Source organism: Mesorhizobium sp. M1396, from assembly GCF_040317725.1.
Taxonomy (GTDB): Bacteria; Pseudomonadota; Alphaproteobacteria; order Rhizobiales; family Rhizobiaceae; genus Mesorhizobium.
Window position 1 is genome coordinate 55,919 of sequence record NZ_JAMYLA010000022.1, and the last position, 41,765, is coordinate 97,683.

Here is a 41,765-nt window from a genome sequence, read left to right on the forward strand (position 1 = left end):
GCTTGCGGCATCACTCGCCAACGGCATCATCGCCGCTGCCGGCCTCGATGTCTTTGCCGACGAACCGAACGTGCCCAAGGCGTTGCTCGACGCGCCAAACACCTCGCTGTTGCCGCATGTCGGTTCGGCTTCGGGCCACACCCGCCGCGCCATGGCCGACCTGTGCGTCGACAATCTGGTGTCCTGGTTCACCGAGCGCCGCCCGCTGACGCCGGTGCCCGAGACGGCTGGGGTCAGGGCTCGTGGCTGAGCTGCGGCTGCCACACTTATTAACGTCAGCTTAACCCTTTGGAATCATTCTTTATCCTGTGCGTGTGCGTGGATGAAGAATGATGAAAGCACTTTCCGCATTGATCGCTGCCGCAGCGCTGTTTGGCGGCATTCAGCTGTTTCACGGTGGCAGCGGTGAAAGTGCCGCCGACGAAGTCGCGCCGTCCAACAGCTACAGGTTGGTCGCCAATGGCGATGAGGCGGCCTGTGCGGTCAGCCGCGGGGCCGAAATTTCGGATGGCTTGTCCCTGCTCGCCGTTGCTCCGAAATGCCGCCGGCTCTTGCCGGGCATAGAGCAGGCGAAGTTCTGGCGCGAGCAAAACGACGGCACGGTCGCCTTCAGCGCCAACGGTGTCGATGCGATCGTCACATTCGCGGCTGCCGACGGCGACGGCTATGAATCCTATGCCCCGGCCGCGCCACTTCTGTCGCTGGCGGCTACCGGTGATTCGAAATCCGGCGATTGATTATTCGGCCGCGGCCCGCGCGCCAGCCTTCGCCGCGGCGTGCAGGCGAACCGCATCGCCGAAGGCACGGAATATTTTCGTCGAGTTGCTGTCCGATTTGACCCAATATTCCGGATGCCATTGCACGCCGACGGCGAAGGCGCGGGCATCCCTGACCGACACCGCCTCGACCGTGCCGTCGCTGGCGACGGCCTCGATCTGCAGCTTCGGGCCGAGCCGGTCGACGGCTTGGCGGTGTACGGAATTGACCATGATATCACCCTCGCCGAACACACCGGCCAGGCAGCTTCCGGGCTTGATCGTCACCTTTTGCCGGATGCCGAAGCGTTCGTCCTGATTGTCGCTCACCGGCGCACGGTGATCGAGCGAACCCTCACGCTCCTGGATCTCGGTGCCGAGCGTGCCGCCCAGCGCAACGTTCATCTCCTGGATGCCGCGGCAGATGGCGAGCAGCGGCACGCCGCGCTCGATCGCCCGGCGGATCAGCGGCAGCGTCGTGGCGTCGCGCGCCGGGTCATAGGGGCCGTTGGCTTCGCTGGCATCGCCGCCATAGAGCGAAGGATGCACATTGGATTTCGAGCCGGTGACCATGACGCCGTCGACCGACGACAGAAGTTCGTCGAAGTCGAGCCGGTCGCCGAATGATGGCACAAGCACCGGGAACACGCCGGCGCCGGTGATCGCCGCTTCCAGATATTGCTGCGGGGCGGCATGCCAGGTGTAGTTGTCGAACTGACGGACGTCGGTCGATATGGCGACGAGCGGCTGATGCATTTTGGCTCTGTGTTCCATCTGGGCAAGGGGATGTCCTGCCTCTAAAATAGGCGATCCCCGGCTATTTTTCCATGCCAAGTTTCAGCGTGTCGCGTGGGCCACGAAACGGCCTGTTAGACTATAGTTGCAGGGCAGCTGGGCAGCGCCGTCAAATCGGGCCGCCGTGCTGGACTCGACTTCTTGCCCGTGTATTGTTTCGAGCGAACCGATATGGGAATCGAGGATATCCCCGAACATCGGTCTGTTGATCCGAAAGGGAGGAACTTCATGGATCGTCGTTCATTCATTCGCAAGGCCGGTGTCACCGGCGTCGGTGCCGCGGCGGCGGCGGCCACGCTGGCGGCGCCAGCAATCGCTCAGTCCAATCCCAAGGTGACGTGGCGGCTGGCATCGTCCTTCCCGAAATCGCTCGACACTATCTATGGCGGCGCCGAGGTGTTCTCCAAGATGCTGTCGGAGGCCACCGACGGCAATTTTCAGATCCAGGTCTTCGCCGCCGGCGAACTGGTGCCGGGCCTCCAGGCCGCCGACGCCACCACGGCCGGCACGGTCGAGGCCTGCCACACGGTGGCATATTATTACTGGGGCAAGGACCCGACATGGGCGCTTGGCGCGGCGGTTCCCTTCTCGCTCAACGCACGTGGCATGAATGCCTGGCACTACCACGGCGGCGGTATCGACCTGTTCAACGAGTTTCTCGCCACGCAGGGCCTTTTCGGCCTGCCGGGCGGCAACACCGGTGTGCAGATGGGCGGCTGGTTCCGCAAGGAAATCAACACGGTGGCCGACCTTTCCGGCCTCAAGATGCGCATCGGCGGCTTTGCCGGCAAGGTGGTGCAGAAGCTCGGCGTCGTGCCGCAGCAGATCGCCGGCGGCGATATCTACCCGGCGCTGGAAAAAGGCACTATCGACGCAGCCGAATGGGTCGGCCCCTATGACGACGAGAAGCTCGGCTTCTACAAGGTCGCACCCTACTACTACTATCCCGGCTGGTGGGAAGGCGGCCCGACCGTCCACCTGATGTTCAACAAGGCGAAATACGACGAGCTTTCGCCGACGTACAAGTCGCTGCTGCGCACCGCGGCACAAGCCGCCGATGCCAACATGCTGCAGAAATACGATTATTTGAACCCCGCGGCGGTCAAGCGGCTGGTGGCCGGCGGCGCGAAACTGCGCCCGTTCAGCCAGGAGATCATGGCCGCCTGTTTCGAAAAGGCCAACGAGGTCTATGCCGAAATGGAAGCCTCCAACGCCCCGTTCAAGAAGATCTGGGAATCGATCAAGGGCTTCCGCAAGGAGCACTATCTCTGGGCGCAGGTGGCCGAATACAATTACGACACCTTCATGATGGTCCAGCAACGCAACGGCAAGCTGTAGCCCTTCAACGGTTTGCGCTGGCTGAAGTCGAAGTCCGCGTCGCCCCTCATCCGCCTTCCGGCACCTTCTCCCCGTATAGTGACGGGGAGAAGAGAGCTGGCACCGGCCGCGGCGCCCCTGCAATGCGGATGATCGGCGAAATCGGCGATGAAGGCGTCCTTCTCCCCGTCACTATACGGGGAGAAGTGCCCGGCAGGGCGATGAGGGGCGGCGCGGACGCTTGTAACTAACAATCTGGGGCGGTAGCCACTCAGCTCCGGCCTGGCACCACCAGCACCTTTACCTCGCCGGGCGCCGGTGGATTGGCAATCACCGCGGCCGCGTCCTCGAGGGCCACCTGCCTGGAGATCAGCCTGTCGATCTCGATGGCACCCGATGCGATGAGTTCGGCGGCGCGGCGATGGGTGTACGGATTGAGGAAGGAACCGAGCACCCTCAGTTCCCGGAACAAAAGGTCGAAGGGCTCGAATTCCGCTTTCATGCCTTGCGGCGTCACGCCGACGATGACGACGGTGCCGCCGGCGCGGGCCAGCCGCATCGATTGCTCGACGGTCTCTCGCACGCCCGCGCATTCGAACACCACGTCGGCTCCGCCCGGCACCATGCCCGCCGGTCCGGCGATGGCTTCGATGACATCGGCGGCGGTCGGATCGACCGTCGCCGTGGCACCGAGTTCCTCGGCGAGCGCGCGCCGCGAGGCTTGCCTGGTCGACAGAATGACGGTGGTGGCCCCGGCCAGTCTAGCCAGTTGCACGGTGAGTAGGCCGATCACGCCGCCGCCCAGAACGACCACCGAGCCGCCCGGTTTGATCCCGGCAAGGTCCACGCCATGCAGACAACAACCGAGCGGCTCGCAGAATGCACCGTGCATCGGATCCAGGCCCACAGGCAGGACAAAAGCCTGCTTCTGCGGCAAGGCAAGGTATTCGGCAAGGCCGCCGTCGCGATGGATGCCGATGGCTTGCAGATTGCTGCAGAGGTTGACCCGTCCGGCATGACAATGGGCACAACGCCCGCAGGCGATGTTGGGGTCGCCGGTGACACGATCGCCAATGGCAAAGCCGGATACGGATGCTCCGATCGCCTCGACGATGCCGGAGAACTCATGGCCGGGAGTCACCGGCGTCGTGCAAGGAAATTCGCCGTGAAACAGATGCCGGTCTGTACCGCAGACGCCACAGGCTTCGACACGCACCAGAAGCTCGTCCGGCCCGATATCAGGCTTGTCGACTTCGCGCAGCGCGATGCTGCCCACCGCTTCCAGCCGAACCGCCTTCATGATCTTGCTCATGCCGGGTTCAGTTGAAGCTTGGCGGCTGCGACAGATCCGGCTGCGGTGCTGCCGGTTGGGCCGGCGCCGGTTCGCCGAAGTTCGGCGGCTGCGACAGATCATCGGGCGCGGCGGGAGCGGCTGGTGCCGTGCCGCCCGCAGATGGTGTGCCGAGCGGCGACAGGCCGGGTGCCTCCGGCACCTTGTAATCGATCGTGCCCGGATCGACGGTCGTTCCCTTGTAGTGCATCACCATTTGCGGGAAGGCGATGGTCAGCCCGATCATGATCACCTGAATACAGACGAAGGGCACCGCGCCCCAATAGATCTGTCCGGTGGTCACGGGTGCGATCTGTTTGCCGGTCAGGCGGTCGAGATAGGGCACGCGGGCGGCCACCGAACGCAGGTAGAACAGCGCGAAGCCGAAGGGCGGGTGCATGAAGCTGGTCTGCATGTTGACGCCCAGAAGCACGCCGAACCAGATCAGGTCGATGCCGAGCTTGTCGGCGGCCGGCGCCAGCAGCGGCACGATGATGAAGGCGAGCTCGAAGAAGTCGAGGAAGAAGGCGAGGAAGAAGACGAGCAGGTTGACGCCGATCAGGAAGCCGACTTCGCCGCCCGGCAGCGAGGTCAGCAGGTGTTCGACCCAGATGTGGCCGTTGACGCCGTAGAAGGTCAGCGAGAACACCCGCGCGCCGATCAGGATGAACAGCACGAAGGACGACAGCCGCGTCGTCGAGGTCAGCGCCTGCTTGACCACGTCAAGCGACAGCCGGCCCTTTGCCGCCGCCATGATCAAGGCGCCGACGGAGCCCATGGCGCCGCCCTCGGTCGGGGTGGCGATGCCGAGGAAGATGGTGCCCAGAACCAGGAAGATCAGCGCCAGCGGCGGGATCAGCACGATGATCACCTGTTGCGCGAGCCTGGACATCATGTTGAAGTTCAAGCCTTTGTCGGCAATGGCCACGATGTAGATGAAGAACACGCCGGCAGTGGCGCCGAGAATGTCGGCATTGTCGCCATGGGCCGGCGCGAGATAGCGATACGCCGCGTAGGAAACCGCTGATGTGACCGCCAGCGCCACCAGCAAGGACATCACGCCATGGCCGAGCTTGCGGGCCTCGAGCGGCAGCGCCGGCATCGAGTTCGGCCGGATGATCGACATGATCAGGATGTAGAGCATGTAGAGGCCCGTGAGCACGAGGCCCGGGATCAGCGCGCCCGCATACATGTCGCCGACCGACCGGCCGAGCTGGTCGGCGAGTACGATCAGCACCAGCGATGGCGGGATGATCTGGGCGAGCGTGCCCGACGCCGCGATGACGCCGGCCGCCACGCGCCGATCATAGCCGTAACGCAGCATGATAGGCAGCGAGATCAGGCCCATGGCAATGACGGATGCCGCCACCACGCCGGTGGTCGCCGCCAACAGCGCGCCGACGAAGATCACCGCATAGGCGAGGCCGCCGCGGATCGGCCCGAACAGCTGGCCTATCGTGTCGAGCAGATCTTCGGCCATGCCCGATCGTTCAAGCACGATGCCCATGAAGGTGAAGAACGGAATGGCCAGCAGCGTGTCGTTCGACATCACCCGGCTGCCGTAGAAATTATCCGGCAGTGCGTGCAGAAGCGGCCAGGCAAGATTGATCGATCCACCGGAATAGGGCGAGAGGAGCACACCGATGAAGAAGAACATCAAGCCGTTCGCGGCCAGCGAAAAGGCGACTGGATAGCCGATCAGCATGAACAGGATCAGCGAAGCGAACATGATCGGCGCCATGTTCTGGGCGATGAACTCCATCACGAGCGCACCTCGTCGGCCAGCGCCTTGGCTTCGAGCTCGGCCTGCTCATGCACCGATATGAAGGGATTGGGGTCGTCCATGTCGCCGCGCATGATGGCGATCTTCTTGATGATCTCGGAGATGCCTTGAAGTGCGAGCAGGAAAAAGCCGACCAGCAGGATGGCCTTGGCCGGCCAGATGATCAGCCCGCCGGAGTTGTTGGACATCTCGCCGCTGCGAAACGACAGCGACACATAGGGAACGAAATAGATCACCATCAGCGTCACGAACGGCATCAGGAAGAGGATATGGCCAAGCAGGTCGATCCAGTGCTGCATGCGGCGCGAAAACAGGCCGTAGACGACGTCGATGCGGATATGTTCGTTCTGCTTCAGCGTATAGGCGGCGGCCAGCATGAAGGCGGCGCCGAACAGATACCACTGCAGCTCGAGCCAGGCGTTCGAGGATATGTCGAACACCTTGCGGATGATGGCGTTGGCTGCGCTCACCAGGATCGCCAGCAGGATCAGCCACGAGACCCATTTGCCAATGAACTCATTCGCGCGATCGATGGTCCTGGATAGAGCGAGAAGCCCTGCCATGCATTCCTCCCTGTGTGTCGGAGGCGTGCCGGCTCCCCCTTATTGCCCGTCACGCCGCGTGGTCCAACGGTATGCCGCGCGTGGACTGACGGGTCAACAAGGATAGCGGCGGCAAAATATCATTGCACGGGAGAGCTGGGCGGATACCGGCTCTCTGCCCCCGCGTCATTCAACCAAAGTCTGATGCGGTTCAGGCGATTTTGCCGGTGTCGCGGCCGGCGCCGATCAGCACCAGGATCGCGACCAGGAACAGATACATCCACGCATCGCGCCATTCGACCGGGAAATAGCCGGCCCACAGCGATTCGGCCATGCCGAAAGCGGCCGCGCCGAGCGCCGCCCGCGGCGGCGAGAGATAGCCGCCGACCGCCGTCACGAATAGGATCTTCAGCCCGTAGACAAGGCCGGAGCCGAAGCTGACATTGCCGTAATAGAGGCCGGCCATGACGCCGGCCAGCGCGGCGCAGAAACCGCCGAACAGCACAGCATGCCGTAACACCGCGCGCACGTCGACGCCGCACATCGCGGCCGCCTTGGGATCGTCGGAGACGGCGCGCCACTGCCGGCCGAAGCTCGAACGGGCAAATGCCCAGCTGGCCAGTGCGATTGCCGCCAGCACCACCGCGCAGTCGATGAGCTGGATAAGCGTCAGCGTCGCCTTGAAGGTCGCGCCCTGCGCGAAAATGACAGGCTGTGCCAGCATCGGCGGCAGCCACAGATCGTGCGTGTCGGCCGCAATGCGGCTCGCCTCGGACAACAGCAGCAGGATGCCGAGCGTCGTCACTACGATCGCGTTGGGTGTACGGTCGGCCAATGGCTCGAAGACGCTGCGCGACAGCACGTGGCTGAGCAGCGCGGCATAGAGGAAAGCCGCGACGACGCCGAGCGCCACCGCCGCAAGCAGTGTCAGCCAAAGCACCTGATAGCCGAAGGCCGCGGTGAGGATCATCGTTTGTCCGCAAAAGGCGAACAGCGCGCCATAGGCGAGGTTGGTGCGATGCAGGATGCCGTTGGTCAGCACATAGCCGAAGGCGAGCAGCGCATAGAGCGCGCCCGAATGCAGTCCGTTCAGGACCTGCTGGAAGAAGTAGAGCATGCAAGAACCTCGGAACATGTCGCCCAAAAAAGCGAAGTGGTTTTGTGACGACGACATGCTCAAAAGGCTGCGGAGACCGCATCCTGCGGTAAGGTTTGCATCGTCGAATCTAACTTGTCAAATGCGATTTATCGGTTAGATTTCCGATATGACGGTATCCTGGACCCCGCACCGCTTCACCGGCGGCCTGCTTGCGCTCGACACGGCCAACACCGTCGTGCTGCGCGGCGATCCGCGGAGGTCTTTCGACCGCTTCGACGATCCAGCCGAGATTGCCCGCTTCGCCGATGCGGCGAGCCGCTTTCGCGCAGCCGAGCTTGGCGGCAGACCGCTGGCAGCACCGTCACCGGCGACGATTGCACCCGTCGTGCTGTCGATCCGTGAGGCGACGGACCGGCTGTTTCGTGGCGCGGTGTCGAAGGGTTCTATTTCAACCTCCGATTTGCCGGGCTTCCTCAAAGCCTGCTCCGATGGCCTGGACGGTAGCCGGACCGAGATCGGTGCGCCGGGAAGGCCGTTCGGCGATCCGGTGACGCCGATCGCCTTCGAGACGGCGCTGGCGGTTTCGGCGCTCTCGCTGCTGTGCGACGACACCGCCGCAAGGCTCAGAATTTGTCCCAACTGCACCTGGCTGTTCGTCGACAGAAGTCGCAATTCCAGCCGCCTTTGGTGCGACATGGCGGTGTGCGGCAACAGGCAGAAGGCTAGGCGTCACTATCGTCGCCGCCGCATGGCGGAAAATGAGGTCAAAAATGCCTAAGGGTCTTTCCCGTTCGATCGTCGTCGGTGCGGCACTCATTGCCGCCGTTGCGCTCGGCGCCTGCCGCGACACCGGCCGCGATACCGGTGAAGACGAAGGCAAGCTGTTCGAGATTTCCGGTAAGATATTCGTCTTCAATTACCGCCTCGCCAGGGCGACCTATGTCGTGACGCTGCGGCCGCTGAAGCCGATGGGAGATGGTCAGGTAGCGGTCGCCAGCTTCCAGGATCCCGCCGGCGGCGCGCCATTGGTGGTCGAGCAGAAGGTGTGGCCGAAGCTCGACAAGGTGACGCTGGAGAGCCCGGCGCTGACCTGCGTCGTCAAGAACAAGCCCTATGCGATCGCCATCAGCATCAAGGGAGCCGACGGTGCGGTCTTGCAGGAGATCGACACCACGCTGATGTCGACGGAAGACCAGTCGATCCTGCCCGACCGGCCGCTGGTCATCGACCAGCTCTATACGGCCAATCCCGATCTCGCCGGCCATCCCGACGGCAAGCTGCCGGGCGAGCCGAAGCCGGATTGCTCGAAGGGCACCTGACGCGTCGCTGCAGCGCCGTGCAATGCCCGCGGCGATGGTCGCCGACTGTTCGTCGTGCGTTGCCCGGCACCTGCGATTTTGTTTGACCTGCCTTGCAAGGGAAGAAAGGATGCGTCATCCGACCCCGACGTTGGCTGCCTGCCCCCGCGCGGCCTCCGCAGAGGAAATTCCTGATGACGCTGCATGACGTCGCGCTCGACGATAAGTTCGACCTCGCAAAGGAGCGCATCTTCCTGTCGGGCGCGCAGGCGGTCATCCGCATGCTCCTGATGCAGCGCGAGCGTGACCGCCGCGCCGGCTTGAACACGGCCGGTTTCGTCTCCGGCTATCGCGGCTCGCCGCTCGGCGGCCTCGACATGCAGCTGTGGAAGGCCAAGAAACAGCTCGCTCAGGCCGACATCGTCTTCCAGCCAGGCCTCAACGAGGAGCTGGCCGCCACCGCTTGCTGGGGCGCGCAGCAGACGGAGCTGCTGGGCGAGGGCACCCATGACGGCGTCTTTTCGGTCTGGTACGGCAAGGGGCCGGGCGTCGATCGCTCCGGCGATGTGTTCCGCCATGCCAATCTCGCCGGCTCGTCCAAGCATGGCGGCGTGCTCGCCCTGATGGGCGACGATCATATGGCCGAATCCTCGACGAACGCGCATGCCACCGAATTCCTGTTCGTCGACACCATGGTGCCGATCCTCAACCCGGCCGGTGTCCAGGAGGTCATCGATTACGGGCTCTACGGCTTTGCCATGTCGCGCTTTGCCGGCACCTGGGCGGCGATCAAATGCGTCAAGGACAACATCGAATCGACGGCCTCGGTCGATGCCTCGCTCGAGCGGTTGAACATCGTCGTGCCGGATTTCGACATGCCGCCCGGCGGTCTCAACATCCGCCACGAGATCGATATGCTCGGCCAGGAGGAGCGGCTGCATGAGCATAAGCGCGCCGCGGCTTCCGCCTTTATCCATGCCAACGGGCTGAACCGCATCGTCTATTCGGGCGGCCGCAACCCCAAGATCGGCATCATCACGCTGGGCAAGAGCTATCTCGACGTCCGCCAGGCGCTGGAGGACATCGGCATCGACGAGGCGGCCGCCAACCGCATCGGCGTGCGGCTGTTCAAGGTCGGCTGCCCCTGGCCGCTCGACCTGCATCACATCGCCGACTTCGCCCGCGGCCTCGACACCATCGTCGTCGTCGAGGAGAAACGCTCGCTGATCGAGGTGCAGCTGCGCGAGAGCCTTTACGGCACCGCCACGCAGCCGGTCATTGTCGGCAAGAAGGACGAGCGCGGCGACTGGCTATTCCCGGCCAAGGGCGCGCTCGACCCTAACGAGATCGCCATCGCGCTTGGCGAGAGGATCATCAGGACCATCGGTCCGTCCGAGGAGATTTCGGCGCGGGTGGCCAAGCTGCGTCAGTTCCAGGCAATGCTCGCCGACGCCACCGACATCGGCTCGCGCACGCCGTTCTTCTGTTCCGGCTGCCCGCACAATTCGTCGACCAAGGTGCCGGACGGCTCGATCGCCGGGGCCGGCATTGGTTGTCATTTCATGGCGCTGTGGATGGACCGCAACACCGTCGGGTTCACGGCCATGGGCGGCGAGGGCGCGCAATGGGTCGGCCAGGCGCCGTTCTCGAAGCGTGGCCACATCTTCCAGAATCTCGGCGACGGCACCTACAACCATTCCGGCACGCTGGCGATCCGCTTCGCGCTGTCGACCGACGCCAACATCACCTACAAGATCCTCTACAACGACGCCGTCGCCATGACCGGCGGCCAGCCGCACGAAGGCGGTCTGACCGTCGATATGATCGCCAGGCAGGTGCGGGCCGAAGGCGTCGATCGCATCGCCATCGTCACCGACGAACCCGACAAATATGCCGGTAAGGCCGAATTCCCGGCCGGCGCCACCATCCATCACCGCGACGATCTCGATCTCGTCCAGCGCGAACTGCGGGACGTCAAGGGCGTATCGGTCTTGCTCTACGACCAGACCTGCGCCGCCGAAAAACGCCGCCGCCGCAAGCGCGGCACCTTTCCCGATCCCGACAAGCGCGTCTTCATCAACGAACTTGTCTGCGAAGGCTGCGGCGATTGCGGCGTGCAGTCGAACTGCGTCTCGATCCAGCCGGTCGAGACCGAATTCGGCCGCAAGCGCAGGATCGACCAGTCGAGCTGCAACAAGGACTTCTCCTGCGTCAACGGCTTCTGCCCGTCCTTCGTCACCGTGCATGGTGCCAAGATCCGCAAGGCCGAAGGTCTTGCCGGCAAGGCCAATCCGCTCGACGGCGTGCCGACGCCCGCCGAATTCCCGCTGGGCGAGCAAGGCTGGGCAGCGATCATCGATGGCGTCGGCGGCACCGGTGTCGTCACTGTCGGTGCCGTGCTCGGCATGGCCGCCCATCTCGAGGACAAGGGTTGCGGCATGATCGACATGGCCGGTCTTGCCCAGAAGGGCGGTTCGGTGTTCACCCATGTCCGTATCGCCCGTACTCCGGACGACATCCATGCCATCCGCGTTTCGGCGGGGAAGGCCGATCTCGTGCTTGGCTGCGATCTCGTCGTGTCGGGCGCCAAGAAGGTGCTGACCGCGGTGCGCGAGGGCCATACCATCTTCCTCGCCAACACCGCCGAGATCATGCCCGGCGAATTTGCCCGTTCGGCCGATTTCTCGTTGCCGACAGAGCGCCTGAAGAAGGCGATCCGCACCGCTGCCGGGGACGACAAGGCGCATTTCTTCGACGCCACCCGCACCGCCACGGCACTGTTCGGCAACTCGCTCGGCGCCAACATGTTCATGCTCGGTTTTGCCTTCCAGCATGGCGGCTTGCCGCTCTCAGCCGAAGCCGTCGAGAAGGCGATCGAGCTCAATGGCGAAGCCGTGGCGATGAACATCGCCGCCTTCCGCTGGGGCCGTCGTGCCGCCCACCAGCCGGATTTCGTACGAGGCCTTGTCGCCCAGCCGGGCCCAACCGTCGCTGGAAAGACCGGCAAGGCCGCCGATGTCGCCGAGACCTTGGACGACATCATTGCCCGTCGCGTGGCATTCCTGACCGCCTATCAGAACGGCGCCTATGGCAGGCGTTATGCCAAAAGACTGGCCCTATTGCGCGCCGCAGAAGCGAAGGCCGTGCCCGGTTCGACCGCGGTGTCGGAAGCCGCCGCCAGGAACCTGTTCAAGCTGATGGCGATCAAGGACGAGTACGAGGTGGCGCGGCTCTATGCCGACGGCTCGTTCGCCGCCGAATTGCGCAAGCAGTTCCAGAGCTACGAAAAGCTCGAATTCCATCTCGCACCGCCGATCATGGGCCGCCGCGGCAGTGACGGCAAACCGAGGAAATCGAGCTTCGGCCCCTGGATGATGAAGGGATTTCGCCTGCTGGCAGCGATGAAGGGCCTGCGCGGCACCGCCTTCGACCCGTTCGGCTACACCGCCGAGCGGCGCATGGAGCGGCAGCTCCTGGCACAGTTCGAGGCGGATCTGGAACTCATCGTCAAATCGCTGGCGCCGGCCAGGGTCGATGCCGCGGTGGCCCTTGCCTCGGTGCCCAGCCTCATTCGCGGCTATGGCCATGTCCGGCAGGCCAGCGCCGAGAAGGCAGCCGGGGAGCGCTCCCGGTTGCTCCAGCGCCTCGCAAACGCACCGGCGGGGGCGGCACTTCAGGCCGCCGAGTGAAGGCCTTGTTTACCTGAAGCTTGATTTTCCGGTCTGTCCTGCATTTGCGCTCCTTCGGCAACCGGGCCAAAGCCACTGTTCTAAGCCTTTCTTAAGGCGGATGTGGGATGACGAGGCCTAGCGTTGGGCCGACGATATGGGCAGAACAAAGACCGAAAACATCCCGGCGGATGTTTATATCCAGTTTGTGCGGTCGTTGTTCGACAACGCTCACATGCTGGTGATTGGCGGCGTGTGCTACTGGATCCTCGGATTCATGATCTACTTGCGCACGCACAATTCATTGTTCCTGGCTTTCTCTTTTAGTCTGCTGTCCATCAGCCTTTTCCGCTACTTCGGCATTCGCGACTTCCGGAAGGCGGGCGGTGTAATAGCCAATGTCCAAGAGGCGCGGCGGTGGGAGCGCAATTATATCCTCAAGGGCAGCCTGCAGGGCCTCGGCCTGGGCGCGCTGTGCTTCATATCGATCTATGTCTATCCCGATCCCTTTGCCGAACTGGCCGCGACGTCGCTGGCCATCGCAACCTTGGTGACGGTTGTTGGCCGGAACTACGGATCTCCGCTCATGGTGCGGATTTTTTCCGTGACCTTCATTGGTCCGGCAGCACTTGCACTCTTGCTGCGCATGGATATCCCCTCGGTCGTTCTGGGGCTGATGATCATCCCCTTGACGTTTATCACGATCAACAGCGCCGACCACGTCCGCGACGTGCTTTTCTCGGCGGTCATCGGCCACAAGGAAGCAAAGAAGCTCGCGCACAGGTTCGATCGCGCCCTAAACACCATGTCACACGGCCTGGTCATGCTAGGCCCCAACGGCCGCGTGGCGGTAGCCAATGCCGAAGCCGCCCATCTGATGTCGCTCAAGTCCGGGGATGCGCTGCTTGGGCGGTCCATCCACGGTCTTTTGATGCGTGGCGTCGCCGCCGGCATGTTGGCACCGAAGGATTGCCGCTACATCGAGGCCCAATTGACGCGCGCGCTGCGCGAGGGCCGCGACCGCAAGGTGCTGGTTTCCCTCGCCAACGGCCAGCACTATGAATTCTCGGCTCGCGAAGGCAGCCAGGAGCTGGGCGTCATCACCTTCGAGGACGTGACGGCGCGCGTCGAGGCGGAAGACAAGATCCGCTTCATGGCGCGTTACGACAATCTTACCGGCCTGCCCAACCGTGCCTATTTCCACGAGTTGATCGGCGAGGCCATGGCGTCCGGCGATCGCGACCGGCTCTGCGGCCTGGCGGTACTCGACCTCGACGATTTCAAGAGCGTCAACGACACGCTCGGCCATCCGATCGGCGACGGCTTGATCTACGCCGTTGCCGAGCGGCTTGCCGCCATTGCCGGGCAAGGCATCACGGTCAGTCGTTTCGGCGGCGACGAGTTCATGATCTTCTTCGACCGCGTCGAGGATGAGAGCCATCTGACCAGCCAGCTCGACGAGATTTTCGCCGGCCTGCAAGGAGAAGTCGACGTCGCCGGTCACGGCCTGCGGGTCCAGGCCAGCGGCGGCGCCGTGCTGTCGCGGGTGAAGGATACCGATGTCGACGCCATGATCGTCAAGGCGGACCTGGCGCTCTACAAGGCCAAGGAACTCGGCAAGAACGGCTGGCGGCTGTTCGAGGCGGCAATGGACGCCGCGTTCCGCAACCGTCAGCTGATGAAGGCGGATCTGCGCAGCGCGGTGGAAAGCAAGGAATTGCGGGTAGTCTACCAGCCGATCGTGGCAATGAACACGATGCGCATCGCCGGTTGCGAGGCGCTGTGCCGCTGGGACCATCCCGATCTCGGGCCGATCTCGCCCAGCATCTTCATTCCGCTGGCCGAGGAAATGGGCATCATTTCCGAGATCAGCACCTTCGTGCTGCAGGCAGCCTGTACCGAATGCGCCAAATGGCCCGACCAGACCAGCGTCTCCGTCAATCTCTCCGCCAAGGATTTCCGCAGCCGCGATGTCATCCAGAAGGTTCGCGACGCGCTGGCGAGCTCCGGCCTCGCCGCTGGCCGGCTGGAAATCGAGGTCACCGAAACGGCGCTGCTCGACGACAAGTCGCTGACACGCCAGTACATCGAGGAATTGAAGCAGATTGGCGTGCGCATCGCGCTCGACGATTTCGGCACGGGCTATTCGAGCCTGAGCTATCTGCATAAGCTGCCGCTCGACAAGATCAAAATCGACCGCTCGTTCCTGATGGACGTCACCCAGAACCCGCGTTCATTGGAACTGCTCAAGGGCATCGTCAACCTGTCGCGGCCGCTGGGACTTTCCGTGACCGTCGAAGGCGTCGAGACCTTCGAGCAACTCAAGATCCTGGCCTCGCAGGTCAAACCCGATCTCGTGCAGGGCTTCCTGTTCGGTGCCGCGCTCAGTGCGTCGGGTATCGAGACGATGTCGAATGTCACTTGGCCCTTCGCCGCTGACCTGCGTCTCATTGGCAAACGGACAGCCATTTAGCGCCGTGACCGACAGCGAGCGTTGGTTTGGCTCACGCACCTTTATTGATGGGGTGCGATGCCTTGGAGGCAATGATCCAAATCCTTCTCGGGGCGTAATCCCCACTAAGACATTCTCAAATGGGCGGGTCCGCCTGTTAAGGTTAACAGAAGGTAAATCAACAACATCTAAATTTCAGCTTGTGTCTCACTTCCACTCGAATAGCTTGTCCGTAGGCGGAATTTCGAGGACAGATGATGGATGCTGCAAGGGGTGCAAGGAATGCGCCGGGCGCGATCAGCGCGGCCGGGGATTCGATGCTGAACCGATCGATCATGCAACAGCTGGAGCATGTCGATTATCGCCTCATTACCGGAGGCGAGGATCTGGAGGCGATTTACCGGCTTCGCTATAAATCCTACCTGCGCTCTGGCATGTGCGGCCCAATCGCCAGCGGAATGTTCGAGGACCGTTGGGACGATCTGCCCAATTCCTACCGGTTCGGTGTCTATTGCTATGGCGAATTGGTCAGCACGATCCGCTTCCATTACATTTCCAGCGAGCACCCGCATTCGCCCTCCGTCGATGCCTATCCGGAAGTGCTGATCGAGCGACTTGCCCGCGGAGAAACCTTCATAGACGGAACCCGCTTCGCAACCGATCCCGACAGTGCACCGGCGCCCGGAGTGTTGCCTTTCCTGACACTCAGGCTTGCCATGGTGGCCTCGCGCTACTTTGGCCAGAACTCGGTCCTTACGCCGGTCAAGATCGAGCATTCCAATTTTTATTCCCGTTACTTCAATGCCGTGCAGAGGACCGAGGGAAAAGTATTTCCGGGCGTTCTTGCCCCGATCGCTCTGTTCGAAATCCCCGCCGGCGAGAATATGCGACTGACGCTCGAACGGTTCCCATTCTTCAGGTCGACGTCGACGGAACAGCGGCTGATGTTTGCCAATCCGGCCATCAACGGACTGACACCCCTGTCCATCGTGCCGACAGCGAAATATTATCGCGACGCCGCCTGAGGCTTCCGATTTTTGCGGAGCGTCTGGAGCTTTCCAGCCGGATAGGCGTTCTGATGGTGGCAGCGTTTTGACGCTCGGCATCTGCATTTCGATGGATCTCCCAGAAGGAACCCGACATGACCATTTCCACGCTTGCGCTCACCCCGCTCATCTCGCTGATCGCCGGCGTGCTGATCCTCGTCATGCCAAGGCTGTTGAACTACATCGTCGCGCTCTATCTGATTGTCGTCGGACTGCTCGGGCTTTTCCCGCACCTTGCCGGCTGACAGCGCCACTTGAGGCAGCGCAAACCGTCCGCTTCGCCCCCCTTTCTGAGCATCTTCGCATCAGGCGCCCGAATCCGGGGTCGGGCTCCGGCGTCATGTCGGCAGCCGGCTTCAAATTTCCGTTGAGGCAGTTGTCGCTGCGATGCGGCAATAGCGCCATTGCTCTCGGCCCGGCTTTTCGCTATGTGCCTGAAAGATGTCTTCGAAGGGGTATTCCTATGGCTGATCACTCGCCGACCGGTCCTGTCGAACTGGGCGCGAAGATGGACTATGCCGAGCATGACCGCACCTATGCGGGCTTCCTCATGCTGGCCAAATACGGATCACTTTTCTGCGGAGCCCTGCTCCTGGCGATGGCCTTCGGCTTCTTCGCGGGCGGCTTCTTCTCGGCGACCATCCTGTTCGTGCTGATTATGGCCGTCGGCGCCTTTATCCTCCGATAGATTTTCCGACACCTTGTCCACGCCGCCGCCGCGAGGCCGGCCGGCATCTTGCGGGAACGAGCTTCCCGCCGAAAGGATCATGCGGTGGGACAGACGGTATTCATCCCTCGTGAACTCGATGCCAACGAGCCGCGCGTCGCGGCCTCGCCCGATACGGTGAAACGGCTGGCGGCGCTGGGCTTCGAAATCGTCGTCGAGACCGGTGCCGGCACCCGGTCGCGCATCCCCGACGAGGAATTCGCCAAGGCCGGTGCCGCCGTCGGCAAGGTTTCGGATGTCGCCAAGGCCGATGTCGTGCTGAAGGTGCGTCGGCCGACGGATGTCGAGCTGAAGAGCTACAAGCCGGGCACAGCAGTCATCGCCATCATGGATCCCTATGGCAACGACGCCGCCGTTGCAGCCCTGGCCAAGGCCGGCGTCACCGCTTTCTCGATGGAATTCATGCCGCGTATCACCCGGGCGCAGTCGATGGATGTTCTGTCCTCGCAGGCCAACCTGGCCGGCTACCAGGCGGTGATCGACGGCGCTTCGGAATATGACCGGGCGCTGCCGATGATGATGACCGCGGCCGGCACGGTGCCGGCGGCAAAGGTCTTCGTCATGGGCGTCGGTGTTGCCGGCCTGCAGGCGATCGCCACCGCGCGTCGGCTTGGCGCAGTCGTCACCGCCACCGACGTTCGCCCCGCCGCCAAGGAACAGGTCGCCTCGCTCGGCGCGAAGTTCCTCGCGGTCGAGGACGAGGAGTTCAAGGCTGCCGAGACGGCCGGCGGCTACGCCAAGGAAATGTCGAAGGAATACCAGGCCAAGCAGGCGGCCCTCACCGCCGAGCATATCGCCAAGCAGGATATCGTCATCACCACGGCGCTTATCCCCGGCCGTCCGGCGCCGAAGCTGGTCTCGGCGGCGATGGTTGCCTCGATGAAGCCGGGCTCGGTGCTCGTCGACCTGGCGCTCGAGCGCGGCGGCAATGTCGAGGGCGCCGTGTCAGGCCAGGTCGTCACCACGGTCAACAACGTCAAGATCGTCGGCCATCTCAATGTGCCCGGCCGCATCGCGGCGTCGGCATCGCTGCTTTACGCCAGGAACCTGTTCGCCTTCCTCGAGACGCTGGTCGACAAGACGACCAAGACGCTTGCCATCAATCGAGACGACGACCTGGTCAAGGCGACGATGCTGACCGATGGCGGCAAGGTGGTTCATCCGGCCTTCGCCAAGGCCGACCAGCAGCCGCCAAAGGGCCAATATGTCGAGCCGGCGGCAATTACGGCCAAGACCATGGTCGCCGACGCTTCGGCCAAACCGAAGAAGGCCGCTCCCAAGAAGGCAGCCGCGTCCAAGTCGCCTTCGTCGAAGTCGAAAGGCATTGCGTGATGGATCAGACCCTGCAGAAAGCCCTCGATCAGCTCGACCAGGCCTCCGCCGCCGTTCGGCTGGCGGTGCACAATATGGCGACCGCGCCCGGTGGCGCCGAGGCGGCGGGTGATGCCGCGCACGCTTTGTCCGGCGGCGCCATCGATCCCTTCGTCTTCCGATTCGCCATTTTCGTGCTGGCGATCTTCGTCGGCTATTATGTCGTCTGGTCGGTGACCCCCGCTTTGCACACGCCGCTGATGGCCGTCACCAACGCCATCTCCTCGGTCATCGTCGTCGGCGCATTGCTTGCCGTCGGCATCGCGGCCTCCGGCATCGCCGCGGGCTTCGGCTTCGTCGCCTTGATGCTGGTTTCGGTCAACATCTTCGGCGGCTTCCTCGTCACCCAGCGCATGCTGGCCATGTACAAGAAGAAGGACAAGTAGAGCGCCATGAACGCCAACTTCGCGTCCTTCCTCTACCTTGTTTCCGGCGTCCTGTTCATCATGGCGCTGCGCGGGCTGTCGCACCCGACCACCAGCCGCCAGGGCAACCTCTACGGCATGATCGGCATGGGCATTGCCATCGCCACCACGCTGGCGCTGGCGACCCCTTCGGCCGGACGCTTCGGCCTGATCGTGCTTGGTCTTGCCCTTGGCGGCGGTGTCGGCGCCGTCACCGCGCGCCGCATCGCCATGACCTCGATGCCGCAGCTGGTCGCCGCCTTCCACTCGCTCGTCGGCCTTGCCGCCGTGATGGTGGCGGCCGCGGCGATCTATGCGCCTGAGAGTTTCGGCATCGGCACGGTCGCCGACATTCACGCCCAGGCGCTGATCGAGATGAGCCTCGGCGTCGCCATCGGCGCCATCACCTTCACCGGCTCGGTCATCGCCTTCCTCAAGCTCGATGGCCGCATGTCGGGCAAGCCGATCATGATCGGCGGCCGCCACTTCATCAACGCGGCGCTTGGCGTGGCACTCATCGTGCTGATCGTGCTCCTGGTCACCACGGAATCGAAGCTGGTGTTCTGGCTGATCGTCGTGGCCTCGCTCGTCCTGGGGGTCCTTCTCATCATCCCGATCGGCGGCGCCGACATGCCGGTCGTCGTCTCGATGCTGAACTCCTATTCCGGCTGGGCGGCGGCGGCCCTCGGCTTCACGCTCGGCAATCTGGCACTGATCATCACCGGCGCGCTGGTCGGCTCGTCCGGCGCGATCCTGTCCTACATCATGTGCAAGGGCATGAACCGAAGCTTCATCTCGGTCATCCTCGGCGGCTTCGGTGGCGAGACCGCAGCAGTTGCAGATGACGGCATCGAGCGCACGGTCAAGCAGGGATCGGCCGACGACGCCGCCTACCTGATGATGAACGCGCAGAAGGTCATTATCGTGCCGGGTTACGGCATGGCGGTCGCCCAGGCCCAGCACGCGCTGCGCGAAATGGCCGACAAGCTCAAGGCCAATGGCGTCGACGTGAAGTACGCCATTCATCCGGTCGCCGGCCGCATGCCTGGCCACATGAACGTGCTGCTCGCCGAAGCCAATGTGCCCTACGACGAAGTGTTCGAGCTCGAGGACATCAACTCCGAATTCGCGCAGGCGGACGTCGCCTATGTCATCGGCGCCAACGACGTCACCAACCCGTCGGCGCGTGACGACAAGTCGTCGCCGATCTACGGCATGCCGATCCTCGACGTCGACAAGGCCCGCACATGCCTGTTCGTCAAGCGCTCGCTCGGTTCCGGCTACGCCGGCATCGACAACACGCTGTTCTACAAGGACGGCACCATGATGCTGCTCGGCGATGCCAAGAAGATGACCGAGGAGATCGTCAAGGCGATGGATCACTGATCAGGAATCAGCACCGAGACACGCCAAGGAACGCCCGGCTCGCGCCGGGCTTTTTCTTGGCTTGACGGCGTTTTCCAGGCTACGATGACGAAATCCCGTCTCGCTGGCGGGATTGTCGTCAACGGAGACGTTGGTGCCCGACCCCATCGCATCGCCGCCCACCGGGAAAGCGCCGCGCAAGCCCAGTCAGGCGGTGGTGATCGTGCATGGCATGGGCGAACAGCGGCCGATGGATACGCTGCGCGGCTTTGTCCAGGCTGTCTGGAGCCACGACCCCGCCCGCGCGCCGTTCTATGCCCATGTCGCCGATCCGGCCGACCCCGCCGGCGCGAAGATCAACCGGAGCTGGATCACACCCGACAGCCGGACCAATTCATACGAACTTCGCCGCATCACCACGCCCTACGACGTCGATGGCCGCCGCACCGATTTCTACGAGCTGTACTGGGCCGACATCACGCAGGGCACGACGCGGGGCCGGCTTGCCGCCTGGGTGACGAATCTGCTGTGGCGCAAGCCCACCGACATTCCGCGCGACGCCCGCAAGCTCTATCTCGTCACGCTTCTTGCCGTCATCGTCGTCCTGTGCGCGGCGCTCGCGCTCGCGACGTCGGTTTGGCAGCAGTATATCTCCTTGGCCGCCGGCCTGCTCGTCACCATCCTGGCCTCATTCATCATCTGGGCGGTGGACCGGTTTGGTCTTCCCTATTTCGGCGATGTCGCGGCCTATGTGCGCGCGGAAGCAGCGACGGTCGAGAAGCGGGCGCTGATCCGCGACCGCGGCCTGCGGCTGCTGAAACGTCTCATGATGGACGATGCCTACGACCGGATCGTGCTGGTGTCGCACAGCCTTGGATCGATGATCGCCTATGATCTCCTGCAGATATTATGGGCCGATTTCAGACCCCGAGAACTGGAGCCCATCCGCGACAAGACGAAACTGAAGGCCATCCACGCCATCGACAAGGCCACGCTTATTGCCGACGGTTCGGCATGGCCTGACAGGCTGGACGACCTCGCCGGCTTCCGGCGCGACCAATGGGAGCTCTACCGACAACTGCGCACTGGCGATGCCGACCATCCGTTGCCATGGAAGATCAGCGATTTCATCACGCTAGGCAGTCCGCTGACCCACAGCGAGTTTCTGGTGACGCATGATCTCGCCGAATTCAGGCGCGGTATCGCCGAGCGGCTGTTCTCGGCATGCCCGCCGATCGCTGACACGGCAGCCGGCGGGACCGTGCTTTATCCGGAAGGGCGCAGCCGTTCAGGCAAACCACGGCGGGCGGTGCATCATGGCGCGGTGTTCGCCGCGACGCGGTGGACCAACATCTTCGATCGCAGCAATGGCTGGCTGACGGGTGATCCGATCTCCGGGCCGATGGCTGAGAATTTCGGCCCGGGCGTAGAGAATATCCAGGTCGAACTGCGCGGCTACCGCGGCCGCATCTTCACCCACACGCTCTATTGGTCGTTGGCAGCGACCGGTGTCGAGGTCACCGCGCCGGCCGGCGTTGCGCCGCGCTCGCATCTGGAGGTGTTGCGCGACGCTGTCGACCTCGGCCGCAAACTGGAGTGAGCTAGGCGGCTCCGGAGGCGAGCCCGCAAGCGTAGAAGCGGATCGGGGCTCAGATATCCAGGTTGGCGACCGACAGCGCGTTGTCCTGGATGAATTCGCGCCTGGGTTCGACCTCGTCGCCCATCAGCCGCGAGAACAGACTGTCAGCGTCGGTCGCGTCGTTGACCTTGACCTGCAGCAGCGAGCGCACGTTCGGGTCGAGCGTGGTTTCCCACAGCTGTTCGGCGTTCATCTCGCCGAGACCCTTGTAGCGTTGCATGGTCAGGCCCTTGCGGCCGGTCGCAAAGACGGCGTTGAGCAGAGCCAGCGGCCCCGAGATGGTTTCGGAGACATCCTTGCGGCGCAGCACCGGCGGCGACCCGTAGACGTCGCTGAGACGCTGTGCGTAGCGGTCGAGCTGGCGTGCATCGGCCGAGTTGATCAGCGCCAGATCGAGATGCGCGTATTCCTTGACGCTGCGCACCGTGCGCTCGAACACATAGCCACCGACGCCTTCATTCGAGGTCGACATACGGCCGGTCCAGCCGCGCTCGGTATCCTCGGCGATGATGTCGAGGCGTTTTGCAATCCGCTCCGCCATGGCGTTGGCGCGGCCAAGATCGGTGAAGACGTCCGGGTTGAGCCCGCCGGCGATCGCCGCCTGTTCGACCACGCCTCTGTTGTAGCGTGTGTGCAGGCCGTTGATCAGCTGACGCACGGCCAGCGCGTCGTCGATGGCACCGCGCAAATCCTGCCCGGCACGAACCTCGCCCGATCCGAGCGAAAGCGATGCTTCTTCCAGCCCCGAGCCGATCAGGAATTCCTCGAAGGCGCTCTCGTCCTTGATGTATTGCGAACTCTTGCCGCGCGTCACTTTGTAGAGCGGCGGCTGGGCTATATAGAGATGGCCGCGCTCGATCAGCTCCGGCATCTGCCGGAAGAAGAAGGTGAGCAGCAAGGTGCGGATGTGGGCGCCGTCGACGTCGGCGTCGGTCATCAGGATGATCTTGTGGTAGCGCAGCTTGTCGGCGTTGAACTCGTCCTTGCCGATCGAGGTGCCGAGCGCGGTGATCAGCGTGCCGATCATGTCGGAGCCGAGCATGCGGTCGAAGCGCGCCCGTTCGACATTGAGGATCTTGCCGCGCAACGGCAGGATCGCCTGGTTCTGGCGCGACCGGCCACCCTTGGCCGAGCCGCCGGCGGAATCACCCTCGACGATGAAGATTTCGGATTTCGCCGGGTCGCGTTCCTGGCAGTCGGCCAGCTTGCCGGGCAGGGAAGTAACGCCGAGCGAGCTCTTGCGGGTGATGTCGCGCGCCTTGCGTGCCGCTTCACGTGCCGCCGCCGCCTGGATCACCTTGTCGACCACCACCTTGCCCTCTGCAGGGTGCTCCTCCAGCCAGGTGCCGAGCGCTTCGTTGACCAAGCCTTCGACGACGGGCCGGACTTCCGAGGAAACCAGCTTGTCCTTGGTCTGCGAGGAGAATTTCGGATCGGGAACCTTGACCGAAAGCACCGCCGTCAGGCCTTCGCGGCAGTCATCGCCGATCAGCGAGACTTTTTCCTTCTTGGTCAGGCCCGAGGATTCGCCATAGCCGGTGATCTGGCGCGTCAGTGCGCCGCGGAAGCCGGCCAGATGGGTGCCGCCGTCGCGTTGTGGGATATTGTTGGTGAAAGCCAGCACGTTCTCGTGGTAGCTGTCGTTCCACCACATCGCCACTTCGACGGTTATCCCGTCGCGCTCGGCCTTGATGGCGATCGGCTTGTCGATCAGCGGCTTCTTGACCCGGTCGAGATATTTGACGAATTCTTCCAGCCCGCCATCATAGTGCAGTTCATGGCGCACGACGTCGGCGTGACGGGCATCTGTCAGGACGATGCGCACGCCGGAATTGAGGAAAGCAAGCTCACGCAGCCGGTGTTCCAGCGTCCCGAAGTCGAATTCGACCATGGTGAAGGTCTCGGTCGACGGGAAGAAGGTGATCTCGCTGCCGCTGCGCCCTTCATAGGTGCCCGGCTGCTTGTCCTGTTTATAGCTGCCTGTCGCCTTCAGCGGCGCGTCGGCATTGCCATGCGTGAAGCTCATCTCGAAGATCTGGCCGTTACGGCGGATTTTCAGTTTCAACCAGGCCGAAAGCGCATTGACCACCGAGACGCCGACGCCATGCAGGCCGCCCGAGACCTTGTAGGAATTCTGGTCGAACTTGCCGCCGGCATGCAGCTGAGTCATGATCACTTCAGCCGCCGAAATGCCTTCTCCGGTGTGGATATCGGTCGGAATGCCGCGCCCATTGTCGATCACGGTGACCGAACCGTCGGGGTTCAGCGTCACGGTGACGAGGTCGGCGTGACCGGCCAGCGCCTCGTCGATCGCATTGTCGACCACCTCATAGACCATGTGATGCAGGCCAGAACCGTCGTCGGTGTCGCCGATATACATGCCGGGGCGTTTGCGCACGGCATCCAACCCCTTCAAAACCTTGATGGAATCGGCGCCGTATTCGGCTTCAGCGCCGTTGATGTTGTCGATCTGATCGCTCATGAAAACCTGTTGTCTGGATGCCGCTCGCACGGCGCGAAAAATCGGCCCCGAATCGCGCCTCTAATATCCATTAGATATAGGCGCTAAAGGCGGTTTTTCCAAGGTTTGCAGGCATTTCCCCGGGGACGGGCCGGCTGTCCATGACGCGCTCTCTCCAGGCCTTATCTGGCCTTGGCCAGCCGGTCCCTGAGAAACTTGATTATGAACTTGTATCGCGGCGCCAGCCGCCCAGTGCGATCAAGTTCCAGCGTCATGTCGAGCGCCTGGGAAAGCACCGCCTTGGGGTTCTTGGCGACCTGAGCATAGTCGATCATGGCCACCACGAGGTCGCGCTGCCAGGTGGCATTGTTGGGGTCGGACTGGGCAAGCTGCTGGCGGATGTCGAGGCTATCCTGGAAGGCCTGCCGCGCGCCCTTGAAGTCGCGCTGCTTGCCCCTGAGCATGCCGATTTCGGACAGCGTGATCGACAGGTCGCGCTGCCAGTCGGCATTGGCAGGATCGAGCTTGGCCAGCCGGTCGGCGATGACGAAACTGTCGGTGTAGGCCTTGAGCGCGCCCGCCCGGTCGCCTTGTATTTCCAGAATGCTGGCGACCTTTTCGAGGCTGACGGAGAGGTCGCGCTGCCAATCCGTATTGTTCGGGTCGCCGGCCGCCAGCTCGCGGGCCAACGAGAGCGCTTGCCTGTAAGCCGACAGCGCATCCGGCCATTTCTCCTGGTCGCTCAGCGCATTGCCGATCTTGGCATTGCCGACAGACAGGTCGCGCTTCAGCTCGCTGTTGTCCGGGTCGCGGTCCACCAATCGTTCGACGATCGCCTGGCTTGCCCGATAGGCGGCGAGTGCGCCCACCGCATCGCTCCGCTCGCGCTTGAGGTCGCCGATCGTCGTATGGCTGACCGAGACATCGCGCTGCCGCTCGGCATCCTGCGGCTTCTTGTCGGCCAACGCCAATCGGACCTTCAGGCTCTCTTCATAGGCCGCCTGGGCGTTGTCCAACTGGCCGGCGGTGCGCGCTAGCGCGCCGATCTCGTCATAGCTGATGGTCAGGTCGCGCTGCAGCTCGGCGCGCTCGGGTTCGTTGTCGGCAAGCTGCTTCTTGATCGACAGGCTTTCCTGGTAGACCCGCGAGGCCCCCGCCAGATCGCCTTGCGTCACCAGCACATCGCCGATCTTGTCGTCGGCCATGGCGAAGTCGCCGAACCATGGCAGACGATCGGGCTCGGCTGCGGTCAAATCCCTGAGCATGGTTGTGGCGGTCTGATAGTTCTCAAGCGCTTCCGGCAGGTCGCCCTGCGCCAGCCTGATGTTGCCGAGCTTGATGTGGCTGACGGCGAAATCGCGCTTGACGCCCGGATCGGTTTCCTGGGCCGAACGCAGCTCGAGATTGGATACCAGTGCCGCAAAGGCGCGGCCTGCCGCATCGGTGTTGCCGATAAGGGTGTAGAGCTTGCCGAGGTCGTCCAGCGTCCGGATCTGGCGGTCGGCGTCGTCCAGCGTCAGCGAGGTCTGTCCGGCCTCGCCGTAAAGGGCCAGCACCGATTCATAGTCCTTGATGGCCGTGGCGTAGTCGAGATCGGCGCGTGCCGCACCGCCGGACAGAAAACGCGTCGCCGCCTCCGACAGCGTGCGGCTGACGAAATTGACCTTCAAGGCGTTGCGCGAGACATTGTCGATGTCGGCGGCCCTGGCGAGGATGGCGCGCGCGCCATCGAAGGCGCCGAGCGATAGCTGCACCTCGGCCTGCCGGCGCAGTTCCGTCACTTGCGGATCGTCGGAGGCGAGCGTCCTCATCTCGCCGCGCACCTTGACGAAGGCGTCGGCCGCCTCGTGCAGCCTGGCATTCAGGCTGTCCGCCGAGAGGTGGCTGGCGTCGGAGCTGATCAGCGCGCCATAGAGTGGCGCCAGCGGCATGTCGGCATCGCTGGCAATCTGCTCGACCTCGCCGCGCATTTCCGGTGTCACGTCGGCCATGGCGAGCAGCAGGCGCTCGCGCTCAGGCAGCTGTTCCTTGGCCGATGCGGCAAAGAACAGCTTCGGCAGGCCACTCTCGACATAGGGTAGCTGTTTGCCGCGAGACAGGTCATAGACCTCCTGCTGCACCAGTGTCAGCACCGAGCGGATCTCGAGCCCGTCGGTGCCGAGATATTTGGTCAGCGCTGTCGTGAACGGCGAATTCTGGCCGGTCCCGTCGGCCGCCGTCTCGCCCGGTGCGGCCGAGAACGCGAACAGGATGTTTTCGGCGCGGCCAATCCGGCCGAGACCCGGCCGGACTTTTTCCGCGACATCCTTTGCCAGCGATGTCGCGCCTCGCCCTTCGCCCATCGTGCCCGAAAACGGATCGCTGCGGCAGGCATCGAGCATGATCAGGCCGACCTTGGCAGTGGCCGCCACGGTGTCGCGCACCTCTTCCAGCGGCAGGCTGGTCTTCTCCAGCGCATCGAGCGAGGAGGCGTCGGCGTCGACCGGCAGCAGCCGGTTGTCGCCCGAGATTTCGACGCCGTGGCCGGAGAAATAGACGAGCGCCACGTCGGCGCCTCTGGCATCCTCGCGAAAATCGTCGAGCGCGCGGCGCATCCGTCGCAGATCGCGATTGGTTTCGAGGACGACCTCGAAGCCGAGCTTCTTCAATGCCGCTCCCATCGCCTCGCCGTCATGGACCGGATTGGCGAGTGGCCGGACCAGGCGGTAGTCGTCATCGGCGATGACCAGCGCCACGCGCCGCTCCGCCACCGCGGCGGCGGTGGCCGTGAGCATCAGCAGCAAGGCAAACAGCAAGCGCAAGTCGAACTGCCCCCCGGCTCGTTCATTTGCGCGAACATTCCACCTCTTTATGGCATGAGCAAGCCAAGCTTTTGGCGGAAAGCCGATGCTTTCAGGCAGCCCGCATCGGCTTCAAGGCCTCGCTCCAGCGCGACAGCTCGTCCAGCATGGTCTTGGCGCCGCCGCGCACCTGCTCGCTGGCGCTGAAAGCGCCTTTCTCGTCGAGCAGTTTCTGATACATCGGCAGCGCGACACCTTCCGGGATCGGCATGACGCCCACCGAGGTCAGCAATGGCTTCAGCGCCTGCGCCGCGCGCAGACCGCCGGAGACGCCGCCATAGCTGAAAATGCCGGCGGGCTTGTATTTCCATTCGCGCAAGAGATAGTCGATCGCGTTGACGATCGCCGGCGCCACGAAATAATTGTATTCCGGCGCGACGAAGACAAAGGCGTCGGCGGCATCGATCGCCTTGGACCAGGCCTTGGTATGGTCGTTCTGGTAGTTGCCAAGCCTTGGATGGTGCGGTTCGTCCAGCACCGCAAGCTTGAACGTATCGATGTCGGTCAGCACCGGCTCGAATTTTCCATGCTCGCGCGCGAACCTCTCCAGCCACTCGGCGAAAACCGGTCCGGCGCGGCCGGGCCGCGTGCTGCCGATGATGATGTTCAACTGGTGCTTCAAGGCGGGCTCCTTCGTTTGGCGGTATCTGTTGGTGACCGTGACCTACGGCAGGCCATGGCCGCGGACAAGGCGACACCGCCAGGGAGGCGGTCACAATTGCCTGAACGGACTGTCTGCCGCACGTCCCGGGTCGCATGGTTCGTGCCTGCCGTTCGGTCCCATGGACGCCCGGATTGCCAGCCACTACATTGGTGTATCAGCGGAGCAGCCCATGGACATCCAGCCCGCCCCCTTCGTCCCCCCGGCGCCAAAGCCGCGCACGACGCCTCCCTCGACGCTGGAGATGATCCGCATCGTCTACCGCAACCCGCTCGAACTGTGGGGGGAGCATACCTACAACGAGCCCTGGATCTCGGCGAGTGGCGTTGGTGGACATCTCATCGTTGCCAACGATCCGGGCCTGATCCGCCACGTGCTGGTCGACAACGCCAAGAACTACAAGATGGCGACGGTGCGCCAGAAAATCCTGCGGCCGATCTTGCGCGACGGCCTGCTGACCGCCGAGGGCGAGGTCTGGAAACGGTCGCGCAAGGCGATGGCGCCGTTGTTCACGCCGCGCCATATCTTCGGTTTCGCCCAGCCGATGCTCTGGCGCACGCGGGAGTTCGTCACCCGTTACGAAGGCGGCGGCATATCCGACATCGCCCATGACATGACGCTGCTCACCTACGACATCCTGGCCGAGACGCTGTTTTCCGGCGAAATCGCCGGCGTGCCGGGCAGTTTCGCCAACGAGATCGACCGCCTGTTCGAGACGATGGGCCGCGTCGACCCGCTGGACCTGTTGCGCGCGCCCGATTGGCTGCCACGCCTGACCCGCCTCCGCGGCCGCAAGACCATGGCCTATTTCCGCAAGATCGTCACCGACACGGTCAAGATGCGCGAAGAGAAATTCAAGCGGGATCCCGATGCCGTGCCGCAGGATTTCCTGACGCTGCTGCTCAAGGCCGAAGGCCCCGACGGGCTGACGCGGGCCGAGGTCGAGGACAACATCATCACCTTCATCGGCGCCGGCCACGAGACCACGGCGCGCGCGCTTGGCTGGACGCTCTATTGCCTTGCGGAATCCCCGTGGGAGCGCAACCGCGTCGAGCAGGAGATCGACCGGGTGCTGGCGTGCGAGCCCGATCCGACGAAGTGGCTCGATGCCATGCCTTTCACGCGTGCTGCCTTCGACGAAGCACTCAGGCTGTATCCGCCGGCACCGTCGATCAACCGCGAGCCGATCGAGCCGGAAATGTGGAAGGATCTCTATATCCCGAAACACGCCGCCGTGCTGGTGATGCCATGGGTCGTCCATCGCCACCGGAAGCTTTGGGATCAGCCGAATGCCTTCCTGCCGGAGCGCTTCCATCCGGGAAACCGCGAAAAGATCGACCGCTTCCAGTATCTGCCGTTCGGTGCGGGCCCGCGCGTCTGCATCGGCGCCAGCTTCGCCATGCAGGAGGCGATCATCGCGCTGGCGATCATGCTGTCACGCTTCCGCTTCGACACCACCGCGGAGACAAAACCCTGGCCGGTGCAGAAGCTGACCACACAGCCGCAAGGCGGTTTGCCGATGCAGGTCACGCCCCGCCAGGTGTGGTGATATTCAGGTTATGCCGGCCTGCGAACGATGGCTTCCTGCGCTTCCGGTACTCACGTACCAAAAGTACGCTCCGTTCCGGTTCTCGGAATCCACCGCTCTCGGCTCGGCCTGACCTGAATCCTCAACACACCTTCAAGCTGTGGTAATGAATTAAGCTGCGGGTTTGCGCTGCTGGAACTGGCCGGCGGCGCGGTAGCGCCAGAGGTAGCTGGGCAGGATCGTCGCGATCGATTGCGGCTGGATGCCGAGGCCGGCGAGCGTCCTGTTGGCCTTGGCCGCCGCGTCCGACACGATGTTGTGCTCGCGCAGCTGTATCACCTGGTCCTTGGTCAGCAGCGGATTGGGCAAGAGGCCGAGGATCGAGGCCTGGATGTTGGCCACCCACCACGGCACCGGCACCAGCAGGCGCTTGCGCTCGATCACCTCGAGCAGCTCTTCCATGCACTCCTTGAAGGTGAGCACCTTCGGCCCGCCGAGTTCATAGATCTGGCCGCCCTCGACCTTGCCGTCGACCGAGCGCGCCACCGCTTCGGCGACGTCGCCGACATAGACCGGCTGGAACTTGGTCTGGCCGCCGCCGATCAGCGGCAGCACCGGCGAATAGCGGGCCATGTTGGCGAAGCGGTTGAAGAAGGCGTCCTCGGGTCCGAAATTGATCGACGGCCGGAAGATCACGGCGTCCTTGATCGTCTCCAGAACGGCCTTTTCGCCGAGCGCCTTGGTGCGCGCATAGTCCGATCCGGAGTTCAGATCGGCGCCCAGCGCCGAAATATGGGTGAGACCGGCGCCGACCGCGCGCGCTGCCTCGGCCACGGCGCGGGCGCCGAACTCGTGGACGGCGGAGAATTTCTGCCGGCCGCTCTCATGCAGGACGGCGACCAGATTGACGACATGGTCGGCGCCCTGCACGGCGCGATCGACCGACCAGCGCACGCGCACATTGGCCTGCACCGGCTGGATCTGGCCGACATTGCCGAGCGGCTGCAGATGGCCGGCGAGATCGGGTCGCCGGCAGGCGACGCGGATGCGATAGCCCCGTTTGGCCAGCGCGCGCACGACATGACGACCGACAAAGCCTGACCCGCCAAAGACGACGACGAGCTTTGGGGTCTGCAGGATTTCGGTCATGGCTGGCTCCGGCGCTCGCAAGCTTGGCTGAAGCCGTTTCATAATCGGTTTCGCGCCAAAGGCAAAGGGTGACGCGTGGTCGCTGCCAGCCTTATCGGAACGCCTTGCCGATGCAGGGTCGGCCGAGTGGTGGTTGCCGCCGCGAATGACGAAGAACAGCAGGATCGCCGCCTGAAGACGTGGATGCAAAAACGCAGAAAACCCCGCCGAAGCGGGGTTTTCCGGGCTGCATCCATGCGAAGCCAGGGGCCGCCGGAGCGGCCTGACCTGAGACGGTATCAGGAGGGCGTGAAGCAAGTACGCCCACCCCAGCCCTGAACATCCGACATGGTGCCGCCGACCTTCTTGCAGGCGGCGACGAAATCGACGCTGCAGTTGGCGGTCCCCCAGTGTGGATCGGGCAAGCTCGCCTTGCCCCGGACAAAGCTGGGTCGCGGTAACGCGCGGAAAGGTTCAGCGGGGCGCGAAGAAAATTGCACCGCGCCGCGCCTCAAGCGGGAAAATTCGAGATAACTATCTGATATCTAGCGGATTATTCAGGAAGAATAGCGGGCGGCGAATTCGGAAATGCGCTGCACCACGGCCTTGGACGCGCTGATGCCCCGCGCTTGCGCCTTCTCGGCGGCTTCGGCCCGGGCACGGCCGGGCACATGCACGCCGAAGCGCCGCCGCAGGCGGTCGAGCTGGTCCTTCATCCGCTGCTCGAAATCGGGATCGAGCAGCTTGGGTTCGATCGCAAGCACAAACAGCCCGGTGCCGGGGCTGTCTGGTCCACCACTGAACCATGGCGCGTCGAGCGACCAGTTGGCGCCCGACAGGCCCGCCGCCAGCACCTCGACCATCAGCGCGATGTTGGCGCCGCGCTGGCCGCCGAAGGCAAGCATCGCGCCCTTCATGGCGGCGGCCGGATCGGTGGTCGGATTGCCGCTGGCGTCCAGCGCCCAGCCTTCGGGGATTGTCTTGCCCTCCTCGGCCGCCTTGCGGATGTTGACGAAAGCGGTGGCGCTCGACGATTGGTCGATGACCAGCGGCGCGCCATCGGCGGCGGGTGCGGCAAACGACATCGGGTTGGTGCAATAGACCGGCTTGACCGAGCCCGAGCCGGCAAGCACCGCCGGACCATTGGTGGCGGCGAACGACACCAGCCCTTGCGCTGCCAGCCGGCCGGTGAAATAGCCGAGCGCGCCGCATGTATAGGCGTTCTTCTGCGAGAAGATGGCGACGCCGAACAGCCTTGCCGCCTTGGCGAGGTCGTCGATGGTGCGGTCGAAGCCGGTGTGCGCCAGCCCGCCGCGTGCATCGGAGAGGTAGATCGCCAACGCCGGCCGGGTGATCACCGGGTCTGCGTTGCCGTCGATGCGTCCGGCTTCCAGCGCCTCGAGGTAATCGATGAAATGCGACAGCCCGACGGAGGAAAGCCCTTCCGACTCGGCGGCGATGATCGAAGCGGTCAGCGATTGCGCCGCTTCCTCATTGGCGCCGGCGCCGAGTGCCGCCATCCGGCACAGTCCTTTTGCCTGGTCGAGACTGAGTTGCATCGCAATGAGTTCCTAAGCGAGTAGCGAGTAGCGAGTGGCGGAAATAGCGGAAATAGCCGGCGCTTGCTATTCGCTATTCCCTATTCGCTAACTCACTAACCGATCTTGTTCGGGATCCTGGCCTCGATCCTGCCGAAGGCGAGGACCAGAATACCGGTGATCGTCATGTAGATCAGCGCCAGCAGCAGCAAGGGTTCGTAGGTGAGGTAGGTATCCTGCCGCACCTTGGACGAAACGGCGAAGATGTCGATGACGCTGATCGTCGCCACCAGCGGCGTCGACTTCAATTGCAGCACGGTCTCGCCGGTCAGCGTCGGCAGCGCCCGGTAGATGGCTTGCGGCAGCCAGATGCGCCGGAATGCCTTCCAGCGGCTCATGCCGAAGGCGCGGGCGGCCTCGAGTTGCCCCTTGGGCACGCCGGCAAAGGCGCCGCGCATCACTTCACCTTCATAGCCGGCAAAAGACAAGGTCAACGCCAGCACGCCATAGGGCCAGGCTTGCCGCAGATACGGCCACATCCAGGATCCACGGATCCACGGATATTGCGGGAACAGCGAGCCCAGGCCGTAATAGAGCAGCCACAGCTGGATCAGCAGCGGCGTGCCCCGGATTACCGTGCAGAACGCCTTGGCGGGCGCGGCGAACCAGAAGGAGCCGGTGGCCTGCGCCAGCCCCAGTGGCACGGCAAGCAGGAAGCCCAGCACGCAGGTGACGGCCAGGATCCACAGCGAGCGCCAGATGCCGATCAATCCCATTTCATAATATTGCGGCAGCCAGTCCCAGCGCATGAAAAAGGCCGCCGACAGAACCAGGCCGAGTGCGATCAGGATCAGCATGATACGGTGCGGCTGCAGCCACAGCGACGTTCGCGCGACGACGTTGATGATGGCCGCCTCGTTGGCCATCAGCGCGCCTCCCTGAGCGAAGGCATGCCGCGCCGCGACCAGGCCTCGACACGGCCGATGAGGAGGTTGGAAAACAGCGACAGCAGCAGATAGAGCACAGCCGCGGCGAAGAAGAAGGTGAAATAGGCTTTGGTGACGCCGGCGGCCTGCCGCGTTGCCAGCGCCAGCTCGTAGAACCCGACGACCGCCAGCAGCGCGGTGTCCTTGGTGGCGATCAGCCAGAGATTGGCGAGGCCCGGTATGGCGAAGGGCAGCATTGCCGGCAAGGTGATGCGCCGCAGAAGCAGGCCTGGAGACATTCCATAGGCGCGCGCGGCTTCGATTTGCCCTTGCGGAATGGCCAGGATCGCGCCGCGTATCACCTCGGTCGAATAGGCGCCCTGGACAAAGCCGAGCACGGCGATGCCGGCGGCAAGGCCGCTAATGTCGACGCGCTGATAACCCATTGCCGTCAGCGCCTGGTTGATGAGGTCGGTTCCGGCATAATAGAGCAGCAGGATCAGCACCAGTTCGGGCACGGCGCGCACGATGGTGGTGTAGACCGCCAGCAGATCGCGCACCACCGGGCCGCCATAAAGCTTGCCATAGGCGCCGCCGGTGCCGATCAAGAGACCGAGACATGTGGCGCCCAGCGCGATCTCGATCGAATGGAGCAGCCCAACCAAAAGGGTCCCGCCCCAGCCCGGCGGATTGGGCGAGAGAAGTTCGATGATGCCGGCCGCCGAGGCCGAAAGAAATGCGTCGATCAGCGTCGCCCCCGGATTGCTGGCTCTAACCGCCGACGGCTGCGTCTGCGGCAAACATGCCTGGGAAAGATCGGGCAGGAGGGGCATGGCGCTGACGCCATGCCCCTCAGCTCATGCGAGAGGATTGTCAGTTCGACTGCGCGCCGCCGCCGCCGTAAATGTCAAAATCGAAGTACTTCTTCGAGATCTCGTCGTATTTGCCGTTGGCGCGGATCGCCTTGATGCCGGCGTTGATCTTGTCCTTCAACTCGGTGTCTTCCTTGCGCACGCCGGCCCCGACGCCCGGACCGAGCACTTCGTCATCCGGTGCCACCATGCCCTTCAGATCGCAGCAGGCCTTGCCTTGGTCCGATTTGAGAAATTCACCAAGCGCGATGGAATCGGCCTGCACCGCGTCGAGGCGGCCGGCCGCCAGATCGTTGTTGGCTTCGTCCTGGGTCTGGTATTCCTTGATTTCCGCCGCTCCGGTGAAGTGCTTCTTGGCGTAGACGGCGTGCACGGTCGAGACCTGAACGCCGATGACCTTGCCCTTGAGGTCGTCCGGAGTGGCGCCGAATTTCTGGTCCTTTGGCCCGATGATCGCCGTCGGCGTGTTGTAATACTTGTCCGAGAAGTCGATCGTCTTCTTGCGCTCGTTGGTAATCGACATCGAGCTGACGATGAGGTCGATCTTCTTCGTCGTCAGCGCCGGAATGATGCCGTCCCAGGCAACCGGGGTGATGACGCAGTCGAGTTTCTCTTCGGCGCAGACGGCGTCGATGAACTCGATTTCCCAGCCGACCCACTTGCCCGATGCATCCGGCGAGGTGAAGGGTGGATAGGGCTCGGCGGCGACACCGATCTTGACCGGATCGGCCTTGGCCACGCCCATGGCGGCAATGCCGAGCAGCAGCGCTGCGGCGAATGTCTTCAGAACGGTCTTCATTTCACGACTCCCAGTTTGTTGTTGGTTCCCGGTTTTCTTCCGTCCCGGCCTGTCCTAGCCGATGTTGCGGATGAACTGCTTCAGCCTTTCGGATTTCGGCGCGCCGAAGATTTGCTCCGGCGGCCCTTCTTCCTCGACCAGCCCGTTGTAGAGGTAGACGACATGCGTCGCGACCTCCCGGGCAAACTTCATTTCATGGGTGACCAGCACCATGGTGCGGCCTTCGCGCGCCAGGTCGCCGATCACCTTCAGCACCTCGCCGACTAGCTCAGGGTCGAGCGCCGAGGTCGGCTCGTCGAAAAGCATGACGCGCGGATTGATGGCTAGCGCCCGGGCGATTGCGGCGCGCTGCTGCTGGCCGCCCGACAGATAGGCCGGATAGACGTCGCGCTTTTCGGCAAGGCCGACGCGGGCGAGCAGCTTTTCGGCCTCTGCGATCGCCACATCGCGCTTGACACCAAGCACATGCACCGGAACCTCGATGACGTTTTCGATCAGCGTCATGTGGCTCCACAGGTTGAAGTTCTGGAACACCATGCCGAGCTTGGAGCGGATGCGCTCGATCTGCTTGCGGTCGGCCGGAACCGTGTGGCCGTGGCTGTCGGCCTTGAGCTTGATCTCTTCGCCATTGACGCGGATGATACCGCTGGTCGGATTTTCCAGGCAGTTGATGCAGCGCAGCAGCGTCGACTTGCCCGAGCCTGAGCCCCCGATAATGGCGATCACCTCGCCGTCACGCGCCGACAGCGACACGCCCTTCAGCACATGCAGCTCACCGAACCTCTTGTGCAGGTTCTCGACATGAATGGCTTCGGCGGCGCCGCCCTGCGCCGTCTGTTTCAATGCGGATGCGGCGCCTTGCGCTATCATCCCGGATGCGGCACTTGTAGCCGTCATCCCTTCGACGCTCCGCGGAGCGGTCGACCTCGTCGCTGCTGGTATCTTTTACCCATTACCCATCACTGGACAGAGTTCCCATTCTCAGGATGGACCGTTCCGCTTGCCTCCGTCAACCATGGTTTTTGGACTATTGATCACAGCCTGCCGTAGTGGTTAGTGGCGGCAACGGACGTTTCGGGAGAATTTAGTGGGCAAATCATACGGGTCGCAGTCCATGGCCGGACCCTTGAAACGCGTGCTGATGCGGTCCGCCGCCAGCGCCATGCGTCATGCAAGGGCACAGGAATGGCACTATGGTCCGGGTTTCGATCCGCAAAAGGCCGCAACCCAGCATGAGCAATTGACCGGCATGGTCGCGGCCTCCGGCGCCGAGATCGAATGGCTGACGGATGCCGATGACGGGCTGGCCGATTCCGTCTTCACCCACGATCCGTCGCTGATGACCGATCATGGCGCGATTATTCTCTCGATGGGCAAGGCGTTGCGCCGGGTCGAGCCCGGCCTGCATGAGGCAGCCTACGAGCGCATGGGCATTCCCATTCTCGGCCGCATCGACGATCCGGGCCAGGTGGAAGGCGGCGACTGTGTCTGGGTCGATGCGACCACGCTGGCCGTCGGCCGTGGCGCGCGCACCAACCAGGACGGTATCCAGCAGCTTTCGAACCTGCTTTCGCCCAAGGGCATTTCGGTTTTTGGCTTCGACCTGCCGCTCTGGCATGGGGAGGAAGCCTGCCTGCATCTGATGTCGGTGATCAGTCCGCTCGCCGACGATCTGGCGCTGGTCTACGCGCCGCTGCTGCCGGCCGCCTTCTACCAGCTGCTGCGGGCGCGCGGCATCACGCTGGTCGAGGGTGACGCCGACGAGTTCTTCATCTCCAACGGGCTCAGCCTCAACGTGCTGCCGACCGCGCCGCGCCAGGTCATTGCCGTTGCCGGTTTCCCCAGGACTGCGGCTGCCATGCAGGCTGCCGGCTGCGTGGTTTCCACCTTCGAGGCGGACGCACTCTGCATCGCCTGCGAGGGCGGCCCGACCTGCCTGACGCGCCCGGTGCTGCGCCAATGACCACCATTGGGACCATCACTGGGACGACTGTCGGTGAGGCGCTTATCTCGCTGCTCGAAGCTCATGGCGTCGACACGGTCTTCGGCATTCCCGGGGTGCACACGGTCGAACTCTACCGGGGGCTGGCGCGCTCGACGATCCGCCATGTCACGCCGCGCCACGAACAGGGCGCCGGCTTCATGGCCGACGGCTATGCACGCGCCAGCGGCCGGCCGGGCGTCGCCTTCGTCATCACCGGACCGGGGCTCACCAACACCATCACCGCCATGGGACAGGCACGTGCCGATTCCGTGCCGATGCTGGTCATCTCCGGCGTCAACGCCATGCCGACGCTGGGCAAGGGGCTGGGTTTTCTGCACGAACTGCCCGACCAGCGCGGCATGATGGAGAAAGTGGCGCTGTTTTCGCAGCGCGTTACCGAGGCCAGGGAATTGCCCGGTGCCCTGGCGCAGGCCTTCGCCCTGTTTTCATCGGCCCGGCCCGGCCCGGTGCATATCGAGATCCCGACCGACGTCATGGTCAAGCCGGCGGATGGCATCGCTGCCATGCTGAGCAATGTAACGCCGCCCGCGCCGGAAGCTGCCGCAATTGCCAGCGCCGCCAAGCTCATCGCTGCCGCGCGCCGCCCCCTGATCCTGGTCGGCGGCGGTGCCAAGCGTGCCGAAGCGCCATTGCGCCGCCTGGCCGAACGGCTGGGAGCGCCGGTCGTCCAGACCGCCAATGCGCGCGGCCTGCTGCATGGTCATCCCCTTTGCGTGCCAGCCAGCCCGAGCCTGAAGGCGGTGCGGGCGCTGATGGCCGACGCCGATCTGGTGATTGCCGCCGGCACCGAATTCGGCCCCACCGACTATGACGGCTACAGCGATGGCGGCTTTGTGCTGCCCGCCAATCTGATCCGCATCGATATCGGCGCGGATCAGCTTGCCCGCCGCCCGGCGACGGTTTCGATCCAGGCCGATTGCGCCGAGGCGCTCGAAGCGCTGCTCCCGCAAATCAGCCATGTCCCGGCAAGCGAGGACGGTCCGCCGCGCGCCGCCGCCGCGCGGCAAGCGGCCTTTGCCGAGCTCAATCCGACGCTGCGGGAGCAGGTGCGCGCCGTCGAGGTGATCCGCGACACTTTGCCGGGCGCGTTCATCGTCGGCGATTCAACGCAGCCGATCTATGCCGCCAACCTCTATTACGACCATGATCGGCCAGGCGGCTGGTTCAATGCCGCGACCGGCTTCGGCGCGCTCGGCTATGGCCCGCCGGCGGCGATCGGTGCTGCTCTTGCCGTGCCCGAGGCGCCGGTCGTCTGCCTCACGGGTGACGGCGGCTTCCAGTTCACGCTGCCGGAACTGGGCGCCGCGCTCGATGCCCGGGCGCCCGTCATCTTCGTCGTTTGGAACAATCGCGGCTACCGCGAGATCGAAACCTCGATGCTCGATGTCGGGGTCGAGCCGGTCGGCGTGTCGCCGGCGCCGCCGGATTTCTGCAAGCTGGCTGAGGCCTATGGCATCGGCGCCGAACGGCTGTCCGATATCGCCGCTCTAACGGACGCGCTGAAACGCGCTCGCGCAACCGGACTGCCACGCGTCATCGAAATCACGGTTGACTGAATATCGGTGGCCCGACTTCCCGCCTCGGCCATTGCCCACGGCTAGCCGGTGGCGGACGCATGCAAAGACGCGACAACTGCCATGTCGAGATTTCAATTGAGTGATGGCGAGAAAGGCGCGACGCTTCGCGTCGGCGGCGCAAGAAACGACCTAACGATAAAAAATGACAGGAGCGGTCCAAGATGACGGAAACCCTTGAAGGCAGGCATATCGTCGTGACCGGTGGAACCGGTGCGCTCGGCGGTGCGGTTGTCGGCAAACTTTTGAGTGACGGCGCGATCTGCCATGTGCCCAATGCCCATGCCGCCGCACCAGCCCATTTCCCTTTCACCGCGCATGATCGTGTCGAGCTGGTGCACAATGTCGATCTCTCGGACTCCGCCAAGGTCGAGGCGTTCTACAGCCAGGTTCCCGGCCTGTGGGGGTCGATCCACCTGGCCGGAGGCTTCACGGGAGCGCCGGTGGAAAAGATCGAGTCGGCGTCGTTTGCCGAGATGATGGACACCAATGCGCGCACCGCCTTCCTGTGCTGCCGCGCGGCGGTACGCTCGATGCTGGCATCAGGCACGGCAGGCCGCATCGTCAATATCGCTGCACGGGCGGCATTGGAGCCGCGCAAGGGTGCGGGCTCGGTCGCCTACGCGGCAAGCAAGGCGGCGGTGGCGGCGATGACGGTGGCGATGGCCGAGGAGCTGAAGCACAAGGGCATCCTGGTCAACGCCGTGGCGCCGTCGACGCTCGACACGCCGGCAAACCGCGCCGATATGCCGGATGCCGATGTCACCAGATGGGTCAGTCTCGAAGCCGCCGCCGAAGCCATCGCCTATCTCGCCTCGCCGGCCAATCAGGCGATGAGCGGCACGCTGGTGCCGCTTTACGGCAGGGCCTAACCTTCCGACCTTCCAACCTTCACGTCGATCAAAGAAGAACCCCGCCGGATTGCTCCGGCGGGGTTTTGTTTTCGAGCTTATGCGAAGACTTCGCTGTGCGAAGGACTTAGCTGCCCTGCTTCTTCAGCGCGGCACCCAGGATGTCGCCCAGCGAAGCGCCGGAGTCGGTCGAGCCGTACTGAGCGACCGCTTCCTTCTCTTCGGCGATTTCCAGCGCCTTGATCGAGACCTGCAGCTTGCGGGTCTTCTTGTCGAAGGCGATGACGCGGGCGTCGACCTTCTGGCCGACGGTGAAGCGCTCGGGGCGCTGCTCGTCGCGGTCGCGGCTCAGATCGGAGCGCTTGATGAAGGTCTCGATCCCGCTGTCGACCAGCCGCACTTCCAGACCGCCATCCTTGACGCCGATGACTTCACAGGTGACCACCGCGTTCTTGCGCAGTTCGCCTGAAGTCGCCGCTTCGCCGACCGTATCCTTGGCCAGCTGCTTGATGCCGAGCGAGATGCGCTCCTTGTCGATGTCGACGTCGAGCACCTGCGCCTTGACCATGTCGCCGCGATTGTACTCTTCGATGACCTGCTCGCCCGGACGCGTCCAGTCGAGGTCGGAAAGGTGGACCATGCCGTCCACGTCGCCTTCGAGGCCGATGAACAGGCCGAACTCGGTCTTGTTCTTGACCTCGCCCTCGACCTGGCTGCCGACCGGATGGCTCGAGGCGAAAGCCTGCCACGGATTCTCGAGCGTCTGCTTGAGGCCGAGCGAGATGCGGCGCTTGGCCGGATCGACCTCAAGCACCACAACGTCGACTTCCTGGGTCGTCGACAGGATCTTGCCGGGATGCACGTTCTTCTTCGTCCACGACATTTCCGAAACGTGGATGAGACCCTCGATGCCCGGCTCCAGCTCGACGAACGCGCCGTAGTCGGTGATGTTGGTGACGGTACCCTTGATCTTCTTGCCGATCGGGAACTTGGTGCCGATCTCGGACCACGGATCGCTCTCGAGCTGCTTCATGCCGAGCGAGATGCGGTGGGTTTCCTGGTTGATGCGGATGATCTGCACCTTGACCGTCTGACCGATGTTGAGGATTTCGGTCGGATGGTTGACGCGGCGCCATGCCATGTCGGTGACATGCAGCAGGCCGTCGATGCCGCCGAGGTCGACGAACGCACCGTAATCGGTGATGTTCTTGACGACGCCTTCGACAACTTGGCCTTCTTCGAGATTCTGCACGATTTCCGAACGCTGTTCGGCGCGGCTCTCCTCGAGCACGGTACGGCGCGACACCACGATGTTGCCGCGGCGGCGATCCATCTTGAGGATCTCGAAGGGCTGCGGGTTGTGCATCAGCGGGGAGACGTCGCGGATCGGGCGGATATCGACCTGGCTGCGCGGCAGGAAGGCCACGGCGCCGTCGAGGTCGACGGTGAAGCCGCCCTTGACCTGGTTGAAGATAACGCCTTCGACGCGCTCACCCTTGGTGAACTTCTCTTCGAGACGGACCCAGCTCTCTTCGCGGCGGGCCTTCTCACGCGAAAGCATCGCTTCGCCAAGCGCGTTCTCGATGCGCTCGACATAGACTTCGACGGTGTCACCGACCTTGAGGGTGGTGTCCTTGCCCTTGACGCCGAATTCCTTCAGCGGCACGCGGCCTTCGACCTTGAGGCCAACGTCGATGATCGCCATGTCTTTTTCAATGGCGGTGATGATGCCCTTGACGACCTGGCCTTCGCCGGAATGGCCGGCGGTAAATGATTCTTCGAGCAGGCTCGCGAAATCATCGCGAGTGGGATTTGCAGCTGACATTGTTTCTCCTGGAGTGCCCCGCATCTCAAGCGGGACGGGCGCCGTGGGTTAGCGTTGCGTTAGCCTGCCGGCGTTCCGGGCTACAAAAGCCCTGGGCCGCTCTTTAAGCGGCAATTCCGGCGCATGAAGAATGCTGGCAGGCTGGTTCGTGCCCGATATGGGTGTCTTCTTCGCCTCCGACAATGGAAACGCGAGGGAAAAACCCGGATCAGGCGTTGTCTCTCTTGGCCAGCACGTCGTCTATGATCGCCTTGGCTGCGAGAAACGCGGCTTCTATAGCCATTTCGCTGGTATCAAGCAAGTGCGCGTCGGCGGCCGGCTTCAAAGGCGAGTCGGCGCGACCCATGTCGCGCTCGTCGCGGCGCACGATATCGGCAAGGATCTCGGCGAAATTGGCGGTGCCGCCGATGCTCTCGATCTCGGCCAGCCGGCGCCTCGCGCGCACCTCGGCGCTCGCCGTCACATAGAGTTTGATGTCGGCGTCAGGGCAGACGACGGTGCCGATGTCGCGCCCGTCGAGCACCGCGCCCGGTGGCGTCTGAGCGAAGTCGCGCTGCTTTTCGACCAGGATGCGCCGCACGGTCGGGAACACCGCCACCTTCGACGCCGCCTCGCCGACCGCATGCGCCGACAGCACCGCGCGGTCGAGCTTGGCCAGATCGACCTGGCGGGCAGCGGTCTCGGCGGCCGAGACATTGTCGAGCGGCAGCGCGTGCTGAAGCAGCGCATAGGCGACGGCGCGATAGGTGAGGCCGGTGTCGAGCAGGTTCAGCCGATAGTGGTCGGCGAGCCGCCGGGCAAGGGTGCCTTTGCCGGCGCCGGCCGGGCCGTCGATGGCGATGGTGAAGACATGTGTCATTTGCGGGCCACCGTGACCGAAAAGCGCGATGAATAAGACGAGCGCCGCGATCCTTCACACCCCCCTCTGTCCTGCCGGACATCTCCCCCGCGAGGGGGGAGATTGGCGGCTTTGGCGCTCCGCTCAATTCTGCTGCGTTGACTATTGGCGAGAGCCGCGATTGCGACTGATCTCCCCCCTTGCGGGGGAGATGTCCGGCAGGACAGAGGGGGGTGCTGTCCCGCCGACGTCTCTGCCAGAGCGCAATCTTCAACGCTAGCGATTGCCATGAACGTCACCCAATCTCCGCGCCCAACGCCTTCATCAG

34 protein-coding genes (1 of these 34 cut by a window edge) are annotated in these 41,765 nt (G+C 63.8%); 18 read left to right on the top strand and 16 right to left on the bottom strand.

What is annotated here, in order from left to right; all coding sequences use genetic code 11:
* Together NKH02_RS16470 and NKH02_RS16475 are read left to right on the top strand one after the other, a co-directional pair.
* On the top strand, window positions 1-250 hold the end of the coding sequence (locus tag NKH02_RS16470) for a 2-hydroxyacid dehydrogenase (protein WP_352880069.1). It extends 734 nt beyond the left edge of the window; only the last 250 of its 984 coding nucleotides appear in the window; the start codon falls outside the window, past its left edge; the stop codon is at window positions 248-250.
* Window positions 251-332: 82 nt separating this feature from the next.
* Complete coding sequence (locus tag NKH02_RS16475) at window positions 333-737, top strand: hypothetical protein (protein ID WP_352880107.1); 405 nt, start codon at window positions 333-335, stop codon at window positions 735-737.
* Here NKH02_RS16475 and NKH02_RS16480 read toward each other — a convergent pair whose 3' ends face one another.
* Window positions 738-1,511 (bottom strand): gamma-glutamyl-gamma-aminobutyrate hydrolase family protein, encoded by a 774-nt coding sequence (locus tag NKH02_RS16480; RefSeq protein ID WP_352880071.1) that lies wholly within the window; start codon window positions 1,509-1,511, stop codon window positions 738-740. It lies immediately after the preceding gene.
* A gap of 267 nt (window positions 1,512-1,778) precedes the next feature.
* Here NKH02_RS16480 and NKH02_RS16485 point away from each other — a divergent pair, with 267 nt between their 5' ends.
* Window positions 1,779-2,888, top strand: coding sequence for a TRAP transporter substrate-binding protein (locus tag NKH02_RS16485; RefSeq protein ID WP_126067370.1), 1,110 nt, complete (start codon window positions 1,779-1,781; stop codon window positions 2,886-2,888).
* A 250-nt stretch (window positions 2,889-3,138) separates the two neighbouring features.
* On the opposite strand, the gene NKH02_RS16490 is transcribed toward NKH02_RS16485, so the two are convergent.
* The 4 genes from NKH02_RS16490 to NKH02_RS16505 form a co-directional block, all read right to left on the bottom strand.
* Window positions 3,139-4,167: a zinc-dependent alcohol dehydrogenase family protein gene (locus NKH02_RS16490; protein WP_352880109.1), complete on the bottom strand. Its 1,029-nt coding sequence runs from the start codon at window positions 4,165-4,167 to the stop codon at window positions 3,139-3,141.
* A 19-nt stretch (window positions 4,168-4,186) separates the two neighbouring features.
* Window positions 4,187-5,959 carry a TRAP transporter large permease gene (locus NKH02_RS16495; RefSeq protein ID WP_352880073.1) on the bottom strand — a complete coding sequence of 591 codons (1,773 nt, stop codon included), beginning with the start codon at window positions 5,957-5,959 and terminating at the stop codon, window positions 4,187-4,189.
* Window positions 5,959-6,543 (bottom strand): TRAP transporter small permease subunit, encoded by a 585-nt coding sequence (locus tag NKH02_RS16500; protein ID WP_352869223.1) that lies wholly within the window; start codon window positions 6,541-6,543, stop codon window positions 5,959-5,961. The genes NKH02_RS16495 and NKH02_RS16500 overlap by 1 nt, the downstream gene beginning before the upstream one ends.
* A gap of 190 nt (window positions 6,544-6,733) precedes the next feature.
* Window positions 6,734-7,639: a branched-chain amino acid ABC transporter permease gene (locus NKH02_RS16505; protein ID WP_352880075.1), complete on the bottom strand. Its 906-nt coding sequence runs from the start codon at window positions 7,637-7,639 to the stop codon at window positions 6,734-6,736.
* Window positions 7,640-7,787: 148 nt separating this feature from the next.
* On the opposite strand from NKH02_RS16505, the gene NKH02_RS16510 reads away from it, so the two are divergent.
* The 11 genes from NKH02_RS16510 (at window position 7,788) to NKH02_RS16560 (ending at window position 21,552) form a co-directional block, all read left to right on the top strand.
* Complete coding sequence (locus NKH02_RS16510) at window positions 7,788-8,399, top strand: CGNR zinc finger domain-containing protein (RefSeq protein WP_352880077.1); 612 nt, start codon at window positions 7,788-7,790, stop codon at window positions 8,397-8,399.
* Complete coding sequence (locus tag NKH02_RS16515; RefSeq protein WP_352880079.1) at window positions 8,392-8,940, top strand: hypothetical protein; 549 nt, start codon at window positions 8,392-8,394, stop codon at window positions 8,938-8,940. The genes NKH02_RS16510 and NKH02_RS16515 overlap by 8 nt, the downstream gene beginning before the upstream one ends.
* A 173-nt stretch (window positions 8,941-9,113) precedes the next feature.
* Window positions 9,114-12,608 carry an indolepyruvate ferredoxin oxidoreductase family protein gene (locus tag NKH02_RS16520; protein ID WP_352880081.1) on the top strand — a complete coding sequence of 1,165 codons (3,495 nt, stop codon included), beginning with the start codon at window positions 9,114-9,116 and terminating at the stop codon, window positions 12,606-12,608.
* A 136-nt stretch (window positions 12,609-12,744) separates the two neighbouring features.
* Window positions 12,745-15,060, top strand: a complete 2,316-nt coding sequence (locus NKH02_RS16525; RefSeq protein ID WP_352880083.1) for a putative bifunctional diguanylate cyclase/phosphodiesterase — start codon at window positions 12,745-12,747, stop codon at window positions 15,058-15,060.
* Between the two features lie 296 nt (window positions 15,061-15,356).
* Window positions 15,357-16,064 carry an N-acyl amino acid synthase FeeM domain-containing protein gene (locus NKH02_RS16530; RefSeq protein WP_352880085.1) on the top strand — a complete coding sequence of 236 codons (708 nt, stop codon included), beginning with the start codon at window positions 15,357-15,359 and terminating at the stop codon, window positions 16,062-16,064.
* Window positions 16,065-16,180: 116 nt separating this feature from the next.
* Entirely contained in the window at window positions 16,181-16,330 is a 150-nt protein-coding gene (locus NKH02_RS16535) for a DUF3096 domain-containing protein (RefSeq protein ID WP_013528205.1), read from the top strand.
* A gap of 218 nt (window positions 16,331-16,548) precedes the next feature.
* Window positions 16,549-16,773: an aa3-type cytochrome c oxidase subunit IV gene (locus tag NKH02_RS16540; protein ID WP_292180183.1), complete on the top strand. Its 225-nt coding sequence runs from the start codon at window positions 16,549-16,551 to the stop codon at window positions 16,771-16,773.
* A gap of 84 nt (window positions 16,774-16,857) precedes the next feature.
* The gene (locus NKH02_RS16545) at window positions 16,858-18,144 is read left to right on the top strand and encodes a Re/Si-specific NAD(P)(+) transhydrogenase subunit alpha (RefSeq protein ID WP_352880087.1); all 1,287 of its coding nucleotides are present in this window, start codon (window positions 16,858-16,860) and stop codon (window positions 18,142-18,144) included.
* On the top strand, window positions 18,144-18,569 hold the full coding sequence (locus NKH02_RS16550; protein ID WP_502910889.1) for a proton-translocating transhydrogenase family protein: 426 nt from the start codon (window positions 18,144-18,146) through the stop codon (window positions 18,567-18,569). Before NKH02_RS16545 ends, NKH02_RS16550 begins: the two co-directional genes overlap by 1 nt.
* Window positions 18,570-18,575: 6 nt before the next feature.
* Window positions 18,576-19,973 carry an NAD(P)(+) transhydrogenase (Re/Si-specific) subunit beta gene (locus NKH02_RS16555; protein ID WP_352880089.1) on the top strand — a complete coding sequence of 466 codons (1,398 nt, stop codon included), beginning with the start codon at window positions 18,576-18,578 and terminating at the stop codon, window positions 19,971-19,973.
* Between the two features lie 133 nt (window positions 19,974-20,106).
* Window positions 20,107-21,552, top strand: coding sequence for a hypothetical protein (locus NKH02_RS16560; protein ID WP_352880091.1), 1,446 nt, complete (start codon window positions 20,107-20,109; stop codon window positions 21,550-21,552).
* A 49-nt stretch (window positions 21,553-21,601) separates the two neighbouring features.
* Here NKH02_RS16560 and gyrB read toward each other — a convergent pair whose 3' ends face one another.
* From gyrB to NKH02_RS16575, 3 genes are all read right to left on the bottom strand, one after another.
* The gene (gene gyrB / locus NKH02_RS16565; RefSeq protein ID WP_352880093.1) at window positions 21,602-24,073 is read right to left on the bottom strand and encodes a DNA topoisomerase (ATP-hydrolyzing) subunit B; all 2,472 of its coding nucleotides are present in this window, start codon (window positions 24,071-24,073) and stop codon (window positions 21,602-21,604) included.
* Window positions 24,074-24,234: 161 nt separating this feature from the next.
* Window positions 24,235-26,853, bottom strand: coding sequence for a caspase family protein (locus NKH02_RS16570; RefSeq protein ID WP_352880095.1), 2,619 nt, complete (start codon window positions 26,851-26,853; stop codon window positions 24,235-24,237).
* Between the two features lie 91 nt (window positions 26,854-26,944).
* Window positions 26,945-27,514, bottom strand: a complete 570-nt coding sequence (locus NKH02_RS16575) for an NADPH-dependent FMN reductase (RefSeq protein WP_352880097.1) — start codon at window positions 27,512-27,514, stop codon at window positions 26,945-26,947.
* A 211-nt stretch (window positions 27,515-27,725) separates the two neighbouring features.
* Here NKH02_RS16575 and NKH02_RS16580 point away from each other — a divergent pair, with 211 nt between their 5' ends.
* The gene (locus NKH02_RS16580; protein WP_352880099.1) at window positions 27,726-29,102 is read left to right on the top strand and encodes a cytochrome P450; all 1,377 of its coding nucleotides are present in this window, start codon (window positions 27,726-27,728) and stop codon (window positions 29,100-29,102) included.
* A gap of 150 nt (window positions 29,103-29,252) precedes the next feature.
* On the opposite strand, the gene NKH02_RS16585 is transcribed toward NKH02_RS16580, so the two are convergent.
* The 6 genes from NKH02_RS16585 to NKH02_RS16610 all read right to left on the bottom strand — a co-directional run bounded on the left by NKH02_RS16585 (window position 29,253) and on the right by NKH02_RS16610 (window position 35,214).
* On the bottom strand, window positions 29,253-30,230 hold the full coding sequence (locus NKH02_RS16585) for a complex I NDUFA9 subunit family protein (RefSeq protein ID WP_352869187.1): 978 nt from the start codon (window positions 30,228-30,230) through the stop codon (window positions 29,253-29,255).
* Window positions 30,231-30,766: 536 nt separating this feature from the next.
* Window positions 30,767-31,768: an Ldh family oxidoreductase gene (locus NKH02_RS16590; RefSeq protein ID WP_352869185.1), complete on the bottom strand. Its 1,002-nt coding sequence runs from the start codon at window positions 31,766-31,768 to the stop codon at window positions 30,767-30,769.
* Between the two features lie 95 nt (window positions 31,769-31,863).
* A complete protein-coding gene (locus NKH02_RS16595) occupies window positions 31,864-32,673 on the bottom strand; it encodes an ABC transporter permease (protein ID WP_352869183.1) in 810 nt (269 codons plus the stop codon).
* Window positions 32,673-33,338, bottom strand: a complete 666-nt coding sequence (locus tag NKH02_RS16600; RefSeq protein WP_352869387.1) for an ABC transporter permease — start codon at window positions 33,336-33,338, stop codon at window positions 32,673-32,675. The genes NKH02_RS16595 and NKH02_RS16600 overlap by 1 nt, the downstream gene beginning before the upstream one ends.
* A 208-nt stretch (window positions 33,339-33,546) precedes the next feature.
* Window positions 33,547-34,344: a transporter substrate-binding domain-containing protein gene (locus NKH02_RS16605; protein ID WP_352869181.1), complete on the bottom strand. Its 798-nt coding sequence runs from the start codon at window positions 34,342-34,344 to the stop codon at window positions 33,547-33,549.
* 54 nt (window positions 34,345-34,398) lie between these two features.
* Window positions 34,399-35,214, bottom strand: coding sequence for an ABC transporter ATP-binding protein (locus NKH02_RS16610; RefSeq protein WP_352869385.1), 816 nt, complete (start codon window positions 35,212-35,214; stop codon window positions 34,399-34,401).
* A 244-nt stretch (window positions 35,215-35,458) separates the two neighbouring features.
* Between NKH02_RS16610 and NKH02_RS16615 the strand changes: the two genes are divergently transcribed.
* From NKH02_RS16615 to NKH02_RS16625, 3 genes are all read left to right on the top strand, one after another.
* Entirely contained in the window at window positions 35,459-36,307 is an 849-nt protein-coding gene (locus NKH02_RS16615; RefSeq protein ID WP_352869383.1) for a dimethylarginine dimethylaminohydrolase family protein, read from the top strand.
* On the top strand, window positions 36,304-37,905 hold the full coding sequence (locus NKH02_RS16620) for a 5-guanidino-2-oxopentanoate decarboxylase (protein WP_352869178.1): 1,602 nt from the start codon (window positions 36,304-36,306) through the stop codon (window positions 37,903-37,905). Before NKH02_RS16615 ends, NKH02_RS16620 begins: the two co-directional genes overlap by 4 nt.
* 182 nt (window positions 37,906-38,087) lie before the next feature.
* Window positions 38,088-38,795 carry an SDR family NAD(P)-dependent oxidoreductase gene (locus tag NKH02_RS16625; protein WP_352869175.1) on the top strand — a complete coding sequence of 236 codons (708 nt, stop codon included), beginning with the start codon at window positions 38,088-38,090 and terminating at the stop codon, window positions 38,793-38,795.
* A gap of 106 nt (window positions 38,796-38,901) precedes the next feature.
* Here the strand turns inward: NKH02_RS16625 and rpsA are convergent, their stop codons facing one another.
* On the bottom strand, window positions 38,902-40,599 hold the full coding sequence (rpsA, locus tag NKH02_RS16630; RefSeq protein ID WP_023811516.1) for a 30S ribosomal protein S1: 1,698 nt from the start codon (window positions 40,597-40,599) through the stop codon (window positions 38,902-38,904).
* A 208-nt stretch (window positions 40,600-40,807) separates the two neighbouring features.
* Window positions 40,808-41,458, bottom strand: coding sequence for a (d)CMP kinase (cmk, locus tag NKH02_RS16635; protein WP_352880101.1), 651 nt, complete (start codon window positions 41,456-41,458; stop codon window positions 40,808-40,810).
* Between the last annotated feature and the right edge of the window lie 307 nt (window positions 41,459-41,765).

Coding starts and splice junctions, on each gene's coding strand:
- NKH02_RS16540 (WP_292180183.1), top strand. CDS start 16,549: ATGGCTGATCACTCGCCGACCGGTCCTGTCGAACTGGGCGCGAAGATG.
- NKH02_RS16510 (WP_352880077.1), top strand. CDS start 7,788: ATGACGGTATCCTGGACCCCGCACCGCTTCACCGGCGGCCTGCTTGCG.
- gyrB (WP_352880093.1), bottom strand. CDS start 24,073: ATGAGCGATCAGATCGACAACATCAACGGCGCTGAAGCCGAATACGGC.
- NKH02_RS16615 (WP_352869383.1), top strand. CDS start 35,459: ATGGCCGGACCCTTGAAACGCGTGCTGATGCGGTCCGCCGCCAGCGCC.
- NKH02_RS16625 (WP_352869175.1), top strand. CDS start 38,088: ATGACGGAAACCCTTGAAGGCAGGCATATCGTCGTGACCGGTGGAACC.
- NKH02_RS16590 (WP_352869185.1), bottom strand. CDS start 31,768: ATGCAACTCAGTCTCGACCAGGCAAAAGGACTGTGCCGGATGGCGGCA.
- NKH02_RS16580 (WP_352880099.1), top strand. CDS start 27,726: ATGGACATCCAGCCCGCCCCCTTCGTCCCCCCGGCGCCAAAGCCGCGC.
- NKH02_RS16595 (WP_352869183.1), bottom strand. CDS start 32,673: ATGGCCAACGAGGCGGCCATCATCAACGTCGTCGCGCGAACGTCGCTG.
- NKH02_RS16620 (WP_352869178.1), top strand. CDS start 36,304: ATGACCACCATTGGGACCATCACTGGGACGACTGTCGGTGAGGCGCTT.
- rpsA (WP_023811516.1), bottom strand. CDS start 40,599: ATGTCAGCTGCAAATCCCACTCGCGATGATTTCGCGAGCCTGCTCGAA.
- NKH02_RS16495 (WP_352880073.1), bottom strand. CDS start 5,959: ATGGAGTTCATCGCCCAGAACATGGCGCCGATCATGTTCGCTTCGCTG.
- NKH02_RS16550 (WP_502910889.1), top strand. CDS start 18,144: ATGGATCAGACCCTGCAGAAAGCCCTCGATCAGCTCGACCAGGCCTCC.
- NKH02_RS16500 (WP_352869223.1), bottom strand. CDS start 6,543: ATGGCAGGGCTTCTCGCTCTATCCAGGACCATCGATCGCGCGAATGAG.
- cmk (WP_352880101.1), bottom strand. CDS start 41,458: ATGACACATGTCTTCACCATCGCCATCGACGGCCCGGCCGGCGCCGGC.
- NKH02_RS16525 (WP_352880083.1), top strand. CDS start 12,745: ATGGGCAGAACAAAGACCGAAAACATCCCGGCGGATGTTTATATCCAG.
- NKH02_RS16485 (WP_126067370.1), top strand. CDS start 1,779: ATGGATCGTCGTTCATTCATTCGCAAGGCCGGTGTCACCGGCGTCGGT.
- NKH02_RS16480 (WP_352880071.1), bottom strand. CDS start 1,511: ATGCATCAGCCGCTCGTCGCCATATCGACCGACGTCCGTCAGTTCGAC.
- NKH02_RS16555 (WP_352880089.1), top strand. CDS start 18,576: ATGAACGCCAACTTCGCGTCCTTCCTCTACCTTGTTTCCGGCGTCCTG.
- NKH02_RS16520 (WP_352880081.1), top strand. CDS start 9,114: ATGACGCTGCATGACGTCGCGCTCGACGATAAGTTCGACCTCGCAAAG.
- NKH02_RS16530 (WP_352880085.1), top strand. CDS start 15,357: ATGCTGAACCGATCGATCATGCAACAGCTGGAGCATGTCGATTATCGC.
- NKH02_RS16475 (WP_352880107.1), top strand. CDS start 333: ATGAAAGCACTTTCCGCATTGATCGCTGCCGCAGCGCTGTTTGGCGGC.
- NKH02_RS16585 (WP_352869187.1), bottom strand. CDS start 30,230: ATGACCGAAATCCTGCAGACCCCAAAGCTCGTCGTCGTCTTTGGCGGG.
- NKH02_RS16505 (WP_352880075.1), bottom strand. CDS start 7,639: ATGCTCTACTTCTTCCAGCAGGTCCTGAACGGACTGCATTCGGGCGCG.
- NKH02_RS16490 (WP_352880109.1), bottom strand. CDS start 4,167: ATGAAGGCGGTTCGGCTGGAAGCGGTGGGCAGCATCGCGCTGCGCGAA.
- NKH02_RS16605 (WP_352869181.1), bottom strand. CDS start 34,344: ATGAAGACCGTTCTGAAGACATTCGCCGCAGCGCTGCTGCTCGGCATT.
- NKH02_RS16515 (WP_352880079.1), top strand. CDS start 8,392: ATGCCTAAGGGTCTTTCCCGTTCGATCGTCGTCGGTGCGGCACTCATT.
- NKH02_RS16610 (WP_352869385.1), bottom strand. CDS start 35,214: ATGATAGCGCAAGGCGCCGCATCCGCATTGAAACAGACGGCGCAGGGC.
- NKH02_RS16535 (WP_013528205.1), top strand. CDS start 16,181: ATGACCATTTCCACGCTTGCGCTCACCCCGCTCATCTCGCTGATCGCC.